A 57,671-nucleotide genomic window follows, 5' to 3' on the forward strand; every position below is an offset into this window, starting at 1 on the left:
GCATTGACAGGCAAGATTACTGTGCCTGCCGGTGTGAGCAGCTTTGCTGTGACTGTCCCGACCGTGGACGACACGATCGTTGAGCCAAACGAAACACTGACATTGACTGTGAGTGACAAGAGCGGTGTGGGTACGATTATCGACAACGATCGTGGCTTGACGCTGGTTACTGGTAGCAAAACGGCTGTGTCTGAAGAAGGTCTTGCTGGTGGTCTGAAAGACACTGGCGGTAACACTGATACAACAAACGCAGTGGAAGCGACAGGCACATTCAGCTTGAATACCTCTAATGGTGGCAGTGCTACTAATAGCGGTGCAGTATGGTCTTTAGAAGCCCCAACAGGCCCTGCAATCACCTCTGGTGGTGTAGCTGTGACTTGGGCCTTGTCTGCTGATGGCAAGACATTGACTGGTTCGGCAGGAAACACAAAAGTGCTGACTGTGACTATTGATAACAATGGTAGTTACAAAATCGCACTGAGTGCTCCAGTAGATCATCCGGATAAAACGACTGAAGATACTGTGATTACCAATGTCGGTGTAAAAGCTGTGGTGAATGGTGTGACACAAACCACCACCTTGCCAGTGACGGTTGAAGATGACTCACCAATTGCCACCAACCAGACTGTCTATGCAACAAACTCGGCCAATACCAATGTAATGATCACATTGGACGTTTCTGGCAGTATGCGTGGCACTGATGGTGTAGATGGCAGCACTCGCCTGGCAAGCGCTATCCAGTCAATTAAAACCTTGCTGGCCAGCTATGATAATTTGGGTGATGTGAAAGTTGCGCTGGTTGTGTTTGCCGGTCTTGATCAGACCAAACAATTGGGCACTACATGGTTGACTGTTAAGCAAGCCAATGATTATTTGGATACTTTGTCTCCTGATGGCAACACAAACTATGACTCAGCGCTGAATACTGCGATGAAGGCTTATGAGTCAGGTGGTAAATTGGATAATGCACAGACTGTGTCTTACTTCTTTACCGATGGTGAACCAAACCGCGGTCTGGGTGGTGATTCTGACTTATCTGGCCGTGAAAATGGAAATGGTACGGACGCTGGTATTCAGCCTAATGAAGAGAAAATATGGACTGACTTCCTGAATAAATACGATATCAAGTCCTATGCGCTTGGATTAGGTAAGAATACAACAGTTACCCAATTGGATCCTATTGCTTATGATGGTCACACTGGTACTAATACAGGCGGCATCAAAGTCACAGACTTCAACCAGCTGAATGATGTATTGAGCGAGACAGTCTCAGCTTCAATCACTGGTAGCCTGGTGACAAATGGTGGTTTTGGTGCAGATGGTGGTTACGTGAAATCGGTGTCAATTGATGGCACGACTTACACCTTCAATGCAAAAACTTTTGCCATCTCTGTGAGTGGTACTGACAGAAGTAGTTATGACTCAGCAAACCACAAGTTGACAATCACTACTGCAAAAGGCACCCTGGTTTTAGATATGGATGACGGTGTTTTCGTCTTCACGCCTAAAAACACCTCTGTTTCTGGTGTGGCCGATTTCCAATACACCTTGAGTGACAGAGATGGCGATACAAGTTCTGCAACATTGAGCGTGAATGTCACTAAGATCAATGCGATCCCACAAGTGGCGCCTGATGTAAGCGCTGGTGTCAATGCAGCAGGGTTGTTGACCATTCCTGGCCTGTTGAATGTTGATTTGCTGAACTTCTCCAGCCGTCAGGCATTCACTGCGAGAGATGTGAACAACAACATCACTAATGTGACGGTGACTGCCGGAGCATTGCTGAGTGTGGCGCTGGGTGGTAATTTGCTGACTTACTCTCAAGAAGTGGCTGCTGAATTGGGCCTGAAAGTGTCCTACAACGAAAGTGGTTTGCTGGGCGTGATCGGTGTCAAAGGTGAGTTGTCTATCAGCGCGCTGGATAATGGTACGATCGATAACCTCAAGTTAAACGAGTTCTTGTCTACCATCAGAACAGACAACGCTGTGAGTGTGAATGCACTGGAGCGTTTCACTATCACTGCGACAGATAGTACTAATCTGAGTGACACTGCGGCCACGGCTAATCTGGTCAGCCTTGATCTGTTGAGCAACAGCAACAATGCACATATCATTACTGGTACTAGTGGAAATGATAACTCAGCTAATGGCACTGCGCTGAACGGTACTTCTGGTAACGATATCATCTACGGTTTAGCTGGTAACGATACCTTGAACGGTGGTGCCGGTAATGACATTCTGCGCGGCGGTGCCGGTAACGATACCTTGAACGGTGGTGAAGGCAATGACATCCTCATCGGCGGTAAAGGTAACGATACTTTAACCGGTGGTGCAGGTGTGGATGTGTTCAAATGGGATAGAGGTGATGATGGCGTGGCTGGTAACCCTGCGCGCGACACTATCACTGATTTCAACAAGGCATCAGTGTCTCAAGGTGGCGATATCCTGGATGTGCGTGATTTGCTGCAAGGTGAAAATAGCACTAACCTGGTGAACTACCTGCACTTCGAAAAATCAGGTAGCGACACTGTTATCCACATCAGCTCTAATGGTGGGTTTGCAGGCAGCTTTAGCAGTGGCCAGACAACGCAGCAAATTGTCTTGACAGGTGTAGACCTGGTAAGTGGTCAATCTAACGATGCAGCTATCATTACTAACTTGCTGTCACAGCAAAAACTCATCACAGATTAATCCCTGTTGATGTTAAAAAAGCGACCTCCGGGTCGCTTTTTTTTGCTCTCTATTTGCTACAGCTAAAATTTGGGCACCCGCAGGTGCCCAGAACATTCTGCTTTAAAAGTTGATGGATTAAAGCGCCAGCATATCCACAAACTGGTGCACAGGTGTATTCTCCAGCTGCTGTTGGTCCTGGCACAAATTGAGGATCTCGGCCTGCTTTTCGGCGTTAAAACGGCGTGCCAGGTTCACTTTGAATTTCTTCACCAGTTCCGGGATCCCTTGTTCACGGCGGCGTCTGTGGCCGATAGGATATTCCACCGCGATATTGCTCGATTGGCTGCCATCTTTAAAGAAGATCTGGATCGCATTGGCGATTGAGCGTTTTTCCGGATCCAGGTAATCGCGCGTATATTCCGCTTTCTCTACACAATGCATTTTGTCGCGCAGGGCGTCGATACGCGGGTCAGCCGCGGCGGCATCTTCATAATCCAGTGCGGTCAGGCTGCCTTTCAGCAAACCTACTGCCGCCATGTATTGCAAGCAATGGTCGCGGTCAGCCGGGTTGTTCATGGGGCCGCTTTTATCAATGATGCGTATCGCCGATTCATGAGTGGTGATGACGATCTTGTCTATATTGGCGATGTCATTCAGCGATTGCAGTCTGTGCCCGACTTCGTGGTTGAGCTGGAAAGCACTTTCCACGGCTGTTTGCGCATGAAACTCTGCCGGGAAAGAGATCTTGAACAATACCTGTTCCATGACATAGCTACCGTAAGGACGCTGAAATTTGAACGCATTGCCTTTGAACAACACATCATAAAAACCCCAGGTCTTGGCGGTGAGTGCACTCGGGTAGCCCATCTCGCCTTGCAGCGTCATCCACGCCAGGCGCACCGCGCGTGAAGTGGCATCGCCAGCCGCCCACGACTTGCGCGAGCCTGTATTCGGGCTGTGGCGGTATGTGCGCAGGCTCTGGCCATCGACAAAAGCATTGGAAACCGCGTTGATGATGTCCTGTTTGTTACCGCCCAGCAGCCTGGTGACCACAGCAGTCGAGGCGATCTTCACCAGGATCACATGGTCCAGGCCGACGCGGTTGAAACTGTTTTCCAGCGCCAGCACGCCCTGGATCTCGTGTGCCTTGATCATCGCGGTCAACACATCTTTCATGGTCAGCGCTGCTTTGCCTTCGGCGACGTTTTTACGTGAAATATAATCGGCGCTGGCCAGGATCCCGCCCAGGTTGTCTGAAGGGTGGCCCCATTCGGCGGCCAGCCAGGTGTCGTTGAAATCCAGCCAGCGTATCATGGCGCCGATATTGAATGCCGCAAGGATAGGGTCCAGCTGATAAGCGGTGCCTGGTACCTTGGCGCCATTCGGCACCACGGTACCTGCGATCACTGGCCCCAGTAATTTGGTACAGGCCGGATAATCCAGCGCTTCAAAACCGCAGCCCAGGGTATCCATCAGGCAGTTGCGGGCAGTGTCATAGGCCTCGGCCGAGTCGATCTCAAAATCTGCCACGTAGTTGGCGATATCGACGATGACCTGGTCGGGGTCCGGCCGGACGTTAGAAATATGTGCTGACATGTAAGTTTTCTTTCAAATAAAAGTTAAGCCACAGAGGACACAGAGTTCACAGAGAAAGGCAAAAGAATCAGTTTTTTCTCTGAGTCCTCTGTGCTCTCTGTGGCTAAAATTAACGTTGGTTTAATGGCACAAACGGTCTGTTATCCGGGCCGTTATATTCAGCGTTCGGACGTATGATCTTGTTATCTATACGCTGCTCAATGGCATGTGCGACCCAGCCGGTAGTGCGTGAGATGACAAAGATAGGTGTGAACATGCCGGTGGGGATACCCATCAGGTGGTAGCTCGAGGCGCTGTACCAATCCAGGTTGGGGAACATCTTTTTCTCGCGCCACATGGTGGCTTCAATGCGGGCCGAAATATCAAACAGTTGCATGTTGCCGGCGTCTTGCCCCAGTGAGCGGCTGACTTCCTTAATCGCTTCGTTCCGCGGGTCGGCAATGGTGTACACCGGGTGGCCAAAGCCTATGATGATCTCCTTGCGTGCCATGCGCGCCATGATGTCAGCTTCGGCTTCATCCGCATTGCGGTAGCGCTCTATGATCTCCATGGCGGCTTCATTGGCGCCGCCGTGTTTGGGGCCGCGCAAGGCACCGATCGCGCCTGTGATACACGAATACAGGTCAGACAAGGTTCCGGCGATCACGCGGGCGGTAAAGGTAGAGGCGTTGAACTCATGTTCCGCATACAGCACCAGTGAGGTGTTCATGGCTTTGATATGCAGCTCCGTAGGTTTTTTGCCATGCAGTATATGCAGAAAGTGCGCAGCGATTGAGTCATCGTCAGTTTCTACCTCTATGCGTACGCCGCGCTGGCTATAGTGATACCAGTAGACCAGCATGGAACCGAAGCAGGCGATCAGGCGGTCGCCCAGGGCCTGGGCACCGGCAGTGTCTCTGTCGCTGGCTTCCGGTTCCAGCGTGCCCAGCATGGAGCAGCCGGTGCGCATCACATCCATAGGGTGTGCACCGGCAGGAATCTGTTCCAGTACGGCTTTGAGTGCACTGGGCAGGCCGCGCAGCTTTTTGAGCTTTTGATGATATTGCGTGAGTTGTGCCTGGTTGGGCAGCTCGCCGTAGATCAGCAAATAGGCGACTTCTTCAAAGCTGGCGTGTTTAGCCAGCTCGATAATATCGTAACCGCGGTAATGCAAGTCATTGCCGCTGTGGCCCACGGTGCAAATGGCCGTGGTGCCAGCCGCCACGCCGGCCAGGGCGACGCCTTTCTTGCGTTTGGGCGCTTCAGTGGCGGTAGTTGTATCAGTAGGGGTATTCATCATGATCTCCTGCAGGCCCTTATTGCTTGAACAGGGCGTCGAGTTTTTCTTCAAAGGCGTGATAGCCGAGATGGGTATACAGGTCGGCCCGTGTCTGCATCAGGTCCAGTACGTTTTTCTGCGTGCCATCCTGGCGCACGCCCTGATAGACTTTGAGCGCAGCCTGGTTCATGGCACGGAAAGCGGAGAGGGGATACAACACCATGCCCACCCCAGCCGTGGCCAGTTCATCTACAGTAAAGAGTGGGGTAGAGCCGAATTCTGTGATATTTGCCAGTACCGGCACTTTTACGGCTGCAACAAATTGCTGGTACATGTCCAGGTCTGTCATCGCTTCCGGGAATATCATGTCGGCACCGGCTTCTACACAAGCGCAGGCGCGGTCTATGGCAGATTGCAGGCCTTCCACGGCCAGGGCGTCAGTGCGTGCCATCACCACAAAATTGTCATAAGGCTTGGCATCCACCGCTGCTTTCACGCGGTCTACCATTTCATCCAGGCTGACGATGGCTTTGTTCGGCCGGTGGCCGCAGCGTTTGGCGCTGACCTGGTCTTCAATGTGTACCGCGGCAGCGCCGGCTTTAGCCACGCTTTTAATGGTGCGTGCGATATTGAAAGCACCGCCAAAGCCGGTATCTACATCCACCAATAAAGGTGTGTCTACGGCGTCAGTGATACGGCGCACATCGATCAGCACATCTTCCAGGGTAGAGATCCCCAGGTCAGGCAAACCCAGTGAGCCCGCCGCCACACCGCCACCTGAGAGGTAAATAGCCTTAAAGCCGCTTTGGGTCGCCAGCATGGCATGATAGGCATTGATGGCACCTATGATTTGTAATGGTTGTTCTGCCGCCAGCGCAGCACGAAAGCGTGCGCCTGCTGAAGTTGTTTGTTGCATACTAAATCCTTTTTTTTGCCACAGAGAACACAGAGGACACAGAGAAAAAAGCGAACACTGATTAAAATTGCCTGCACTTTCACTTGGAGCTCACTAGGATTGAATTGCTTGCTGATCAAGCAGAACAGGAATCTTTCATCTTTTCTGTGAGCACTCTGTTTTCTCTGTGTTCTCTGTGTCCTCTGTGGCTAAAATATTAAAAAAATGCTTTTTCGGCTTCTGCCGGCATCGCAACACCGGTTTGCTTGGCTTTTTGCAGCACTTCCCAGAAATAGCGATAGGTCGCGCGGTCATGTAACTCGCCGGCATACTGGATAGGCCCCCAGTCAGCCGCTTGTGCGGTGAGCAGGATATTGGCGGCATCACTGACTTCGTCAAAATTAGGTTTCATGGCATCGACGATCGCCTGTATCTGCGTCGGGTAAATACTCCACATGCGCATAAAGCCGAACTCATTGCGGGCGCGGTAGGCATCGCTGTAAGTCACCTCGGCATTTTTCAGGTCCAGGGTGACGTTATGTGCAGGCACTACGCCATTCGCCAGCGCGGCAGACACCACTTCGCTTTTGGCGCGCGCTAGCAAATGGTGGTCGAACTGGCCGGGGCTGCGCATGGCGCTGGCTGGGATAGCGCCGTGATGCGCACTGACAAAGTCCATCAGGCCGAAATCCAGCACCTGCAACCAGGGCAGCTGCGCGATCTCGTGCACCTGGCGCAGCGCGCCGTGTGTCTCTATCAGCAGGTGCACCGGAATCTCGCGCTGTATACCATGCTGGCTGGCTACCTGCTGGATATAGGCGATCATTTCACGTGCCTGCTCTATATCCGTGCATTTGGGGATAGTCAGGTAGCTCAATACCTGGCCGGCACCGCCGACCAGGATATCAATGTCTTTTTTCCAGTGCGGGTGGGTGTAATCATGAATGCGCGCACCGGCCATCCTGTGCTGGTTGGCTGCAGAATTCAGCACGCGTACTATCATTTCGGCATGTGCCTGCTCCTGCCCGCTGGCAGCGCCATCTTCGCAATCGCAGGTGATATCGAATACCGGGCCTGCACCATTCGGGTGAGCCGGGTCTTGCAGCGACAATGCCTTTAAAATCAGTTTTTCACTGCCAGCAAAATGTTCACAGGCCGGGATCACTGGAAACGGTTTCTCACCGCCAAACAATGCCTGATTCGGATGTACAGCCATAATCAATTTCCTTTTCGTGGAATAAGTACTGTGTAATCTAGGTCCAGCACCACATGCGGGTGGTAGCCATGCGTGGTTTTGATGTTCTCCAGCGTGGTGGGTGGCATGTTTTTCACGCCCACCATGCGCAGGCGCAATGCGCCCAGTTCAGGGTGTGGCAGCGACCATTTGTCCAGCACCTTGGTCAGGCAGTAAATGGTGTCACCGGCATAACTCGGGTTGGCATGGGTGCCGCCATTGATCGCTACTATAGAAATAGCGTTTTCCAGGCCTTCATAACTCAATGCCCGGCAAGCCGAGATCACCACGCCACCATAGACCAGGCGCTTGCCTTGTGGCGTGCTTTTCATCAGGTGCGCGTCAAAGTGCAGGCGTGCATTGTTCTGGTACAGATGGGTGGCCAGCGTATGGTCACTTTCGTTGATGGTAAGGCCAGCCGGATGGCGCATGCATTCGCCCACCTCATAGTCATCCCACCAGTATTTGCCAGCGGTGGCGGTGGCCAGGTCAGGGTGTAATTTGAAGTTGGCCGGCACTGCCAGTGATTCGGGCGCGACAAACTCCGGCAGCTCCGGGATCACAGTTTCCGGTGCCGGCGCTGCGTGGTTCCTTTTTTGTACCATCACCCAGCGCACCCAGCTGAGTACCGGTTGCTGCTGCTGGTTGAGGGTGGTAGAGCGCACCCACACCACACCGTTTTTGCCGCTGGAATTCTGTTTCAGGCCTATCACCTCACTCGAGGTGGTGAGTGTGTCGCCCACATAAACCGGCTGCAGAAAACGCACATCGGCATAGCCCAGGTTGGCCACGGCATTGACAGACACATCCGGCACGGTTTTGCCAAACGCGATATGAAATGCCAGCAGGTCGTCTACCGGTGTTGCCGGGTAGCCCAGCGCTTGGGCCAGCGGCGCGCTGCAGTGCAGTGGGTTACGTGCGCCGGTTAAAGCGATGTAAAGCGCGCTATCGCCGGCAGTGATGGTGCGTGGCGTTGCATGCTGGATGACTTCGTGCAGCTTGAAGTCTTCGAAGAAACGGCCTGCATGGATTTTACTTTGCATGGTGTCCTCCTTTAATAGCGATCAATAGGGGCGGGGTCATTAGATAAACTCCTCTTCCAGCTCGCTGATGGCTTCTGCCAGCTGGATCAGGCGTTGGGCGGCTTTGATATGGTGGTGCTCCACCAGTTTGTCGTTGACCACCACCGTGCCGCGGCCTGCTTCATTGGCTTCTTTCAAAGCCTTGATGATCAGGCGTGCATGTTCAACTTCGCTGCGCTGCGGCGTATAGGCGTCATTGCAGTAAGCGATCTGTGCCGGATGCACCAGTGACTTGCCATCCATGCCGATATCGCGGCCTATGCGGCAGGCATATTCAAACGAATGCATGTTCTTGAAATCGCTGGTGATGCCATCGATCACGCCTTTACCATAGGCACGCGCTGCCAGTATCACCAGCGATAATGAAGTCAGGATAGCCGAGCGCTCATGCGTAACACGCGCATGCAGCTGCGAGATCAGGTCAGAAGTCGCCATCACCATACAGATCACGCGCTCGGAAGCGGCCGCGATCTCCTTGGCGTTCAGTACCGCCAGTGGGCTTTCTATCATCACCATCATGGGCACGTGGCTGCCACCTGCGTCATCGAGCAACTGTTGTGCGCGCAACACATCTTCACGCGACTCTATATTGGGAAACAGGATGGCGTCAGCGCCCACATTGGCGACTGCCTGTATATCGTCATGGCCCCAGAGTGAATCAAGGTCGTTGACGCGTATCACCACCTCGCGTTTGCCATAGCCGCCTTGCCTGGCCGCCTGCACGACATTGTCGCGCGACTGCAATTTGGCATCTATCAAGATAGGGTCACCCAGATCCAGAATGACTGAATCTGCTGCCAGCGTGCGTGCACGTTCCAGATAATGTGTATTACACCCTGGCACATACAGCATGGAGCGTCTGGGTCTGAGTGGGTAGGACATTGTTTATTCCCTTGCTTAAGGAGCTTTCACTGAATTATTGATGATAAAATTTTGTCTGTCAACGAATATCTTATGTCTTATATAAGATATAAAACAGTGGACATCTGAGTTTTGTCTGTGGTATAAATTAATTAAGCATGGCGGAGGCGTTTTTTCCGCCTATTGAAATAAATAAAGCGTTTATCTGGAGCGTTCATCTCATGGACAAGCAGTTTGCATCGGCGAGTTACAGACCTTTATATGACCAGATCAAGGTGTTGATCACGCAAAGCCTGATAGGTGGCGAATGGCGGCCTGGCGACATGATCCCCAGCGAGATAGACTTGGCGCAGCGTTATAAAGTGAGCCAGGGCACCGTGCGCAAAGCCATAGATAGCCTGGCCACTGAAAACATCCTGATCCGCCGCCAGGGCAAGGGCACCTTTGTCGCCACCCATAACCAGGATGATGTGAAATTACGTTTTTTGCGGCTGACCGCAGAAAACGGCCAGAAAGAATTACTGCAGAACGAATTTCTATCCTGTATCAAAAGCAAGGCTAACGCGCACATAGGCAAAGTACTGGAAATCAAAGCCGGCGCGACCACCATAGAGGTAAAACGCCTGCTGACCTTTTCCGGTCGCCCGCTGATCTACGACCATATAGTAGTGCCCGCCGCGCCATTCAAAGGCCTGAACCGCGCCAAGGTCGAAGAGAGCAATGGTTCCATGTACAGCATGTACGAGTCACAGTTTGGCATACGCATGATACGCGCCGAAGAACGCATCAAGGCAGTGGCTGCCGATGCCGAAGTGGCCAAGGCGCTGGGCTTGAAAGAAGGGTATCCGCTGCTGAGTATAGAGCGCGTGTCATTCACCTATGGTGACAAGCCTATGGAGTGGCGGTTCGGGTTGTGTCTGACAGACGACCATCACTACATGAGCGAACTTGAATGATTAAAAAATCTTCATCAGCGGCGTTGAATTTCGCTTGCCGTGCTACTCGCACTGTCTGCGCTCGTTCGCCTTGCTGCTGAAGTTTTTAAATCATTCGGTATGAATGGAATTGTAATGGTTAAAAAAATCTTCATCAGCGGCGTTGAATCTCGCTTGGCGTGCTATTCGCACTGTCTGCGCTCATTCGCCTTGCTGCTGAAGTTTTTAAATCATTCGATATGAATGGAATTGTAATGGTTAAAAAATCTTCATCAGCGGCGTTGAGTCTCGCTTGCCGAGCTATTCGCACTGTGTGCGCTCATTCGCCTTGCTGCTGAAGTTTTTTAAATGATTCTATACAGATAGCCAAGGCAATATTAAGGAAAAACAATGGACGATTTAAAGAAACGCGCACTGGATTACCACCAGTTTCCCAAACCGGGAAAGCTGAGCGTTGAGTCGTCCAAACCCTGTACGACACAACTGGATCTCTCACTGGCTTATACCCCGGGTGTGGCTGAGCCGGTACGTGAGATAGAAGCAGATTCGGCCAATGCTTATAAATATACCAATAAGGGTAACCTGATCGCAGTGATCACCGATGGTACTGCGGTGCTGGGTCTGGGCAATGTCGGGGCGCTGGCAGGCAAGCCGGTGATGGAAGGCAAAGCGGTATTGTTCAAGCGCTTTGCCGGCATTGATGTGTTTGATATCGAGGTGAATGCCGCAACGCCGGATGAGTTTATCCAGACGGTGGTGAATATTTCGCCTACCTTCGGGGGTATCAATCTTGAGGATATCGCAGCGCCGCACTGTTTTTATATAGAGAATGAGTTGAAAAAACGTCTGGATATCCCGGTTTTTCACGATGACCAGCACGGCACGGCGGTGATCGTCGCCGCTGCATTGCTGAATGCGCTCGAGCTGCAGGGCAAAACCTTGCCGGCTGCCAAAATAGTGTTTCTGGGCGCGGGTGCAGCAGGCTGCTCGTGTGCAAAGTTGCTCAAACTGATGGGGGCGACCAATATCACCATGGTAGACCGCAAAGGCGTGCTGGATACGGCGCGTGACGATCTGCATGATAACAACCGCGCATTGGCCATCACCTCAGGCCAGGTAAAAACCCTGGCTGACGCGATGTCGGGTGCCGATGTGTTTATAGGGGTGTCTGCCAAGAATGGCCTGCCACCTGAGTTGGTGGCGGATATGGCGGCCAGGCCTGTCATTTTTGCACTGGCAAACCCTGACCCTGAGATCCTGCCTGACCAGGTCTATGCCATACGCGATGACGCGATCATGGCGACCGGGCGCAGTGATTTCCCCAACCAGGTGAATAATGCTTTGTGTTTCCCCTATCTGTTCCGTGGCGCACTCGATGCACAGGCGACCCAGATCAGCGAAGAAATGAAGGTGGCTGCCGCGCGTGCTTTGAGTGCCCTGGCGCGTGAGCCGGTGCCGCAACAGGTGTTAGACGCCTATCAGCTGCAGTCACTGAGTTTTGGCAAGGATTACATCATCCCCAAACCGTTCGATCCGCGCCTGATGGCTTATGTGTCCGGCGCGGTCGCGCGTGCGGCAAAACAGGTTTAAAGGCAGCTTGGTAGCGATACATGATAGTTAAGAAGCAAAAAAAACAGCGGCCGAAAAACCTGAATCTGTTCACCATCCGCCTGCCGGTCAATGCCGTGGTGTCTATCATGCACCGCGCCAGTGGTGTGGTGTTATTCCTGGTGCAGCCCTTATTGCTATGGGCGCTGTACCTGTCGCTGCGTAATGAGCAGGGTTACCTGGCAGTGGCAACCCAGTTGCAGCAATGGCCGGTAAAACTGCTGTTGACCGGGCTGGCCTGGGCTTTTTTTCATCACTTTTATGCCGGGATCCGGCACCTGGCCATGGATGTGCACTGGATGACCAGCCTGCAAAAGGCGCGTTTCTCCAGCCGGGTGGTGCTGGGCATGGTGGCTTTTACCATGCTGTTTGTGATTTATGCCATTTGGTAGATGCGCCCAAAATGAATACGCCAGCAAAATGAGTTGCAGCCATGCTTTTTGAATTACTGACCGCAAAGTACCCGGGCATGCGCTTATGGCTGACACAGCGGCTGTGCGCGCTGTCTATGGCCCTGGGTCTGCTGCTGTTCTGGCTGCGGGTGTGTTGGCTGGCGCCGGCAGACTATGCCGGTTGGGTCGCGGTATTTTCACCCTGGTGGTGGCGTCTGCTCAGTCTGTGGTTTTTTATCTGCATGCTGATGCATGCCTGGCTGGGCGTACGCGATGTGTTGCGTGATTACGTGCCCAACTTGCGTTGCCGCTATGTGCTGCAATGGCTGGTGAATCTCGCCGTGCTCGGTAATGCGCTGGCGATTTTGTGGATCCTGTTTGGAATGAAGTGAAGGTGAGCGGCATGGCCGGTTTAAACATATGACAGTAGCAAGCGAATTACAGTATCACCAGGTAGATGCCGTCATCATCGGTGGTGGCGGTGCCGGCTTGCGCGCTGCCTTGCAGCTGGCCGAGTCAGGGGCGGATGTGGCCGTGCTGTCCAAAGTGTTTCCTACCCGCTCACACACGGTGGCGGCACAAGGCGGCATTGCCGCGGCACTGGGCAATGTCTCTGACGACAACTGGCTGTGGCATATGTATGACACCATCAAAGGCTCGGATTACCTGGGCGACCAGGATGCCATTGAGTTTATGTGCCGTAATGCTGCCAAAGCCATTATCGAGCTGGAACATTTTGGCATGCCGTTCGACCGGCTGGAAAACGGCCGTATCTTCCAGCGCCCGTTTGGCGGCATGACACGCAACTTTGGCGAGCAGCCGATCTCGCGCACCTGTGCCGTGGCTGACCGTACCGGACATGCCATGCTGCATACCTTGTACCAGCGCAATGTCAAAGCCAATACCCAGTTTTTCATCGAATGGTTCGCGCTGGACCTGATCCGCGACAGCGACGGCGATGTGCTGGGCGTGATCGCGCTGGAAATCGAAACCGGTGATATCCACGTCATCCATGCCAAGGCAACCATGCTTGCCACCGGCGGCGGTGGCCGAATCTTCCAGGCCAGCACCAATGCCTTTATCAATACCGGCGATGGTCTGGGCATGGCGGCGCGTGCCGGTTTACCGTTGCAGGATATGGAGTTCTGGCAGTTTCACCCGACCGGGGTGCTCAATGCCGGCGTGCTGATCACTGAAGGCGTGCGTGGCGAAGGTGGCTACCTGGTCAACAGCGAAGGCGAGCGCTTTATGGAGCGTTATGCACCCACAGCCAAAGACCTGGCCAGCCGTGACGTGGTGTCGCGCGCGATGGCGACCGAAATCAAGCAGGGCCGCGGCATAGGCAAACATAAGGATGCGGTTTACCTCAAGCTCGATCATCTGGGTGAAGACATCATCAGTAAACGCCTGCCGGGTATACGCGAAATAGCCAAAACCTTTGCCGGGGTTGACCCTATCAGCCATCCTATCCCGGTGGTACCGACTGCGCATTACATGATGGGCGGTATCCCCACCAATCTGGATGGCCAGGTGGTGGTGCATGACGGGCAGTCTGAACGTGTGGTGCAGGGCCTGTATGCGGTAGGTGAATGTGCCTGTGTCTCGGTACACGGTGCCAATCGCTTAGGCTCCAACTCTTTGCTGGACCTGGTGGTGTTTGGCAAAGCCGCCGGTGACAAAATGGCGGCCGATATAGGCAGTGCCAAAGCGCACAAGCCCTTGCCGGCTGATGCGGCAGAAGCGACCCTGGCGCGCGTCAACCGCCTGGAAAGCGCCAGCGCCGGTGAGAATGTGGCGCTGACCGGCGATGCCATGCGCCAGGCCATGCAAAAACACAGTGGCGTGTTCCGCTTTCCTGACCTGCTGCAAGCTGGTGTCAACGCCATCGCCGAGGTGGCCGGGCGGGCGCAACACCTGCGTATCAACGATAAAAGCAAGGTTTTCAACACCGCACGCGTAGAAGCGCTGGAGCTGGATAACCTGATGCAGGTGGCAGTGGCGACCATGCATGCCGCGCATGCGCGCCAGGAAAGCCGCGGCGCACATGCACGTGAAGATCATCCCGAGCGTGATGATGCCAAATGGCTGAGTCACTCACTGTATTTTGCCGGTGAACAAAAGCTGGTTTACAAGCCGGTCCGTTTAAAACCACTCAGCGTTGAGTCCTTTGAGTTGAAGAAAAGGGTGTATTGATATGCGTTTTTCCATCTACCGCTTTAATCCGGACGTAGACAAAAAGCCCTATATGCAGGATTACGACATCGCACTTGAAGACAGTGACCAGATGCTGCTAGACGCGCTGATGCGCCTGAAGCAGGTCGACGACACCCTAAGCATGCGTAAATCCTGCCGCGAGGGTGTGTGTGGCTCTGACGCCATGAACATCAATGGCAAGAATGGCCTGGCCTGTATCACCAAGCTGGAAACGCTGCAAGAACCGGTGGTGTTGCGCCCAATGCCTGGCCTGCCGGTGATACGCGACCTGGTGGTCGATATGACGCAGTTTTTTGACCACTATCATTCGGTGATGCCCTATCTGCAGAACCATGACACGCCGCCAGAGACCGAGCGCCTGCAAAGCCCGCAGGACCGCGCCAAACTGGATGGCCTGTATGAATGTATCTTGTGCGGCGCCTGTACCACCTCTTGCCCCAGCTTCTGGTGGAACCCGGACAAATTCGTCGGCCCGGCCGGCCTGATGCAAGCCTACCGCTTTATTGCCGATAGCCGCGACCAGGAGCAACAGGCACGCCTGGAAAACCTGGAAGACCCTTACCGTTTATACCGTTGCCACAACATCATGAACTGTACCGATGTCTGCCCGAAAAAACTCAACCCGAATGCGGCCATCGCGGCGATCAAAGACCTGAAGATAGAAAGCGTCAAAGCGCAAAAACCGCCTGCAGCGGGTAAAAAGATCTTTGGCATTAAAGTGCTATAGGGGGCAGACCATGTTAAATGCAGAAATCTTACGTGAAGCAGAACAACGGCGACTGGCCTGGCGCTGCCGGCGTGGCATGCTGGAGCTGGATATCGTCTTGCAGCGCTTTGTCAGCGAGCATTTCAACGGCCTGACCCTGGCAGAAATGGCGCAGCTGGATCTGTTGCTGGAGTTGCCGGATAACGTGTTTTGGGACTTGATACAAGAAACAGGCACGCAGGCCGCAATGATCACAGCACTGGCGGCAGAGCACGCCGCCGTGTTGCAAAAACTAAGACTAAGCCGACCATCGGCAGAACAGGAGGCGGCATGAGTCAGCATATGGGCGAAGAGCCGATCACGCTGGACGCCAGTGCCCTCGGCGATTACTGGCCGGGCATACAGCTCTATTACCCACCGGTGAAATACGCACCCAGCCTGGGCATTTATGAGGATATGGAGCAGGCGGCCAACCGCATGGTCAAGCACGCGCATTTCACCAATGCGCATACCCTGATCTTTGACCTTGAAGATGGCTGCCGGCAAAAGGAGATGAGCCGCACCCTGTTGCGCCAGGAGCTGCCCAAACTGCGCAAGGTCAACGAGCGCGTGACTATCGCCATCCGTGCCAACTCTTTCCGTACTGATGAGTACGAAGAGGACATGAAGCTGGTACGCGACATGAGCGAATATATCGATGTGGTGATGCTGGCTAAAGCCGGTGAATCGTATGGCGCGGCAGAAGTGCGCGATCTATCCAGTTTTCTGATCAGCGTGAATCCGCACATCACCATACAGCCCATCATAGAGCACCCTAAGTCACTCAAGATCGCGCCTGACCTGATGCAGTACGACACCGTCAGGCATGTGGTTTTCGGTATCCATGACTTCTCCAAGGCGCTGGGCATACACATCACGCCCGAACACTGGATAGAAGAACTGTTTTACTTTATCAACCAGCTGATCTTTGAAGCCAGGATAGCCGGTAAAGGCGTAATAGGCGGCGTAGAAACGTTGATAGGCAGCAATATCATGCCGGACAAGTTTGTAGAGCCACATGATGTGCGCCGCTGGCTGGATCTGCATGGCGATAACGAGTCACGCGTGGTGTACAAGCATGCCTGCCAGGAAGCCGCCATGGGCCTGACCGGCAAGCAGGTGATACATCCCGGCCATATCCACTTGTGTAAAACCGCCTATACCCCGTCACCGACCGAGATCAACCAGAAAGTGGCGATCTTGCAGGCGGCGATAGAAGCGGATGCCTTGCTTGGTGGTGCGATCAAGTTTGATGGTGAGATGCTGGACCCGCCCATGTTTGGCAAAGCTTTGCAGACTTTGTTGCGCGCGCATGCCTTAAGGGCATTGAAGACCAGTGACATGGAATTTGCGCTGCATGTGCTGCAGTTGATGCCGGCGCAAGTAGTACGCCAAAACTGGCCCTACGGCATCCTGTTATAAAAATTCATTTTTAGCGCGAATTGCGTTGTTGCGCAGTGCTCGAAATGCTCATGTACTTATGTACATTCCGCTTTCTGCGCGCTGTGCGCCTAGCACTTCATCGCTAAATTCTGAATTTTGAAGTCAGTTGCTAGTAGTGCGATATATAGACAGATTTTAAGAGTATTTTCAAAAGAAATGCTTGCGACGCGTGACAGCAACCCTGCATGCTTAAAGATCGAGGAAAGGTTTTGAGATGACACAGTTAGCGCCTTACCCCAGGTGGCAGTGGGATATCCCCGAGCGATTCAATATCGGTGTCGCTTGCAGCGACCGCCATCTGGGCACTGCTACGGCAGGCGAGATCGCCATGATAGTGGAGGATGACACTTTCGGAACTAGCAGCATCAGTTTTGCGCAACTGGCCACGCAAACAGATCGCTTTGCACAGGTGTTACGTGATTTGGGCGTGCAACCTGGCGACCGTGTACTGATACGCTTACCTAACAGCCTGGATTATCCGATTGCCTTCTTAGGCACCATGAAAACAGGAGCTATTTCTGTTCCTACTTCTACTTTGCTGACTGCTGAAGAAGTGGCTTATCTGGCCAAAGATTCCGGTGCAGTGGTGTTGGTGACTGATGCTGCGGCATGGACTGGCATGTCTGCCAGGATGCAAAGCAATATTGCGCAGACGCCTAACTTGAAACATATTCTTTTGACCCAGCTGACTGGTGAAATCACACCCGTTGAAGGTTTCAATGTGTTGTCACTGGATGCCGCACTCACAGCGGTGAAAAATATAGAGCCTGCGTATGAAACACATGCTGAAGACGCTGCTTATTTAGTTTATACCTCAGGTACGACTGGCTATCCAAAAGGCGTATTGCACACGCATCGGGCTTTGTTAGGCCGCCAGCCGGCAGCGGAGTACTGGTTTAACTACAGCGACCAGTTGCAAGACCGCATCATGCATTCAGGCAAGTTTAACTGGACCTATGTATTAGGTACCGGGCTGATGGATCCGCTTTATCTGGGTAAAACCGTGATCGTGCATGAGGGGAAAAATGATGCACAAAAATGGCTGGACTTGATAGCTAAGCATAAAGCCACCATTTTTATTGGTGTACCGACCATTTATCGCCAGTTGCTGCAAAAAACCAGTTCAACACAGGCTGATGTGCCTAGTGTGCGCCACTTTATGAGTGCTGGCGAACACTTGTCTGATGAAGTCCTGACGCAATGGCGTGATCGTTTCGGCCTGGATATTTATGAAGCGGTAGGCATGAGTGAATTTTCTTACTACTTGTCACAAAGCATTTACCGGCCGATCCGGGCTGGCTCGGCAGGTTTTCCGCAGCCTGGCCACGAGATCGCGCTACTGAATCCGGAAACGCTTGAGCCGGTGGCTGAAGGCGAGGAGGGCATGATTTGCGTGCCGGATCATGATCCTGGTTTATTCCTGAGCTACTGGAATTTACCGGAAGAGACCGCCAAATATAAGCATAATGGTTATTTCTTTACCGGGGATTATGCCAAGTACGATGCTGATGGCTATATCTGGTTTCTGGGTCGCAAGGATGACATTATCAAGAGCTTCGGCTATCGCGTGTCACCTTATGAAATCGAGCGCGTGTATAAAGGCCATCCGGCTGTGGCAGATTGCGCTGCAGTAGGTGAAGAATTGGAGAAGGATAAATTACTGGTTGTGATTTATGTGATCCCTAAACCAGAGAGCGAAGTGCAGGCGGATGAGCTGATCGCTTTTGGTAAAAAACATCTGGCTGCCTATAAGGCACCAAAAACAGTTTACCTGGCAAAGGAATTTCCACGCACCAAAAATGGTAAAATCCTACGAAAAGATGTTGGCCCGGCGATTGCCTATACCAAAAGCAGCGCCCGCTAACGATAAAAATATTTTCAAGAGCACCTATAGACCATGGCCCTGATCAAGACCCAGGATTTTATAGAGAGTGTTGCAGATGCCCTGCAATATATCTCTTACTACCACCCGGAAGACTATATCCGGGCGCTGGCTGCGGCTTATGAAAAAGAGGCGTCAGCACCTGCCAGGGATGCGATCGCGCAGATACTGACCAACTCGCGCATGTGTGCCGAAGGCAAGCGCCCCTTGTGCCAGGACACCGGCATCGTGGTGGCGTTTGTCAAAGTCGGCATGCAGGCGCGTTTTGAAGGCGATATGACGCTGGAAGAAATGGTGAACGAAGGCGTGCGCCGTGCTTACCTGCACCCTGAGAATACCTTGCGTGCTTCTATCGTCAATGACCCGGCAGGCAGCCGCAAGAACACCAAAGACAATACGCCTGCCATCACCCATGTAGAAATGGTCGCCGGTGATAGTGTGGATATCCAGATCGCGGCTAAAGGCGGCGGTTCTGAGAATAAATCCAAACTGGCCATGCTCAACCCTAATGACAGCATAGTCGACTGGGTGCTGAAAGTGGTGCCGGAAATGGGCGCCGGCTGGTGCCCGCCCGGCATGCTGGGCATAGGCATAGGCGGCAGCGCAGAAAAAGCCGTGTTGCTGGCCAAAGAGTCATTGATGCAGCCTATCGATATCCAGGAGTTACAGGCCAGGGGCGCGCAGACCCGCATTGAAGAGTTACGGCTGGAACTCTATGAAAAGGTCAATCAACTGGGCATAGGTGCGCAAGGCCTGGGTGGCCTGACCACGGTGCTGGATGTGAAGATACTCGATTATCCTACCCATGCCGCCAGTCTGCCGGTCGCCATCATCCCTAACTGCGCAGCCACGCGGCATGTGCATTTTACGCTCGATGGTTCTGGTGTGGCCGAATTGACGCCGCCTGCGGCCGATGCCTACCCCGATGTGCACTGGGCACCCAGCCCGCAGGCCAAACGCGTAAACCTGGAAACGGTGACCCGTTCAGACACACAAAGCTGGAAAAACGGCGATACCCTGCTGTTGACCGGCAAGATATTGACCGGCAGGGATGCGGCACACAAACGCATCAAAACCATGCTGGATAAGGGCGAGCCCTTGCCGGTAGATTTCAATAACCGCTTTATCTACTACGTAGGCCCGGTCGACGCCGTGCGTGATGAAGCGGTCGGCCCGGCCGGCCCGACCACGGCGACGCGTATGGATAGCTATACCGACATAATGCTGAATACTGGCTTGCTAGGCTCTATCGGTAAAGCTGAACGTGGTGAACAGGCGTTAGCAGAAATTGCCAGGCACAAGTCTGTGTATTTAATGGCTGTCGGTGGCGCTGCTTACCTGGTCAGCAAAGCGATTAAAAAATCCCGCGTGCTGGCGTTTGCAGACCTGGGCATGGAAGCCATCTATGAATTTGACGTGGTCGATATGCCGGTAACGGTGGCGGTCAGTGCCGATGGTACATCGGTGCATAACACCGGCCCGGCAGAGTGGAAGAAGAAAATTGCCTTGGTGGCGGTATGAATCTTGCTGCAGACATCTAAAACGAATGTGAGATAAATCACAGAGTCTGTGCACGAATTCATGAATTATTCGTCATACTACTAAGCGGATAGGTGGAGTGAGTATGATAAAAATGAAACATGGGGTGGTCTGGCTGGCACTGCTATATGGCAGCTTTTTATGCGTTGTCGGTGTAGCCGCACATGCCGAGTCAGCCCTGGAGTATTTTACCGACAGTAATGGCCAATATATCGGGCCAACGCTGGAGGATCAGGTGGCCTTGATGGACACCGATCACAATGGCTTTGCTGATGTGTTTGAGGTACGTGTCTATCTGGAAAAACAGCACGGTAAAGGCTACCAGAAAGAATTACTGGATAAGTGGGAATCGGCTGCTTACGGCAAAAGCTGTAGCACCCCATTTGCCAAACAGTTATATAGCGACAGTGCACGCTGATGGTGCATCATGGTGTTATTTTGATGCGGTCGGCGGCTGTCATTTTGACCAATTAATGGAATGTTACAAGCAATTAACATTCTGACGGATGGACTGGATTATAATCAAACGAGAAGAAATCTCTCGGTTAGACGATAGCACTCTTGCTGCAAGAGATCGCCAGCCCATCCCCTCCGACTTTGTTTTATTGATAGAGCCTAGATCACATGTTACAAGCATACGATACCCACGTTAAAGAACGCGCCGCGCAAAACCTGCCTCCCTTACCACTCAATGCCGAGCAAGTCGCTGCATTGGTCGAGCTATTGAAAAGCCCGCCCGCAGGCCAGGAGGCTTTGCTGGTTGATCTGCTTGAAAACCGTATTCCTGCCGGCGTGGATCAGGCGGCTTATGTGAAAGCAGCTTTTCTGGCTGATGTGGCGAATGGCACTGCCAGTTCGCCTCTGGTCAGCGCTGAAAAGGCCGTGGAATTGCTGGGCACCATGCTGGGTGGTTATAACGTGCAGGCTTTGGTCGCATTGCTGGACACAGCGTTGGCGCCACATGCTGTGAAAGCACTTTCTACCACCATCCTGATGTTTGATGCGTTTCACGACGTTGACGAAAAAATGAAGGCAGGTAACCCGCATGCCAAGGCCCTGATCACCTCCTGGGCCAATGCGGAGTGGTTCACCAGCAAGCCGGCACTGGCAGAAGAGATCAAGCTGGTGGTGTTCAAGCTCGAAGGTGAAACCAATACCGATGACTTAAGCCCGGCACAAGACGCCTGGAGCCGCCCGGATATCCCCCTGCATGCCAAAGCCATGCTGGTGAATCGCATGAGCGATGGCCTGGCCACTATTGCCAGCCTCAAGCAAAAAGGCTTGCCACTGGCTTATGTGGGTGATGTGGTCGGCACCGGTTCTTCGCGTAAATCGGCGATCAACTCGGTACAGTGGTGGATGGGTGACGATATCCCGTTCATCCCCAACAAGCGTACCGGTGGCGTAGTCATAGGCAGCAAGATCGCGCCTATCTTCTTTAACACCGCTGAAGACTCCGGTGCATTGCCTATCCAGTGTGATGTCTCCGGCCTGAATACCGGTGATGTGATCGTCATCCAGCCATATGCAGGCAAAGTATTGTCCGAATCCGGGGCGCTGCTGGCCACATTTGAAATGAACCCTATCACCTTGCCCGACGAAGTGCGTGCCGGTGGCCGTATCCCGCTGATCATAGGCCGCGGCCTGACTGCGAATGCGCGCAAAGCTCTCAACCTGCCGGAAACAGAAGTGTTCATCAAAGCTATCCCGGCCAAGGATACCGGCAAAGGCTATACGCTGGCGCAAAAAATGGTGGGCCGTGCCTGTGGTTTGCCTGAAGGCTTAGGCGTGCGCCCTGGCACCTATTGCGAGCCTAAAGCGACCACGGTGGGTTCACAGGACACCACTGGCGGTATGACGCGTGACGAACTGAAAGAACTGGCTTGCCTGGGCTTTAGTGCCGACCTGGTCATGCAGAGTTTCTGCCACACTGCGGCTTACCCCAAACCGGTGGATATCAAGCTGCAGCACGAATTGCCTGAATTCATGTCCAGCCGTGGTGGCGTCAGCCTGCGCGCCGGCGATGGCGTGATCCACTCCTGGCTCAACCGTTTGATTTTGCCGGATACTGTGGGTACTGGCGGTGACTCGCATACGCGTTTCCCTATAGGCATCAGCTTTCCGGCCGGTTCTGGCCTGGTTGCGTTTGCCGCTGCCACTGGTGCCATGCCACTGGATATGCCGGAATCGGTACTGGTGCGTTTCAAAGGCGAGATGCAGCCTGGTATCACCTTGCGTGACCTGGTCAATGCCATCCCTTACGCGGCGATCAAGGAAGGTACTTTGACCGTAGGCAAGCAAGGCAAGAAAAATGTATTCAATGGCCGCGTGCTGGAGATAGAAGGCTTGCCGGACCTGAAAGTGGAACAGGCGTTTGAACTGGCTGATGCGTCGGCTGAGCGTTCGGCCAACGGTTGTACCGTATTGCTGAACAAAGAGCCGGTGATCGAATTCCTGAACTCCAATATCGTGTTGATGCAGAACATGATAGAAAACGGTTATGCCGATGCGCGCACGCTGGAGCGTCGCATCGCCAGCATGAAAGCCTGGCTGGCGAAACCGGAGTTATTACAGCCGGATAGCGATGCCGAATATGCGCATATCATAGAGATAGACCTCAAGGATATCACCGAGCCACTGGTGGCTTGCCCGAATGACCCGGACGATATCAAACCTTTATCTGCCGTGGTGGGTGACAAGATCGATGAAGTGTTTATCGGCAGCTGCATGACCAATATCGGCCATTACCGTGCCGCAGGCAAGGTGCTGGAAGGGGCGGGCGGTATTCCTACCCGCTTGTGGATCGCACCGCCTACGCGTATGGATGAAGCGCAATTACGCGCCGAGGGCGTGTATTCCACCTTTGGCGTTGCCGGTGCGCGTACCGAGATCCCTGGTTGTTCCTTGTGTATGGGTAATCAGGCGCGTGTCGCCGACAAGGCCACGGTGTTCTCTACCTCTACCCGTAACTTTGATAACCGTATGGGTAAGGACGCCCGCGTCTACCTGGGCTCGGCTGAGCTGGCGGCAGTGTGCGCCAAGCTGGGCAGGATGCCATCGGTGCAGGAGTATCTGGACACCCTGGGCACCCGGCTGACCAATACGGCAGAGATCTATAAATACCTCAATTTTGACCAAATGACACAGTATGCGGATTCGCTACAGAATGTGAAAAAAATCATTCCTATCCAAGAGACTGCATAAGCGGTTTTAGGTGGCAGATAAAAGGGAGCTCAGGCTCCCTTTTTTGTTTGCAATCAGAACGTATCCTTGCAACTGTAAAACTCGTAGTACTGTTCCTAGTTTTGATTATGATGTGTTCATTGGCGTAAATATTTTGCTGGATATGCAGCACATTATGCTGATTTCATTGACTATTTTTTTCACTGCTAAGGAGAAACACATGACACCGTTTGACCAAGGATTAGTTAATTATCAACATCGTTTACTGGCACATGATTATGGTCAGGTATTCTGCCGTTTTGATGCCAAGCAACAGGCTTTATGGAGCTATCTGCATCAACCGCAGCGCATTCCTTGCATCAACCACGAGTTGTTGCTCAACCTGCATAGCCATCACGAAGACATACAGCGTAGCGGCGGCTATGTACAAACAGCCGACCAGGAAGTGCTGCCTATCAAGTATTCCATTTTTGCATCGGCTACCGCAGGCTATTTCAATATGGGTGGCGATCTGCAAAAGATGGCGCTGGCGATACGCAACCAGGACAGGGCGCAGTTACAGGCTTATGCCAAGCTGAGCATAGATGTGGTGGCGCAGCGCGCATTCCGTTTCAATCTTGAGCATGTCACCAAAATATCCTTATTGCAGGGCGAAGTGCTGGGCGCGGGTATAGAAGCGGCATTGACCAGTGATGTGCTGATCGCAGAGCGGCAGGCTGTATTTTGCTTCCCGGAATTATTTTTTAACATGATCCCCGGCATGGGCGCTTATAGCTTTATCGCGCGCAAAGCCGGCATGGCCGTGGCCGATAAAATGATACTGGGTTGCGAGCGCTTTACTGCCGAGCAGTGCCTGGAAATGGGCCTGATAGATGTGGTGGTCGATGAAGGAGAGGGCGAACAGGCAGTGCAGGCCTTTATCCAGAAAAACAGCCGCCAGTCAGAAGGCTTTTTATCCGCGCAGAAAGCCAAGGCCAGGATCAACCCGCTCACCTATAGTGAGCTGGAAGATATCGTCAATGTATGGGTGGAAAATGCTTTGCGCCTGACTGAGCGCGATCTGAAAGTGATGGACCGTTTTTATCGTGCCCAGTCGCGTTTGTTCCCTGAACAGGAAGTGGCAGGCCAGGATGCACAAGCCAGGCACGACATCACACCGGCGAACGCACAAGTGAGCGACATGCAAATGGTGCAGCACCATGCAGTGAATCAATAGTGCCAGCGTACGCTATTGATGCTTAAGACCGCAGATGCCCTGTCATTTGTTTGAACGTTTGGAAGAAAGCTTGCTGCGATAATGCTGCAGTTGCGTACGCGTTTCTTCATAGACATCAACAACGGCTTGATAAAGGCCGGAAATGGTTTGGGCATCTTCCATACTTAAGCCTAGCAGGCGACGGCTGTGCTTGCTGAGCGGGATCAGCCCCATATTGGCAGACTCCCCGGCCAGGGTGTGCGCCAGTTTATGCACGTGCTCGAATTTAAGGTCCAGGCATTCGGTGCCCAGGGCGCGTATCATGTCATCGGTCGTTTCAATAAACTCGGTGATCAGTCGGTACAAGAAGGCTTCACTGCCACCCAGTTTCAATAAATGCTCCATACGGTCATTGTCCAGCAGCGGTTCGCTGTGCGGGGTCATGCTGGCTATTTTTTCAGTGGTAAGCTCAGTGCGCGGGCTGCTGGTGTTGAGCAGGCTTTGCGCTGCGGCTGCGCGCGCGACACGCGTCGCCGGTTTGCTGGCCGGTTTGTCGCCGGTGCCCGTTTCTATGGTCTGCGCAATGGCTTCTATCAGGCTTTGGATCTGCCGCGAGATCACCGGCTTGGTCAGCACTTGGTAAACACCGGCGCTCAGGCAGCGGTCCTGGGTGGTCTTGGTGGCATCCGCGGTGAGTATCACTGTGCGTAGCGGTTTGCTACCTGGCAGGGCGTGATAGATATTGAACACTTCCAGGCCATTCATTTCCGGCATGTTGTAATCGAGTATCATCAGGTCAAACTGGTTGTGTTCCAGTGCATCCAGCGCCTCGTCGCCATTGTCAGCGGCCTTCACCACGCAATGCATGCGCTGCAATGTTTCATTGAGTATCATGCGGTTGACCACATTGTCGTCGGCGATCAGCACGCGTATCTTTTTGCGGAAACGAGTATGGCTGCTCAGCGGCACAACATTAGAAGTCATTTCAAGATTGACCTCATTTGAAACATGTTGTGCAGAAGGTTCGCCGTGCGCCAGCGGCAACAGCACTTCAAATGTGGTGCCATTGCTCTCATCGCTGGTGACCTGGATCTTGCCGGCCATTAATTCGACCAGTTGCTTGGCGATAGAAGTGCCCAGGCCAGTGCCGCCATAACGCCTGGTGATGCTGCTGTCTGCCTGGGTGAAGCTGTCAAAAATATGTGGCAGTGCTTCTGGCTTGATGCCTATGCCGGTGTCGCGGATATGGAATTTGAGCACACTCATATTGGCATAGTGCTGTGACACACTGACCACGACATCGACGCCGCCGTGCTGGGTGAATTTGATGGCATTGGCCACCAGGTTCATCAGTACCTGCTCGATATGGTGCATGCTGCCTACATAATGGCGTTCAACCGTAGGGTCCAGATTAAAGCGTAACCATAGTTGTTTGCGCTCGACCTCGATCTGGAACATCAGTTGCAAACGCTGGATCAGGTCGGGCAGATAGAATGGAATATCTTCCAGGTCTATCTTGCCCTTCTCGATCTTGCTGATATCCAGCACATCATTGATCAGTTTTTTCAGGCTGCTGGCAGAGGCACCAACCATTTTCAACAGTTCGGACTGTTTTTTATCCAGCTTGGATTGCGCCAGTAACTCACTGGCACCAATAATGCCGTTGAGCGGGGTACGCATTTCATGGCTTATATTGGACAGGAAGTTGGTTTTGGCCTCATTGGCCTCGCCGGCTTGTTTGGTGGCTTTTTCCAGGCTGATCTGCAAGCGCAGGGTATGCGGTGGGATCAGCAGCAAAGTCAGCAGAAAACCATAAGCCAGGTGCTGATGCTGGTTCCAGTAGGGGTTAAGGTATAAGGTGATGCTGAAACCGATCAGGCTGAGTACATAACAGCCTTTGAAGAACTTGGTGCCATAACGCAGGCCGTAGCCTATGATCAGCCATAAATAGATGCCTATGAATACGCCGGCCATGGCACCGGAGATCATTTGTTCCACCGAGGTGGCGGTGATATCCATCACCATGGCTATCCATTGCCGTCTTTCATTTTTCTGCGGATTGCGCAGAATATTAAACAGCATGAGAAAGCCGCAACACAGATAGATCAGACAGACGCCTACCGGCTGAAAACTGCTGCCATTGAATAGCAGATATAGCGTGATAAAACTGACAAAGGTAACGCGTATCAATGCCTGTTCAGTTTCATTGCTGACAGATTTGATTTCGTTTAACTTATAAATTATTTGTCTGAGTAGATCACGCATGCTTCATGGCGGCCGCAGTTATGTCATATCGGGTTAGATGCCTGTCATTAGGCATCTTTCTATAGATATATAACGGACGCATCTTAAGATAACTTAAAGTTTAACAGGCTGGATTTGATAATCAAAGAAAGTTTACCTTTTAAACGCTATGCAGTGACAGTAACTGCAGGATATGGTAAAAAAGCCTATGCTTTGCTGATTTTTAGCCCTCAAAATGACTGATCCCACACTCCCCACACCTGATCCTGTCCCTGCCTCTTTTCTCTCCCGTTGCCTGAACCGCACCCGGGCGGTGCTGCCAATTTCGTTTTTCATAGGCGGGTTTGTCTGGGATGCCATCACCATAGGCAAAAAAGTCGCCATGCTGGATATGGTGATCTTTGCTTTATATCTGCTGATGGCGGCGATACTGATGTATCAGCTGGCTGAACCTTCTACTGGTGCACGGCGCGTGGGTGAGCGGTTGTTGGGCTGGCAGTGGGTGCAGAACAATGTGTCGCGCTGGGCAGTGCATGACTGGCCTTACTGGATACTGCAGTTTCTGTTTGGCAGCGTGTTGAGTGCGCTGTTCATCCTCTATTTTAAAAGCTCCAGTTACGGCCTGGCCTGGGTGCTGACATTGCTGTTAGGCGCCTTGCTGGTGGCAAACGAATTTATGGAAAGTGAATACCGGCGCCTGAGTTTATGCTGGAGCATGTTCGGCTTGTGTTCCATCCTGTGGTGCAACTTTGCTTTCCCTTTTCTGTTTGGCAGTGTGCATGCGGCCTGGTTTTATCTGAGCACGGTGCTGGGTGCCACCATCACCTATGTGCTGTACCAGCGCGCACCGCGCCATGCCGGGCGTATCTGGCCGGTGTGGGCGATTGCAGGCCTGCTGATGCTGGCCTACCGCGCCGATATGATCCCGCCGGTGCCGTTGGTAAAACAGGCGGTGGTGGTCGCTTATGATCTGGAAAAGTCAGAGCAGGGCTACTGGATGACGGTAGAAAAATCGCCGTGGTGGAATTTCTGGCGCGTGGATAATGATCATTTTTACCTGGCACCGGGGCAAAAACTGGTCTGTTTTTCGTCGGTGTTCGCGCCGCAAGGCTTGCGTACCAAGCTGGTGCATGACTGGCAGAGAAAAGTGGGCGGGCAATGGGTCAGCGTGTCTACACCGGGGTTCTCACTGGCGGGCGGCAGGGATAATGGCTACCGTGGCTATACCTATAAAAGCAATGTCACTGCCGGCGAGTGGCGGGTCAGGATACAGACCGCCACCCGGCAGACCATCGCGGTCAGCGGTTTCAGCGTCAGTATAGGGGAGCCGTCAGCGCTTAATCATCGCGTACGCATACGCTATTAAGGCTTAGCGTTGCTGGCCTTCACACCAGGCGCGCGCATGCGCGTCCTGTGCCAGGGTCTGCGCCAGCCAGTCCAGCTGCGGTTCAACTGATTGCCGCAGGGTCCAGGGCGGGTTGATCACCCACATGCCGCTGCCATGCATGCCAAAACCGTCGCTGCTGGCTTGTTGTACATCGAGGCAGATATGCAGATAATCGGTATTCAGGCTGCGCAGTTTATCCAGCATCAGTTGCGGTTCTGGCCGCTGTAAACGCGGGTACCAGATTAGGTAAGTGCCAGTAGCAAAGCGCTTCAGGCTGTCTTTGATGCAATCCACCACCCGCATATAATCGTCCTTGACCTCATAAGGTGGGTCTATCAGTACCATTGCGCGTTTGCTGGGTGGCGGCAAACAGGCTTTAATGCCCTCGAATCCGTCTTTGGCCTGTATCACCACCTGCCGTTTTCTCGCGCTGAATTGCTGTTCCAGCAACGCTGCATCGGCAGGGTGCAGTTCAAACAGACGCAGTTTATCGTCAGCCCTTAAAAAATGGTCGGCAATACAGGGCGAGCCGGGGTAGGTATCTTGGCCGCTGCTGGCATGCGTAGCTGCAATGGCTTGCAGGTAGCTGGCAAAAGCCTCAGGCGCAGCGGCCTGCTGCAGTTTGGCGATGCCGGCCAGATACTCGGCCGTTTTATTGGCCACAGCGCTATCCAGGCGGTAAATGCCGGCGCCGGCATGAGTATCTATCACCCAGTAAGGTTTATCTTTCTGGTTAAAGTAATCCAGCACCAGGCTATAAACCCAATGCTTGAGGACATCGGCATGATTGCCGGCGTGAAAGGCGTGGCGGTAACTTAACATGGCAGGGCTCTTGAACAGCCGCTATTATAAGCCACAATACGGTGCTGGCCGCGGGCATTTTTCTGCCGGCCTATTGTAGTCGCCACCCAAATTGCATTAGCATGCAGGCATGGATAAAGCACACACCGAACACTCTGAACACCATGATTGCGGTTGTTCAGAACATCATGGACACAGTGAAAAACATGGCCATTCGCATGATGAGCATGGCGAGCATGCACATGACAACCCTTTCCTGATCCCATTTCTGGCCATCACCGCGTTTGCAGTGGTTGAATTTGCCGGCGGCATCTGGACCCAGTCGCTGGCGCTGTTAAGCGATGCCTGGCACATGCTGTTTGATGTGCTGGCACTGGGCCTGGCCATGTGGGCGGCGCAGCACGCGCGTAACAGCCAGTCAGCCAGCCGGCTGGAACTGCGGGTTTCCATGGTCAATGCCGTGTCCATGCTGGTGGTGGCGGTGTGGATCATCATAGAAGCCATAGAGCGGTTCAGAAATCCGCTACCGGTGGCGGGTGGCTACGTCAGTATCATTGCCGTTCTGGGCCTGCTGGTGAATATCTATGTGGCCAGACATATGCATCATCAGCACCAGCACCATGGTGGTGACGCCAGTCTGAATCACCGGGCGGCTTTTTTGCATGTGCTGGGTGATTTGCTGGGCTCAGTCACTGCCATAGTGGCAGGCGTGGTGATTTATTTCACCGGCTGGGTGACTATAGACCCACTATTGTCTATCGTGATCTCGCTATTGCTGCTGGCCGTCACCCTTAATCTGATCCGGGACATACGCCGCGGCAGCATAAGTCACACGCACTAGACATCCCCCACATTAATCAGCAACCACATTAACCTGAAGGAGAATCAGCATGCCTTATGTGAATATCAAACTGGCAGGTTCCGTGACTAAAGAGCAGAAGAAGCAGATCGCCAAGGAAATCACCGAAACCCTGACCAGACATGCGCAAAAACCTGCCAACTACACCTACATTGTATTTGAAGAGGTGGCTTATGAAGATTGGGCGATAGGCGGCGAGTTGCTGGGCTGACGCCGTTCACAGCTACACCTTCAAACCCGGGCACATGCGTGTAAAATACGCGCATGTTTGATAGCAAACCCATACTGAAGAACCTGCCCAATCTGCCCGGTGTTTACCGCATGCTCAATGCGGAAAGCACGGTGATTTATGTTGGCAAAGCCAAAGACCTGAAAAAACGGGTTTCCAGTTACTTTAATAAAAACCTCAACAGCCCGCGAACCAGAATGATGGTGTCGCAGATCGCGGGCATAGAAACCACAGTGACGCGCTCAGAGGCGGAAGCTTTGCTGCTGGAAAACAATATGATCAAAGGCTTGATGCCGCGTTACAACGTGGTGTTCCGCGATGACAAGTCTTACCCGTATATCAGCCTCACCGGCGACGCTTTTCCCCGGCTGGCATTTCATAGAGGCACGCAGCGTAAAGGCCATCAGTATTTTGGGCCTTTCCCTAATACGCTGGCGGTGCGCGAAAGCATACAGTTATTGCAAAAGGTGTTTAAACTGCGCACCTGTGAGAATACGGTTTTTGCCAATCGCTCCCGCCCCTGCCTGCAATACCAAATCGCACGTTGTACCGCGCCTTGTGTAGACCTGATCTCGCAGGAGAATTACGCGCATGACGTGCGGCATGCCGCCATGTTCCTGCTCGGCAAAACCAATGAAGTGATCGATGCCATAGGCGATGAAATGAACCAGGCCGCCGCCGAGATGGAGTATGAACATGCCGCCATCCTGCGCGACCGCATGCAGGCCTTGCGCCAGGTACAGGCCAAGCAGTTTGTCAGTGATTTCAGTGTCAGCGACGCTGATGTGATCGCCTGTGTCGAAGCCCAGGGCCAGCACTGCATCAACCTGGTCATGATACGTGGCGGACGCCATCTGGGCGATAAGAGCTTTTTCCCCAAGAACAGCCAGGACGCCGAGCTGACGGAAACCGTAGAAGCCTTTCTCACGCAATATTACATCTCGCAGAACACGCCACCATTGCTGGTATGCGGGGCCGAAGTCGATAAAGACGAATTCGAGGAAGTGCTCAGCGAGCAGGCCGGGCGCAAGATCCGCGTGCTGACCAATGCCATAGGCGACAAAAAAGTCTGGCTGAAAATGGCGCAGACCAATGCCGAACTGGCCTTGCAGCAACGTATGGCCACCTCTGCCAACCAGCACGCACGCCTGCTGGCATTGCGCGAAGCGCTGCACCTGACCGAAGCCACAGAGCGTATCGAATGCTTTGATATCAGCCACACCATGGGCGAGGCCACCGTAGGCAGCTGCGTGGTGTTTGACCGCGGCGATATGCAAAACAGCGAATACCGGCGCTATAACATCACTGGCATCACGCCAGGCGATGATTATGCCGCCATGCGCGATGTCTTGACCAGGCGCTACCGCAAAGTGGCGGCAGGCGAGGGCAAACGCCCCGACCTGATATTTATCGATGGCGGTAAAGGCCAGTTAGGTGTGGCGATAGAAGTCATGCAGGAAGTCGGCCTGGACGATATCCTGCTGGTAGGCATCGCCAAAGGCGAAGAACGCCGGCCGGGGCTGGAAACCATGATCTTTTCCGATACCGGCGAAATGCTCAATCTGCCCACCGATAACATAGGCCTGCACCTGTTGCAGCAGATCCGTGACGAAGCACACCGGTTTGCCATCACCGGCCATAGAGCCAAACGTGCCAAGGCGCGTATCACCTCCAGTCTGGAGGAGATAGAAGGTGTAGGCGCCAAGCGGCGCAAGGCACTGCTCATGCGTTTTGGTGGCCTGGATGGGATAAAAAGTGCTAGCATAGATGAAATTGCCCAGGTGGAAGGCATTAGCCAGGCGCTGGCGCAAAGCATATACGAGCGCCTGCATTAAACCTTCTCCAGCGACGTACTTACCAGCGACCTCAATCAGAAACAGAACTCTATGTGGACTATCCCCAACCTGCTCACCTTACTGCGTATCGCCATGATCCCGGTGTTTGTCGGCGTATTCTACCTGCCTGCCAACGCCGTTTCAGCCCAGGGCCTGCCTGCGCACTGGGTGAACCTGGCCGCTGCCTCCGTCTTTATCCTGGCCGCCTTTACTGACTGGCTGGATGGTTACTGGGCGCGTAAATACCAGCAAATGTCCAAATTCGGCGCCTTTCTTGACCCGGTGGCCGATAAATTAATGGTGGCTGCAGCGCTGATCGTACTGGTGGAACTCAACCGGGTAGGGGCAGTGGTCGCCCTGATCATCATAGGCCGCGAGATCGCCATCAGCGCTTTGCGTGAATGGATGGCCAGCATAGGTAAAAGTGCCAATGTCGCCGTTGCCGTGGTGGGTAAAGTAAAAACTGCCGCACAAATGCTGGCCATTACTTTATTACTCTGGTACGACCCGCTGTTCGGATTAAACATCCAATGGTTAGGAGAATGGCTGATCGTCATCGCTGCATTATTGACCCTGATTTCCATGGGGTATTACCTGCGCGCAGCCTGGCCTGCCATCCGCGAAACCATCTAAAAAAGCAATCCTGCTAAAAGTCAGGTTTTTTCATAAATCTTCCTTGACACAGGGTCAAAAATCATTAAAATGCCAGCTTCCTTACGACGCATGGCGCAAGGAAATACGCGGGAATAGCTCAGTTGGTAGAGCGCAACCTTGCCAAGGTTGAGGTCGCGAGTTCGAGACTCGTTTCCCGCTCCAAATTCAGGGGAAAGCACAGCTTTCCCTTTTTAACATAAGATGTTTTTATGTTGTTGGTTCTGGCGCGATAGCAAAGCGGTTATGCCGCGGCCTGCAAAGCCGTTTAGGCCGGTTCGACTCCGGCTCGCGCCTCCAGATATGCGGGAATAGCTCAGTTGGTAGAGCGCAACCTTGCCAAGGTTGAGGTCGCGAGTTCGAGACTCGTTTCCCGCTCCAAATTTCTCACAAGCACGACGCCTGTCAGGCTATGCAAAGCTTTTCAAGGTGGTAAAATATCCAGCTTGTCAGACCTACCGCCCGGATGGTGAAACTGGTAGACACAAGGGACTTAAAATCCCTCGCCGCAAGGTGTGCCGGTTCGATTCCGGCTCCGGGCACCAGTACAATTACTTGAAAACCAGCTCATGAGCTGGTTTTTTTGTTTTTAACGTTCAGAAGCCCTCAGCTTTTCCCTCCCCCTGTTTTCGTGCATTCTTGCAGTAAACACTGTGCATGTTCAATCTTATATCCGTGCTGAGGGTGCGCTTTTAGCGCGTGGTCTGAAAATCATAGGCTGAAGAAAGAGTGAAGATATGCTATTTGTTGCATTCAAACGCGCAGGGAACTGCAGCTGCATCAAAATGTCTGTCTGGCTGCGGGCACACAGCCTGCTATACAAGCAGGCGCTGGCGTTTTAGTATGCTGATTATCTATGCATGCAAGTCTGGATATAAAAACCATGAAGTCTCTGATTCTGGCACTCACCTTACTCACCTACGCCTGCAGTGCGGGCGCAGAAAAAAGCACGTGGTTCGCTAAGTCATCCAGACTGCTGTTATCCAAGGAGATGAATACCTGCCATGATTACCGCAATGCTGGCAATATCCCTGCTTTTAAAGACTGTGTCACCTCTAAACTGAATGCCTATGACCTGATCAAACAAAAGATGGATGACCCGGCAACCAGCCCGCTGATAGGTGAGTCGGTATGTGTGGACAAGATCAGGTCCAGTTTTGAATATGGTGCGCGCTGCATGACTGCCGCAGTGGATATCTGCAAGCAGGATAGCGCCGGCAATATTGCCAACCCACTGGCTTGTTTACGCACTTTCTCCAGCCCCGCCTGGCAGAGCAACCCGTCAGCCATGAAACTGGATTTCACCGCGCCTGTCAGGAAAGAAGACGAAATAGGCAAATATATACAGTAGCGCTCACATGGCTGCGCTTGCAATCTGGCCTGATATTTAAAAAATCTCTATTCAAGGGATATATATCTCCGGATAAAACTCAGAAGCTATGTCCTGTTCTACATTGTTTGCCGCGGGAAATATGATGTCCGGATTGTAAGCATCCTGATTGCCGGTGTCGGCATCTTGCCCGGCTTTGTCAGTATGCCTGCGATTGAAGCACGTCGTTTCAGGGTCGCTGGCTTCTACATCGTGATGCTTAGAATGCGCAGTGCAATTGTGTGCATCATGATTCAAAGTCATGCAGAGCCCCTTTCACATTGAATGGCAGTCCGTGCTTCCTTAAACCCTTAAAATAGAGTGCTATGCATGCAATTTCTAGACAGAAATATCTGATAAACATGTAGGAGTCTGCCTAAATTTTGAAGTTTTTTTTCAGCAAGATAGTGCAAGCTTGCGCCTGCGGTTTTTTTTGCTATGATGGGGTCATAAACAGGAGTCTTTATGAAAACCCTTTTACTTCTGCTGCTAACGATTTCAGTGTCTGCCTGTATCAGTACGCCTGAGGTCAAGAACCGCGAAGTCGCGCCCACCCAGAGTTATCAATTTGAGGGCGACGATGCGCCGACCAAGATTACCGGCCTGCTGGAAAAATATGGCAATGACTGGGCATATCACGGCGCTTTTCTAACAGTGCAGATAGGCAACGAGAAGGTGATCGTCAGAAGGCCAGTAGATAGCTACAATTTTTCCGGTGTGATAGGCGGCGGTACTTACAAGGATAAAAAGGTCAATGCATCGTGCATAGGCTACCCGGTGACAGATCGCTGGACCGATGTGCGTTGTACCGTGTTCGTTGATAATCAGCAGACAGTGACACTGAGTTTTTAAGGGGATGGGGCTGTTTAGCGCATTGCCACTTCGCATCTGCGTAATAAATAAGCAGTTTTTCTCTGTTTAATCAACGCTTTAATCGCTGCAAAAATAGTTACCCTGTAAAAAAATATAACGGGGGTGACCATGAACTTCAATAATATCAATGCGGCCGGTATGGCCGGGCCTGGCAATATCGAACTCAGGTTCGCTAAAAAAGATACAGACGGTTCAGACCTGGCAGCCACAGAGCCAGGCACGCCGGCCAGTAAGACTTTCCTGACAGAATCCGCTTCCAAAAAAGTGAGTATCAAGGACCCGTACCAGGAACTCAGTGATTTTATGAAAATGACAGATGCACAGAAGATGCAATATCTGTGGCTGAAAAAGCATGGAATCTCGCCCGAAGAGTTCGAGTCCATGAGCGGTGAAGATAAGCAGAAGCTGGTTGAAAAAATGCAGCAAGAGCTGGAAGCGCAAATGAAAAAGGCTATCGAGTCGCCTGATCAGTCATCCGCAACTTTGGTCTAGTTTCACCATGCCTGATATTTGCTGCGTCAGTCATTTCTGACAGCAGAATACGTCTGTGACTTATGCCTTAGCGCTAGCGTAAACGCTATCCTGAAACCGTTGCTTGTGATGGGCCACACTCATCACCGCATAAAACGGTGCCTTTTATGGCCCCGTTTACGTTTCAAGCATAGGAGTAGCATATGGCAGACTCAGCCACCCCCTTATTTGAGAGCCAGGGCTATGCCCTCAGTGAGTTGTTCATCAAAACCTCAGCGCAAGCCTATACGCAGTGGGGCTACCTGCTGACCCACCCGGATCGCTCATTTTCCGTATTCAACGATAAAGTCACTGCCCTGCAGCATTTAGAACATTGTCTGCATGGCGAACCGCCAGACAAGCTGCAAACCTCGCCGGATGAATTGATCTTGTAGGAAGACATGACGTCATCCCCCAGCACCTCGTCGTTGATCACCACAGATTAGTGCTCACCCCTCACTCACAAAATCAAAGCGAACACGATGACCATGAAAGAAGTTTGGGTACTCATTAAAAGTGCATTCACCGCCTGGAGTGATGATTACGCGCAAAGCATGGGCGCGGCGCTGGCTTATTACACCATGTTTTCCATCGCGCCCTTATTGCTCATAGTCATTTCCATCACCGGCATTATTTTTGGCCAGGAGGCCGCCCGTGGCGAAATCTTCGGCCAGTTGAATAACCTGATGGGCGAGCAGGGTGCCATGGCAGTGCAGACCCTGCTGGAAAGCACCAGCCAGCCAGCAGAGGGTGTGACGGCGACCGTGATCGGCATCGTCTTGTTACTGGTTGGGGCGACTAGCGTATTCGGTGAGTTACAGAACTCATTGGACCGCATCTGGAAAGCGCCGGTGGTGACGACTAGCGGGATCTGGAACCTAGTGCGGGCGCGGCTGCTCTCGTTTGGCATGATCCTGGGCATAGGCTTTCTGCTCATGGTGTCGCTGGTGTTCAGCGCCGGTTTATCCGCCATGAGTAAATGGTGGTCGCCGGTACTGGGTGGCTGGATAGTGGTGGCAGGTATTTTTAACTTTATCTTCAGCTTTTTATTGACCACCGGCATGTTCGCCATGATTTACAAGATCATGCCGCGCGTGAATATACGCTGGAGCGAAGTGTGGATAGGCGCTACGCTGACCGCCGCCTTATTCACGGTCGGCAAATGGCTGATCGGTATCTATATCGGTAAAAGCGCGATCTCCAGTGGCTATGGCGCTGCCGGTTCATTGCTGGCATTGTTGATCTGGATCTATTACTCGGCGCAGATCTTCCTGGTGGGTGCTGAGTTCACATGGGCCTATTCACATATATTCGGCTCACGCAAAAATAAGGAGATGCCGCCAGAACTGAGCGATGCCCTGGCTGAAAACGGCGCGAAGGAGCTGGACGCTGACAGTGAAGTGGCTAAGACTGCACGCGCCAAAAGCACTAAACCCGCACGTAAACCACCCGCCAAAAGGAAATAATGCCAGTAAAGCTTATTTTGTCATTTTAATATTATATAAACTTGTATAATGTAGGAGTGTTATCCCGCCTGAGTGTATTTCTGCAGTGCTTGACCTGTATCAATCTGATCAGGCTGCAACAGATCTATGCTGAGACTATTCTATGTTAAGACTATCGGGAACGTTCCAGGTATTAAAGTGAGTGGAAAGTAGTTGTGATTTACGTTGAATTAAAATCAGTCATCCTTAAAAAACAATTGGCGTGGGGTAGAACCATCACCATCACCGAAATCGCCGATGCCAGCGGTATCAGCCGCATGACCTTGCACCGTATGCTCAAAGATCAGACCTATAACGCGAGCACGGATCACCTGAATAAATTATGCGCTTACCTGCAATGCGCCTTATATGACCTGGTGCGCTGGGAGCCTGATAGTCCTGCGCTACAGGAGTATGTGGCTTAAGCAGCCTTAGTCTCACTCTCTCCGCAACAGTCGGTCAGGTTTTTGCAAACGCTTGTTTACGGCGGATCGCAGGCAAACTTTAATCACTTCGTAGTGACAGCAAAAATCCCGCAAACCCGCAGTTTTGCCTGGTTTTAAGGCCAGGCAAGGGCTGGCAGGGCATATCGGCCATTAACGCCAGTTTGAAACAGCTAAGTTGACTGGTTTTTCCCGCTTTTTTTCTGCAATCCATCACGCCACAAATTCACAATAATAAGAGAAATTTTTTGGAATTTCTTTTATGCGTCAGTCGTCCGATGTCTTGCCGTCCGCTCCTTTCCCGCAAAGGGATTGTAGCTATTGGATGCAACAGCTGGTTGAAGCCTGGAAACAGGCTGACTGGACCAAGTGCCTGACACTGGCGCAGAAGATCACCACCGACTTTCCCGATGAAGGCCTGGCCTGGAAATTATTAGGCAGCCTTTACCAGCAACAGGATCAGCTCACAGCAGCGGTAGACGCTTTTAGCCAGGCGGCCAGGCTGCTGAAAAAAGACGCCGAGGTGTTTTATAACCTGGCCAATGTGCATGCGCAATTGCAGCAGCATGCCCCAGCGATCAGGCATTACCGCCACACCCTCAAACTCAGCCCGGCGTTCAGCCGTGCCTATGCCAACTGGGCCAGTGTGTTGAAAAAAACCGGCCAGCTCAAAGAGGCGGAAAAATTATTGCGTCGTGGCCTTAATCTCCACCAGCAAGATGGCCGCGTCAATTTTGAACTGGCGACCTTGCTGCATGAAGCAGACAAGCCGCTGGAAGCGATACAGTATTATCGCGAAGCAGCGGCTATAGAGCCTGGTAATGCCATCATCTTTTTTAATATGGCAGTCGCGCTCGAGCTGTTGGGTAATGAAAGTGAGGCGATACAGGCCTATGAAACGGCGATCGCCCACCAGCCCGACTACGTAGAAGCCTATAGCCACCTGGGCGCGCTGTACCTGAAAAAAGCCAATTTTGAAGAAGCCGAACAATGGTTACTGGCCGGCTACGCCGTTAAGCCGCAAGAGCTCTCCATACTCAAGCACCTGGCCAAGTTGTACCGGGTGACGCAACGCACACGCGAGTATCAGCACTACGTGGACCAGGTCATGCAGTTGCAGGACTTTAACGCCGAGCAGCTGAATAATGTGGCCGCCGAGTTGCTGGACCAGAACCTGTATGCCGAGGCCGAGCGCTATTGCAAGAAAGCCCTCGAGCAGGACCCCGGCAACCCCTATATCTATGGCAATCTCGGACTGATTGATAATGCGCGCTCTGCGTTTGACAAAGCCTGCCTCAACTTTGAAAAAGCCCTGGAGTTACTGCCTGACTCAGAAGTGATCCTCAGCAATTACAGCATCAGTCTACGTCTGCTGGGCCGCTATCCTGAAGCGATCGCCAGCCTGGAAAAAGCCATCTCGCTCAAGCCTGACCACCTGTCAGCCTATATCAACCTGAGCAGTATCTACCTCGATCTGGGGCAGGCTGAACTGGCGATAGAATTGCTGGAAAAAGTGCTGGCACAAGACCCCGGCCATGTGATGGCCTTGCGTAACCTGTTGTTTTCGGACAGCTATGTCAATCATCTGACAGAAGCACAACATAGCAGCTATGTGGCCAGACTGGGCCAGTTGATGATGCAAGATGTGACACCGTTTCAGTCATGGAACCTGCATCAGGACGACCAGCGTCTGCGCGTAGGCATAGTCTCGGCAGACCTGAGACGCCACCCGGTGGGATATTTTATTGAAAACTGGGTAAAGCATTTCAACCCCGGCCAACTGGAGGTGTATGGCTATTCCACCGATGGCCGCGAAGATGTACTCACACACGAATTAAAAGGCCACTGCAACGAATGGCGCTCGCTGGCCGGCCTGACCGATGAGCAGGCTGCGCGCCTGATACACAACGACGGCATTCATGTGCTGCTGGATCTGTCTGGCCTGACCGGTGGCACACGCCTGCCGGTGTTCGCCTGGAAACCGGCACCTGTGCAGGCAGCCTGGCTAGGCTACTGGAGCACCACTGGCCTGCCGGTCATGGATCATGTGATCGCTGACCCGGTCAGCGTCAATGCGCAGGTGGCACAACGCTTTACCGAGCAGATCGCCTATCTGCCGCACACCAGGTTATGTTTCACACCACCGCCATTCGAGATCGCCGTCAATGCCTTGCCGGCTGCAGAATCCGGACTGGTCACTTTTGGCTGCTACCAGAATTACACCAAGGTGACCGACCAGGTGTTAACGCTGTGGGGACGTATTTTTGCCGCGCAGCCGGCAGCCAGGTTACGCTGGCAGTGCAAGGCATTCAACGACGAAGCCGCCAGGGCAGAAACCGTGGCCAGACTGGCCAGGGTAGGTATCAGCGCCGAGCGTTGTGACTTGCTCGGCATGGTGACACGTGAGGCTTACCTGAACAGCCATCATCAGGTGGATATGATACTGGATAGCTTTCCTTTCAGTGGCGGCACCACCACCTGCGAAGCATTATGGATGGGCGTGCCTACGCTGACATTGCTGGGCGATACCCTGATAGGCCGCCAGGGCGCGAGCATGATGACTTGCGCCGGCCTGGCTGATTGGGTGGCAGACAGTGCTGACCAGTATGTGGAAAAAGCCATAGACTTCGCCAGTGACTTGCCAGCTTTGGCTGCCACACGCGCAGGCTTGCGCGCGCAAGTCTTGCAGTCACCGTTGATGGATGCTGCACGCTTCGCCCAGGATTTTGAGGCCCTGTTATTCAGCCTGTGGCAACAGGCCAGCTCCAGCCTGGCTCAGCATCAGCTGCTGGCGCAAGCACCGGTGCAGGCGCAATTCAGCGGTGAGCAACCGGTCTGGATAGTCAGCGCCACCCGCATGACAGAATCAGCCTTCTGGCGCGATGCCGCCCTGGGCAGATCCTTAAAACGCCATATGCGTCAGGACGCACGTCTGGTAGCACGCATCGCTTATGAAAACACGCGTGGCCTGTCCGAGATCTTTAATGACGCCATCGCTGCTGCCCCCGATGATGCCTTGCTGGTATTTATCCATGATGATGTGTGGATAGACGAAAACGCCTTTGTGCAAACCATGGCTGACGGCTTGCAGCAGTATGACGTGATCGGTGTCGCCGGTAACGCGCGTATCCAGCCCGGCCAGACCGGCTGGTGCTTTGTCGATACGCAATTCACCTGGGATGACACTGCTTACCTGCGTGGCGCAGTCAGCCACGGGCAGCATGCCTTCGGCCCGGCCTCAGCCTATGGCGCAGCGTCAGGCGCTACGCAATTGATGGACGGCGTGTTTCTGGCGGCTTACAAAAAACGCCTGCTGCAAACACAGGTGCGTTTCGACCCCCAGTTTGACTTCCATTTTTATGACCTGGATTTTTGCCGTACTGCCACGGCTGCCGGATTGCAACTCGGCGTGTGGCCGCTGCGTATGACACACCAGAGCGGCGGGGCGTTTGGCACCCAGCGCTGGCGTGATAAATACCTGCAATACGCGCAAAAGTGGGAAACCGCACCAGCTGTCCCTTCTGCAGCGCTGCAAGACTCTATCGCAGAGGTATTTGACCTGGCGGCAGAGCAGCAACAGCAAGGGCAGTATCAGTCAGCCCGCGAGTTGTACCAGGAGATCCTGCGCATACACCCGCAGCATGCCTTGTCACTACATAACCTGGGCCTGATCGCCTGGGAAGAACAACAATACGCGCCAGCGATCGCATTATTTGAGCAGGCTTATGCGCTGGCACCTGAGCAATGGCAATTGCTGCGCAATTACCTGCACGCCTTGCACACCAGCGCTGACCCTGCTTTCGAGCGCGTGTTGGCGCAGGCATTGCAAACTGGCCTGCACACCGCAGCCGTGAACACTTTGCTGGCGTCATGGGGTGTGGCCGAACAAACCAGCGCCGTATCACCGCTGCAAGCAGAAGAGACCGCCTTGCTGGCGCTGTTCGAGCAGGCACAATACGCCGAAATGCAGCAACGCCTGGATGCGTTGTTGCAACAGCACCCGGACTGGTTGACTGGTTGGAAGATGCTGAGTGACGTGCGCATGCTGCTGAAACAGGACGCCCGCGAGCCGGCCAGCCGTGCGCTGGCACTCAATGCGCAAGACCCGGTCGAGCATTGCTATTACGGCCTGGTGCTGAAAGCCCAGGGTGAGTTGAGTGCTGCCGCGCTGGCTTTTGAGCAGGCGATTGCACTGAAACCGGATTATGCCGCCGCCTACAACAACCTGGGCATAGTGCTCAAGGACCTGGGCGCAGTGGATAAAGCCATCAGCCACTTTAAGCAGGCACTGGCATTGCAACCTGGCGATGCCGGTTGTTTCAGCAACCTGCTGTTTTGCATGAGCCACGCGCAAAACATTGCAGCAGCGGACTTGTTGCAAGCGCACCAGGCCTATGCCGCATTATATGAGGCACCGTTAACCGCGCACTGGCAGCCACATGGCAATGACCGTGACCTGGAGCGGCCGCTCAAGATAGGCTTTGTGTCTGCGGATCTGCGCGCGCACTCTGTCCCGCACTTTCTCAAGCCATTGCTGCTGGGCCTGGCGAGCGATCAGCAACTTGAATTGCATGCCTATTACAACCATGCGCTCAGCGACGAAGTCAGCACCCAACTGCGCCAGTACTTTGCCAGCTGGAAAGACGTGGCGGCACTGACAGATGAGGCGCTGGCTGAAAGCATACGCCACGATGCGATCGATATCCTGATCGATCTCTCCGGCCATACCGCAGGTAACCGCCTGCTGACATTCGCCAGAAAACCTGCGCCAGTACAGATCAGCTGGCTGGGCTATATGAACACTACCGGCCTCAGCGCCATGGATTATTACCTGAGCGATGACGCTTTGACGCCAGCCGGTGAGTTTGATGCCCAGTTCACCGAAAAACTGGTGCAACTGCCGCTGAATGCGCCATTTATGCCAGACGCCAGCATGCCTGATGTGGCAGAACTGCCCGCATTGCGCAATGGATATATCACTTTTGGCTGCTTTAACCGGCCGAACAAGATCACGCAGCAGACAGTGGCATTATGGGCGCAACTCATGCAGGCAGTACCCGATAGCCGCATGCTACTGGGTGGCATGGCCGCCGCGGATGATCACAGCCATCTGTACAGCTGGTTCGCGCAGGCAGGCATTACTGCTGAAAGGCTGACATTTGTTGCGCGTAGCAGCCTGCCTGACTATTTGCAGCAATACCAGCAGGTGGATATCTGCCTGGATACTTTTCCTTCCAGCGGCGTGACGACTACCGCGCATGCCTTGTGGATGGGGGTACCTACACTTTGCCTGAGCGGTGACCGTCTGAGCAGCCGGGGTGCCATGGCCCTGATGCAACATGCAGGCCTCCATGACTGGGTCGCTGGTGATGCGCAAGCCTGGGTAGAGCAGGGGGCGGCCTTGTGTGCTGACCTTGCCACACTGGCACAAGTTCGTACCGGCATGCGTGACCGCTTGCAACAGTCATTATTGTCACAGCCTGCCAAATTGTCAGCCACGCTGGCTGATGCATTACGTGTGATGTGGCGACGCTGGTGCCAGAACCAGCCGGCACACTCTTTTAACATGCAATTGCTGGCAGAAGACAGCGACGCACTGGCGTCACCTGCCGCGCAACTCACCGGAAACAAACCTATGACCGGCAGCAAAAAAATCACCTCAAAAGGACCCACCATGGAAACTTTAGCGACAAAACCCGCACCTGCAGAAACAGCTAGCGCCGCACAAGCTGTAAGCCAGCAGACACTGGAGCAATCAGTTGAAGAAGTGTTGCAACTGGCGATACAACACCAGGAAAAAGGCGAGTTGAACGCAGCTGCTGCCTTATACCAGGAGATACTCGCTATAGAGCCCAAACATGATGTGGCTTATTACGGCCTGGGGCTGATCGCCTTGCAGGAATCGGCAAAGACCGCGCTGCCATTGCTGGAGCAGGCTGTGATCCTGGCCCCGCAGACGCAGGATTACTGGACCGCTTATGTGCATGCCCTGATGCAGACCACAGACCAGAAAGAAGTGACTGAAGTCATCGCTTTCGCCAGACAGCATGGCTTGTCCGAAACGGCGATAGAGCAATTGAGCCAGGCCTGCCAGGAATTTTATGCCCAGGCGGCCCCAGTGGTCGCCGCCCCGGCCGTCGCTGCCAGCCAGAAACCAGCCAGGGTAGGTGGTTATATCTACCGCGCGCAGGATAATTTCTACCAGCGCGCGCAGGTAGAAGCGTTCGGCTACCAGGATGCCGGCAATGCCGAGCAGCGCCTGTATGACATCATCCGCCAGGCACGCGACAAAAGCGTGTTTTCCGATGAGCTGGCTGCCAAAGCCACAGACTGGCCCAGCTACTACCACCTGACTTCGCAACGTGCCAACCTGTTGCGTCCTTTCGCCGACAAGATCGCCGGCGGCAAGGTACTCGAACTGGGCGCCGGTTGCGGTGCCATCACGCGTTTTCTCGGTGAGCTGGGCGGCGAGGTGGTTGTCGTTGAAGGCAGCCCTAACCGTGCCCGCATCATAGGCCAGCGCTGCGCCGAATTACCGAATGTCAACGTCTTCTGCGACCTGATCCAGTCGTATGAGACAGATGAGAAATTCGATGTCGTCACTTTGATAGGCGTGCTCGAATACGCGCAAGTGTATGTCAAGGAAGCCGATCCATTGCGCACCCTGCTGCAAAAAGCCAAGGCTTTCCTGAAAGAGGACGGCATGCTGATCGTGGCGATAGAGAACCAGCTGGGCCTGAAATATTTCAACGGCGCACCTGAAGACCATATGGGCCAGGCCATGTATGGCATCAACGATTCCTACAGCACTACCAGCCCTATCACTTTCGGCCGCGTAGAGCTGGATGCGCTGATCCGCAGCGTCGGTTTTGAAACCACCGAGCTATATGTGCCATTACCGGATTACAAAACACCGGTCACCGTCATCTACCCGGAAGGCTTTAACACCGCGCACAAGGCCGCCGGCTGGGATATCGGTGCCCTGGCCGCGGGTTCAGTCGTGCATGACAGACAATCACCCAGACATCCTACCTTCTCGCTGGAAAATGCCTGGAAAGTGCTGGCGCGTAACAACCTGGTAGAAGATATGGCCAACTCCTTCATGTTTGTGGCTTATCCAGAAAAACAGGCTGCGAAACAGCACCCCGACGTACTGGCCGCGCATTATGGCTGCCAGCGCCAGGCAGTGTTCAGCAAAGAAACCCAATTCGTGCACGCTGACCAGGCGGTGACTACACGCACCCGCAGCACCGCAGAGACCGCAAAATTGTTGCAGGCAGATTGGGAGCTAGCGCCTTATCACGACGGCACGTTGTGGATGGACAAGCTGACCCAGCTGGTCAACCGTCCTAACTGGCGTGTGGAAGACCTTTCGGCATGGGCAAAAGTCTGGGTCAGCGCGCTGGCAGCCAACACCACTCAGGGTGTGCATACCCTACCAGAGTTTGCCGGCAAGACAGATCTGCTGCCTTCACAATACTTTGACGCCACACCGACCAACTTCGTCGTTGATGCGCAAGGGCAGGGTCATTTCTTTGACCTGGAGTGGGATTTCGCCATCCCATTGCCGGTGTCTTTCGTCGCCCTACGTGGCCTGTTCCTGACCCTGCACCGTATCCGGGGGTGCGCCAAACCGCATGCAAGTACGCCTTCCAATATCGGTGGCTTGTCACTGGCAGTGCTGGAAACCCTGGGTTATACCTACCAGGATCATGAGTTGCAGGCGTTTATCAGCGTCTTCAACCGCTTGCAGAACCTGATCCAGGGCCTGCCGGAACAGCATGTGAATGGCTTGACAGCGGAGTTTTCGCGCGCGGCATTGCCGGTGAGGCAGTTGTTTACTTAATGGATTAAGAGTGTGTGTGAGCTGGGCCTGCTGTTGAAAATGGCAGGCCATTTTTTTATGGGTGCTGGATATGAAGATCAGCAGGTTAAAGAGTGCGCGCTTAGTTTGGCTGAAATAACGAACAGGTATCGTACTAGTAGGTATTTCTGTGGATGATTGGGAGGTTGTTTTTCGTCACTTGGCGAGTTACTTTCCGTTACTTGCCCAAACTGGCGGACTCGCGCAGAACGAGTTATGCATTATCTTTGATAGTGCTAGTTGATATTTCTTTGTATAGCTCTGCGCTCTATTTCACCATTTTATTTCGCCCCTCGGCGAGTGTCTTTTCTTTGCGTGCCCAAAGAAAAGGCACCAAAAGAAAGGGCACCAAAAGAAAGGGCACCCTAGCATCCGCTTGTTTCCTGCGTTGCTCGTCAAAATAAGCGGTCGCGAAACTCGCCCTGACAAGCCACACAATACGTGGCTTGTTGCGGAGCTCAGACAGTCGCTCCCTTTTTCTTATTTTGCCTGCGCTACTCGGCGCGTCAGATAGGGGACCCGGAAAGACACTACGCGGTTAGTGAGGTGAGGCTCTTCATATGGCATCCCGCTCGACTAGCGCAATTAAGACAAATACTTAGTTGCTAAGCGCCCATTGCACATGGCGTTTCACAAATAGCCCATCGTGGTGGTGTTGACCTTGGGCCCCTATCTGACGCGCCGAGTAGCGCAGTCAGCGTGGGAGGGGTCGGCCAGCGTCTGTTCGAGTTCCGCGGTGGCTTGCGCAGTGTGCAAGCCGCTAGGGCGAGTTTCGTTGGACGCCCACGTTGACGAGCAACGCAGGGAAAAAGCGGAAGCTAGGGTGCATTTCTTTTGGTTACGTTTTCTTTGGGCAAGCAAAGAAAAGTAACTCGCCTAGAGGCGAAATAAAATGCTGAAATGAAGTGCAGAACTATCCAAAGAAATACCGATTAGAACTTCACAGATAGTGCGTCACTGACTCTGCGAAGACCGCACAGTTTGTGTAGACAAAGAAAAGTAACTCGCCCGAGGAGTAGCGAGGGACTATTTATCCTTACCAAGCTAAGCATTAGCGTTGCCTGGATTCTCCCTTGCAGGGCGCGTTGGGGCATCTGCATAAGCCAACCGTTTCGCAGGCTCAGAGCACCCTTGCCACCCAAAACACTAAAACATCGTTTCCATACACTTGCGTATATGCGGAATAGAAGCCGCCGAATTAGGCACATGCTGGCTCAGCTTCACCAGCGTCTGCAACGCTTTATCCGCCTTCTCCTGCAAGCAATACACCTCAGTCAGGTTACTCAGCGGGATGGCCGGGTTTTCCTGCGCGAAATGCACTGCTTTTTCCAGCAGCATTTCAGCATCTTCCAATTGCCCCTGGCCTACCAGCAAAGTGCCCAGGTCGTTGTACGGCTCCCAGCAGGTGCTGCCTTTTTTGATCAGGTCCAGCATGATCTGGGTGGATAATTTCATATCACCTTGCGCGGCCAGTTGTTCTGCCTGTTGATAGGTGTTGCGGTCTATCTCGACCTGAGGTTTCAGGGCAGGGGTAGGCAAAGGCTGGCCTTGCAAAGCGGCCAGCAGGTTGTCGACTATCAGTCTGGCACTTTCACCCAGGTGGGCGAACTGCTGCTGTTTGTTGATGCTGATCTCTGCCTGGTAGTGCTGCGGGCGCTCAAGTACATCGAGCACGGTGTCGCGCAGGCCGGCGCGGGTGGTTTTAGTGACGTAATCATAAGGCACGCAAGCGGGTCTGGGCGGGTTGGTGTCGGGGATGACCCAGTCTATGACTGCCACGCCGGGCACATCCAGCAGCAGGGCTTCTGTCAGCACGCTGGATTCGTCAGACACCATGACATCGGCCAGGCCCAGGCAATACATGATGCTGATTTCTCTATCTATCACGTAGACATTGTCGGCGCAGCCGCGGTGCAGGGCGTCCATCTCGTCTATATTATTCAGCACCCAGCGGTATTTTTCAGACCATGGCGCTTGTTTCAGCAGCAGGTTGACTGGCAGGTCTTTGAGCGCCTGTACAAAGTCATCCTGCTTGCCATGGTTTTCCCAGGAGGGTGCGTAGAGGATAGAGCGGTCGTATTTGAGGCCCAGCTGTTCGCGCAAGCTCTGGGCTTGCTGCTTGAATTCATCCTGGTTGCGGTAGACCAGGTCGGCCTTGGGCCAGCCCAGGTCGAATACACCTAGTTTGGGGCGCGCCTTGGCGAACACAGCCTGGGTCTGCCAGCGGTCTACCCAATCGGCACCTGGCACTATGCCCATATCAAACGCGCTCCATGGCTCGTGGTGCCAGAAGTGCGGCCAGATGTCGTGGCGCTGCGCCAGGTCGTGCAGCAATATGATGGAAAAGCCGGCATTCGGCTTGCACGCGTGCTCGCAATAAACGCCTATCTCGGCATATTGCCTGGAATCGGTGCTCCATTGTATGGGGAAGCCTCTGCTGGCCGCTTCATCGGCAACCGGCGCCAGCGCCTGGCGTTCGCAGTTATCGGTATAAAAGAAGGTGATGGCGGGCAGGTGATTGAGTGCAGGTGTCGTCATGATCTGTCGTTATCCATGCAAATGTTTGGAAAAAATCACACTGAAACGGAATTGACTTTGTGCATAGTTGGGCACGCAGCTCTCGAACGCCTGCTGTGGCCACTGCGGCAACTGCTGGGCAAACCATTCAGGGGTGAAATAAGTGTGGTGCAGGCCTTTGTACTTTTCTTCATACTCGGCCTGGCTCAGGGCATCGCGGCGCGCGCGTTCGCAGGCGTCGCGCGTAGCGGCATGCGGGATATCCAGGATGGCGATGCCATGCCTGGCTTTTTTCCACATGGCTTGCAATACTTGTGCAGCCGTCGCTTCATCAAAATAATGGAATACGCTGTTGGCGATGACAAAGTCATAAGCGGGTTCTGTCGCCAGGCTTTGCGCGCCTTGCACCAGGAACTCGCCATCCGGCATGGCCTGCTGTGCAGCGTCTATCAGGCCGGCCGCATAGTCCAGGCCGCCCACTTGCAGCGCCATTTGCTCGCGCAGCGCAAACAGGAAAGCGCCAGCGCCGCAACCGACTTCAAACACCGAGTCTCCGGCTTTCAGCCCCAGTTTTTCACTGATACGGCGCGTGTATTCCTGCCAGTCAGCCAGGTTGATCTTGCCGGCGCCGCTATCAAAGCCATCCAGCGAGATCAGGGTCTCCAGCGTGATTGCGTGTTGCGGTTGCAGGCTACGTTTTTCCCAGATTTGTTGCCATAAATTGCTCATGAGTTCGCTTCCATTTTTTGACTGACGGCCTGCAGCACGCGCGCACGTAGCTGGGTGCTGCTGATGCCTTCGGTGCGTGGCAGTATATGTAATTTTTCGGCTGGTATCGGGTTGCTGTTGTCGTGGCCGTGGACCAGCAGGTCTATATTGTGTTGCTGCAAAAAAGCTTCATCCAGCAACCAGGGGCTGGGTACCACTTCATCGACGTCGCGCATGGCCAGTAACACTTCGGCACGCGCGGCATAATCGAGCTCGGGCTGGTAGCCTTTCTTGCTGCGTATCTCTTCATCGGTGGTCAGGGCGACCACTACGTGCCCCAGCTGTTTCGCCTGTTTTAACAGGCGCACATGGCCATGGTGGATCAGGGTGGCAGACATATCGACCATGATGCGTTTTTGTGTACTCATGCCAGCACCTCCAGCATGTTCAAAATCTCGCCACGCGCGGCTGAGCCGAGGTGGGCTTCGCCCAGGTGGCAGACCACGCTGCCACGGCTGATGCCGCGTGGTGCATAGAGCACGGCACGCGGGTCTGGTGAACTTATGCGGGCATCTACCCAGGTACAAAGCGCAGGCTGGTGGCTATCGGGGTGGGTGGCGTAGCTAGAAAATCTTTGCAGCATGGCGGCTTTGTTGATAAACACCGCCTGGCGTAAGTCCTGATGTTTGGGCAACACTTCGTATAACGACGCGATCGCGTGGTAGGGGCCAGTCATGCGCCGCTCCAGATGTGTATGCAGGTTGAGGTAAAAGCCATCCACGCTATTGGCCGGTAGCTGGTTGAATGCGATAAATGCCGCACCAGTGAGTCCGAACAGGCCTTTGCACGAGCTATAGGCGATGACATCGGCCTGGTCGTGGTCAGCTTCCAGACCTATAGAAGCGGTGGCATCGAGTAACAGCTGCGCGTCGGCACGGTTGGCCAGCGCGCGTAATTCATTCATGGGTAGTTTCAGGCCTATGCTGGTCTCGGTATAGCAGGCCACGACCCAGTCATACTGGTCGGCGATATCGGCCAGTTCCAGCCAGTTGACCACAGTCACTGACCTGACATGGCCCAGGCGTTGTGCCGCTTCGGCAAAACTCACCAGCCGTTGGGCGTAATAACCGCTATCTATAACCAGTACTTTGCCAAACAGAAAATTCAGGCTGGCGATTTCCAGCGCCAGGCTGGCAGAACCTTGCAGGCGTGCGATCTGGGCATGGCCGCTCATGCTTTTTAAGGCATCCAGCACTGTCAGTTCCACTTGCTGATAGTCGTTGTCACCACGGCCAAAACACGGACGCAGGCCGAGCAGGTTTTCTTGCAGCAAGCTGGCCGGGCCAGCAGTGAATAAGGCTTTGGCGCTATTCTGCTGCGTGATATGCGCCAGTATGGTCGGCGACTGCTCAGGCATAGGCGACCTCTTCGAGAAACTGCATAAAGTCCTGTTTGTTTTGTGCCGGTGTGCGGGTAGGGCGGCCGAGGTCGGCACGCGCGCCACGGCGGCACAGCACTTCAATAAAGCAGCTCTGGCCCAGGCTGAGGGCGTATTGCAGGGATTCATTGAGCTGGCTGCCCGAGCTCACGCGTATCACCCACTGATAACCGGCCGCCTTGGCAATGCCGGATAGATTGAGTTGTGCGGCAACCGTAGGTTGGCCACCCACGGAGTCATGCGCGCCGTTGTTAAACACGATATGCACCAGGTTGCGTTGTTGTGCGCTAAGGGTGAGGCTGCCCATATGCATGAGCATGGCGCCGTCACCATCCAGGCAGACCACTTGCCGGTCAGGTTGTGCCAGTGCGATACCACACGCGATCTGTGAGGCATGGCCCATGCCACCCACGGTTAAAAAGTCGCGGGCGTGACCGCTGTTCTGCGCATGGCGGAACTCAAACAGTTCCCGCGAAGCCATGCCGGTGGTGGCGACTACCGCCACATCATCGGCCAGCAGGCGCACGATATTGCTCAGCATGTCTTCACGGCCAGGCAGGCTGGCTTCATTGTCATGGCCAGATTTGATCACTGATTTTGCTTTATACGGCGCAAAGCTTTGTTTGCGCACCACCAGCGCCACCGGGCCGGAACGGCGTTTTGCCAGTGCCAGCAGTCTGCGGGTCTGGGTCAGCGCGCAGCTGATGTCAGTCTGGAAGATCTCGAACGGGATGCCCATCATTTCAAGTTGCTGCAGTGTGATCTGGCCTTGCTTGACGTGCTGCGGCTCATCATGGATCTGCGTGCCATCCGGCTGCATCTCACCGCGCCAGCCTATGACCAGCAACATGGGGATACCATAGATCTGCGGGTCAGCCAGCGAAGCGATAGGGTTGACCACGTTGCCGAGGCCGGAATTCTGCATATACACCAGCGCCGGGCTGCCGGTCGCCAGGTAATGGCCCATGGCCAGGCCGGTGGCGCCACCCTCATTGGCAGCGATCACATGTTTGTGCGCGGGCAAGCGGTCAGAAAGGCAGGCACACAATTCCTTTAGTAAGGAATCGGGCACGCCGGTAAAAAACTGCACACCTGCGTGTTGCAGCGCTTCCAGAAATGCACCAGCTTCTATCATCAGGCTTGCTCCTTGTTATTTAGTGCCGGGAATCAGCGACAGTACATCGTTGATGGACATCAGTTCAGATTCGACTTCTGCGGTCCTGCCATTCTTGAGGATCTCGATGGCAGTACGCTGCATGGCCGGGTAAGCCGCACGCATCATATGGTTGGCGTAGATCACCAGGTTAAAGCCACGCGCGGCCAGTTCTTCTTCGGTCACCGTGCAATAGCTGGTAGGTACGCATACCAATGGCGTGGTCGGGAACTCGGATTTGAATATCTTGGCAAACTCGAACACTTCATCCGGCGATTTCTGGCGGCTGTGTATCATGATGCCGTCCACGCCGGCCCCTACATAAGCCTGGGCACGGGTGACGGCATCTTCCATGCCTTTGTCGAGGATCAGGCTTTCTATCCTGGCGATCACCATAAAGTCATCGCTGACACGGGCGGCACGGCCGGCGGCGATCTTGTCGCAGAACGGTTGTATGTCATCCTGCAACTGCGCTACTTCATTACCAAACAGCGAGTTCTTTTTTAACCCTATCTTGTCTTCAATAATGGTGGCGGAGATACCCAGGCGCTCCATGCTGCGCACATTCAGTTCAAAGTGCTCCAGTTTGCCGCCGGTATCTGCGTCCATCACCAGTGGCTTGGTGGTCACATCAAAAATATCGTTGATATTGGAAAGGCGGCTGTTGATCTCTACCGCTTCAATATCCGGCTTGCCGCGCGCGGTGGAATCGGTCAGCGAGCTGGACCAGAAACCATCGAACTGGCAGTTCTTGCCATTGCGCTGGGCGATCGCATGTTCGGCGATCAGGGCAGAGATAGGGTTGTGCGCTTCAATAAATCTGGAGATAGGTTTGGCGGCCAGCAATCTTTTCAGGGTGCGGCGGCGTATATCCGGGGTGGTGCCCAGGGTCTGTATCTGGCCCAGCATCTCATTGGAAGAAATGCCGCGCGTGTAAGGGATCTCTATCAGGTGGCCGCCGTATTCAGCCAGGGCGGCACGCGCGCGTTCGCGGTAAGGCAACAGCGGGCCATCCAGCCAGTCATCGCCATGCACCATGATGTCAGGTTTGTATTTGAGCAGGTTGGGCGCGTAATCCCATTCTTCCTGCGGCACCACATTGACCACGCCGCGGATGTTCTCAACAATGGATCTACGCTGGTCGTATGTCAGGTAGGGCAGACGTTTGTGATCTGCCACTGCCGCATCGGACAATAAACCTATGGTCACATCGCCATACTTTCTCGCCTGCTCGATGATATTGATATGCCCGTGGTGCAGAATATCTACCGTCATACCTACATAAACTGATGCCATGCAACACTCCTATATATATGCCTTGTTCACCTCAGCCGGAAAGGCCGGTTGAACATCTATAGGAATTATGAAATGCAGGGCAGCAAATCGATTGTGTGAAAAACGCCTTAAAGTACCTTTAAATCCTTATCTATATATAAGGTTGTTTTTACCGGTAGATATTGAAGCCGCTAGTTAAATAAATTAAGAGGTGATTCACGGCTAACTCCGCAAATGGATTTGCGCGGGCTGTATTTAGAATAGGGCAGGTTGGATTCATAAGTGGTGGATTCTAAAACTGCAGAAATTTTTAAAAGGGCTAAAGAACTCCTGAGAGCCGTCGTTAACAGAAACAAGTGCTCGACCGATGTAAAGATGTAAAAAAGAAATTTTAAATGCAACATTAAAGAAATTTCCGAAGCGGTCGATAACATATTCAACAACGATGAATTAGCAAGATTTAGTAAGTAGTAAGCGAATCAGCGTTGAAGTAATAGTAATACGACGATTTGACACTTAACTGGATATACGACTCTCAAGGAGAAATAACATGGCTGCTGTAATTAACACAAACATTGCATCTTTAAACGCTCAACGTAACCTGAGCACTTCACAATCAAGCATGAATCAATCGATTCAACGTTTGTCTTCAGGTCTGCGTATCAACAGCTCTAAAGATGACGCCGCTGGCTTGGCAATTGCAACACGTATGGACGCACAAGTGCGCGGTATGGATGTTGCGATCCGTAACTCTAACGACGCGATCTCTTTCCTGCAAACTGCTGAAGGTGGTTTGGCTAAAGGTACAGATGCTCTGCAACGTATGCGTGAATTGGCTGTACAGGCAGCTAACGGTTCATACAGCTCTGGTGACCGTGCAAACCTGAACGCTGAATATTCACAACTGAAAGAAGAATTGACACGTTTGAGCACCGCCACCAAGTTTAACGGCGAAGCTGCATTAGGTAAGGGTTATCAGTTCCAGGTTGGTGCTGACGCTTCTGACACTATCAGCGTAAGCTCAGTAGCTGCTGTAAGTATGGCTGGTTCACTGTCTACAGCTTCTGCGGCTTCTGCAGCACTGACAGCGATCGACGCGGCACTGGATACAGTAAACACCAACCGTGCGACATTGGGTGCTTACCAGAACCGTTTTGAATCTGTGATCAGCAACCTGCAAATCTCTTCTGAGAACATGTCTGCTGCCAAGTCTCGTATCATGGATGCTGACTTTGCTTCAGAAACAGCGAAGATGACACGTGCACAGATTCTGCAACAAGCAGGTACAGCGATGTTGGCTCAAGCTAACCAGCTGCCTAACCAAGTGATGACACTGTTAAGAGGTTAATTCCCTAAACCAGTCGAATCCTGATCCACAGAGAGCACTCTCTGTGGATTTAGGTTAAGCAGAAGGAGCACAATCATGAGTCAATCTATAGATGGAATAGGCGGGCGTCCGGTAAGCGGACTGGCTGCTGTAAACAGTCTTAAGTTGGTGAAGTATGCTGGAAGTGGTGAGCAAAAAGCTGCTGATGTGTTGGATAAGGCAACTTTGACAGGCGCGGTGAACAAGTTGAACGAGTATGTTGCGCCCGCATTGCAAACCATAGAGTTTTCGATTGATGATGAGTCTGATCGCATCGTGGTAAAGGTAGTGGATACTGAAACACAAAAAGTATTGCGCCAGATCCCGAATGAAGAAGTACTAGCGATCAGTAAAACCCTGGATAAGTTGCGTGGTCTGGTGATCAGGCAGGCAGTCTAGGGCAACTGTTTAAACGTGTCTGGAGATTAAAAGATGGCTTCAATTACATCAACAACCGGTGCATCCGGTCTGGCAATTGACTCGATAGTCACCGGGTTGATGACGCTTGAGCAACAGCCCATCACACAGATCAAGACACAAGTCAGCTCATACAATACCAAACTCACCGCTTATGGCACTTTGAAAAGCGGTTTAAGTACTTTTCAGGCCGCGGTTGATAAACTGGCAACAGCTGCCAAATTCACCGCACAATCTGCCAAGTTGACTGACAGTAGCAGCCTTGCGGCCACTGCTGACGGCACCGCGGCAAACGGCAGCTACAGCATCGCTGTCACCCAGCTGGCCACCTCACAAAAACTTGCGACTTCAGCTTATGCCAGTGCGACCGATATCATAGGCACCGGCACGCTGAATATTTCTTTTGGTACCTATACTGCCAGCCCTGCCAGCTTTACTGCCAACGCAGACAAGCAGGCGCTGAGTATCACCATAGACAGCACCAACAATACCTTGTCCGGCATACGCGATGCCATCAATGCCAAGAATGCTTCAGTCTCGGCTTCTATCGTCAATGATGGCAGCGGTAACCGCCTGGTGATCACTTCAAAAGACACCGGCGCCGTCAACAGCCTGAAAATCGATGTCACTGACACCGATGGCAATAGCACTGATGGCACTGGTTTATCCGCACTGGCGTATGACCCTTTGAGTACAGTAGGTGCAGGCAAGAACATGACCCAGCTGGTGGGTGCACAGAATGCACTGCTGACGGTGGATGGCCTGAGTATCAGCAAGCCTAGCAATACCTTGAATGATGTGATCCAGGGCGTGACTTTAAACCTGAAATCCATCACCAGTGTCAATGCCACCCTCGAGATCTCTACCGATACTGACACCATACAGGCGTCGGTGCAGAATTTTGTCGATGCCTATAACAAGCTGAATTCCAGCTTGCGTGACCTGACCAAGTTCGTAGAAGGTGGTTCTACCTCCAACGGCCCATTGCTGGGGGATTCTGCGACACGCGACATCATGGTCAAGCTGAAATCCATGCTGGCACGCCCTTCAACCACGGCTACCACCTTCCGCACTTTGAGTGATATCGGTGTCAAGTCGGGCGAGAATGGCGTACTGACGCTGGATACGGCCAAATTAACCACCGCGTTGAACACCAATCTGAGCGATGTGGCCAAGTTGTTCGCGCCATCTGCGACCACTTCCGACCCGCAAGTCACTTATGTGGCGAGCTCGAGCAAGACCCAGACCGGTACTTACGCCATTAACGTCAGCCAGCTGGGCAGCAGTTCGCAGGATGCGGCCGGCAGTATCAACGGCGTAACCGCTTATGGTAGTGGCGCCAGCCTGATAGGCGCGGCTGATAATGCGGCCCAGGGCCTCAAGGTGTCTATCAATGGCTCTGCCACCGGCAGCCGCGGCACCGTGACTTTTAACAAAGGTCTGGCCGGCGAACTCAGCAGCATGATAGGCGGCTGGCTGGATACCACCGGGTCTCTGACCGTTAAAACTGAAGGTATACAGACTTCGATCAAGGCATTGAACAAGAAATCATCTGACCTGAGCGCCAAACTGCCGGCCATAGAAGCACGCTACAGGGCGCAATACGCAAGGCTGGATGCTCTGCTGACCGGCATGCAAAGTACCAGCTCTTACCTCAGTCAACAAATTGCTGCATTGAATAAAGGCTAACAGCATCAAGAATTAGGAATCAGGAGAATTTTATGTTTGGAATGAAACAATCAGGCATTAATGCTTATGCAAATGTTGGCTTGGAAACCGGTGTGGTAGATGCCAGCCCGCTGAAGTTGACCGTGATGTTGTATGAGGGTGCGATCACCGCTTGTATCCATGCGCAGCAGGCGATAGGCCAGGGCGATATCATCAAAAAAGGTGAGTGCCTGACCAAGGCCGTTTCTATCATAGATAATGGCTTGCGCTCCAGCCTGGACAAACGTGCCGGTGGCCAGATCGCCAGCAACCTGGATGAGCTGTACCAATATATGACACGCACCCTGATGCAGGCCAGCTTGCGTCTGGATGTGAAAAAAGTGAATGAGATCCAGCAGTTATTGATGGAACTGAAAAGTGCCTGGGAAGCCCTGGAAAAAGCTGGTGCCAGCAAAGCCGCCCCGGCCAGTGCCCCGTTTAATACACTGGTGGCGCAAAAGGCGCAGTCCATTCCTGCAGTAAATACTAATCGCTTGGCTGTTGCCGGAGTTTAATATCATGTCAAAAGCACTTATTGATACCTATGAATCTTCTGCCAAAATCATGGAGCAGATGCTGATCGCTGCCCGCCAAAGTGCCTGGGAAAAAGTCACCGAACTCGAGCAGTCTTATATGCTCAAGATAGAGGTGATCAAGACCCTGGAACAAAACCTGCGCCTGCAATCGCAAACCTTGAATGCAGAAGACCACACGCGCAAGCAAAAGCTGGTGCAGAAGATACTGGCCGATGACGGCGAGATCCGTAATCTGCTGTACCCGGTCATGCACCGCATCACCGATATGATTTTTGACGCCCAGTTACATGCGCGCATACCGCCGGATGCCATATAGATGATCCCTATCCCGCAAGTTCTCGCTAATCGTTTCGTGGCAAACGAAACAGAGAGCTTGCGTGCTGTCTCTTCCATCATGCCGGTCGAAGGCGCACAGTCAGAAGCGCCGTTATGGAGCCGATTGCGCCCGGGGATACAATTCACCGGCATGATATTGCAAAAAGAATCCAATGTCAGCGGCTCAGAGCTGGCCAACTTCAAAGTCCAGGTCCAGTTACCCAACCAGCAAGCCGCCGTGGTGCAGATGCAGCTACCGGCTCACCTGGCCCAGCAACAAGCCTTGCAGATGCAATACCTGGGCCAGTCCGCCACTGGTAAAGACGCCCTAAGCGTACTCCCGCAGGTACGCTGGGGCATACAGGCCCAGGCTAAAGGCGCCGAGCAGCCAGCCACCAGCCTGGTGACTGCCGGATCGCTGACCACCTCAGAATCAGACCTGGCGGATAATCTGCCGCAGTTATTGGGTGCCATGGCAGGCCAGACCGCCAGCCAGGTAGACCTGAGCAACCCGGCGCAGCAATTGCAGCGCTGGCTGAATTCACCCATGTTTCAGCAGCAAGCCAACGCCCTGCAGGCGCAAAGCGTGGTCAGCCACAGCCCGCAAAAGCCACAGGTGCTGGCGCAGGACCTGAAACATGCGCTGGACAGTTCCGGCCTGTTTTATGAATCGCACCTCAAGGATGCAGCGCTGGGCAGCCGGCCCTGGCACCAGCTGTTGCAGGAACCGCAGAACAAACCCAATTTTATGCCACCAGAAATGGTGGCGCAGCAGTTACAGGTACTGGAACAGCAGCGGCTGGCCTGGCATGGTGAAGTGTGGCCCGGGCAATCCATGCAGTGGGAGATCAATGAACGTGAGTCATCCGCCAAGTCAGCAGACGACCCTGCATTGAATGCAATACAAAGTAATTTGAAACTGCAACTCCCGCAGCTGGGCGAAGTCTCAGTTCGT

The 57,671-nt window shown here is 53.4% G+C and carries 47 protein-coding genes and 4 tRNA genes (1 of these 51 cut by a window edge); 36 read left to right on the forward strand and 15 right to left on the reverse strand.

The features are described from left to right. On the forward strand, positions 1 to 2,691 hold a 2,691-nt coding region (locus tag ACFQ1Z_RS01885), incomplete at its 5' end, for a type I secretion C-terminal target domain-containing protein (RefSeq protein ID WP_379055078.1). Positions 2,692 to 2,808: 117 nt separating this feature from the next. On the opposite strand, the gene ACFQ1Z_RS01890 is transcribed toward ACFQ1Z_RS01885, so the two are convergent. From ACFQ1Z_RS01890 to ACFQ1Z_RS01915, 6 genes are all read right to left on the reverse strand, one after another. Continuing rightward, a complete protein-coding gene (locus ACFQ1Z_RS01890; protein WP_379055080.1) occupies positions 2,809 to 4,269 on the reverse strand; it encodes a bifunctional 2-methylcitrate dehydratase/aconitate hydratase in 1,461 nt (486 codons plus the stop codon). A 109-nt stretch (positions 4,270 to 4,378) separates the two neighbouring features. Beyond that, positions 4,379 to 5,545, reverse strand: coding sequence for a bifunctional 2-methylcitrate synthase/citrate synthase (gene prpC / locus ACFQ1Z_RS01895; protein ID WP_379055082.1), 1,167 nt, complete (start codon positions 5,543 to 5,545; stop codon positions 4,379 to 4,381). A 19-nt stretch (positions 5,546 to 5,564) separates the two neighbouring features. Continuing rightward, complete coding sequence (gene prpB / locus ACFQ1Z_RS01900) at positions 5,565 to 6,443, reverse strand: methylisocitrate lyase (protein ID WP_379055084.1); 879 nt, start codon at positions 6,441 to 6,443, stop codon at positions 5,565 to 5,567. Between the two features lie 196 nt (positions 6,444 to 6,639). Then, positions 6,640 to 7,638, reverse strand: a complete 999-nt coding sequence (locus tag ACFQ1Z_RS01905; protein WP_379055086.1) for an HpcH/HpaI aldolase/citrate lyase family protein — start codon at positions 7,636 to 7,638, stop codon at positions 6,640 to 6,642. A 2-nt stretch (positions 7,639 to 7,640) separates the two neighbouring features. Next, positions 7,641 to 8,699 carry a MaoC family dehydratase gene (locus tag ACFQ1Z_RS01910; protein WP_379055088.1) on the reverse strand — a complete coding sequence of 353 codons (1,059 nt, stop codon included), beginning with the start codon at positions 8,697 to 8,699 and terminating at the stop codon, positions 7,641 to 7,643. A 39-nt stretch (positions 8,700 to 8,738) separates the two neighbouring features. Next, positions 8,739 to 9,620, reverse strand: coding sequence for an HpcH/HpaI aldolase/citrate lyase family protein (locus ACFQ1Z_RS01915; RefSeq protein WP_379055090.1), 882 nt, complete (start codon positions 9,618 to 9,620; stop codon positions 8,739 to 8,741). Positions 9,621 to 9,820: 200 nt separating this feature from the next. Here ACFQ1Z_RS01915 and ACFQ1Z_RS01920 point away from each other — a divergent pair, with 200 nt between their 5' ends. From ACFQ1Z_RS01920 to ACFQ1Z_RS01980, 13 genes are all read left to right on the forward strand, one after another. Further along, positions 9,821 to 10,555, forward strand: coding sequence for a GntR family transcriptional regulator (locus tag ACFQ1Z_RS01920; RefSeq protein ID WP_055831433.1), 735 nt, complete (start codon positions 9,821 to 9,823; stop codon positions 10,553 to 10,555). A gap of 369 nt (positions 10,556 to 10,924) precedes the next feature. After that, positions 10,925 to 12,124 (forward strand): malic enzyme-like NAD(P)-binding protein, encoded by a 1,200-nt coding sequence (locus tag ACFQ1Z_RS01925; RefSeq protein WP_379055092.1) that lies wholly within the window; start codon positions 10,925 to 10,927, stop codon positions 12,122 to 12,124. A gap of 20 nt (positions 12,125 to 12,144) precedes the next feature. Continuing rightward, positions 12,145 to 12,534 carry a succinate dehydrogenase, cytochrome b556 subunit gene (sdhC, locus tag ACFQ1Z_RS01930; protein WP_379055094.1) on the forward strand — a complete coding sequence of 130 codons (390 nt, stop codon included), beginning with the start codon at positions 12,145 to 12,147 and terminating at the stop codon, positions 12,532 to 12,534. A 41-nt stretch (positions 12,535 to 12,575) separates the two neighbouring features. Continuing rightward, complete coding sequence (gene sdhD, locus ACFQ1Z_RS01935; protein ID WP_379055096.1) at positions 12,576 to 12,926, forward strand: succinate dehydrogenase, hydrophobic membrane anchor protein; 351 nt, start codon at positions 12,576 to 12,578, stop codon at positions 12,924 to 12,926. A gap of 28 nt (positions 12,927 to 12,954) precedes the next feature. Next, the gene (gene sdhA, locus ACFQ1Z_RS01940) at positions 12,955 to 14,727 is read left to right on the forward strand and encodes a succinate dehydrogenase flavoprotein subunit (protein ID WP_379055098.1); all 1,773 of its coding nucleotides are present in this window, start codon (positions 12,955 to 12,957) and stop codon (positions 14,725 to 14,727) included. A gap of 1 nt (position 14,728) precedes the next feature. Then, positions 14,729 to 15,475: a succinate dehydrogenase iron-sulfur subunit gene (locus ACFQ1Z_RS01945; protein ID WP_379055100.1), complete on the forward strand. Its 747-nt coding sequence runs from the start codon at positions 14,729 to 14,731 to the stop codon at positions 15,473 to 15,475. Positions 15,476 to 15,485: 10 nt separating this feature from the next. Next, positions 15,486 to 15,788 (forward strand): FAD assembly factor SdhE, encoded by a 303-nt coding sequence (locus ACFQ1Z_RS01950; RefSeq protein WP_379055102.1) that lies wholly within the window; start codon positions 15,486 to 15,488, stop codon positions 15,786 to 15,788. Further along, a complete protein-coding gene (locus ACFQ1Z_RS01955; protein WP_379055104.1) occupies positions 15,785 to 16,915 on the forward strand; it encodes an HpcH/HpaI aldolase/citrate lyase family protein in 1,131 nt (376 codons plus the stop codon). Before ACFQ1Z_RS01950 ends, ACFQ1Z_RS01955 begins: the two co-directional genes overlap by 4 nt. Before the next feature lie 235 nt (positions 16,916 to 17,150). Beyond that, positions 17,151 to 18,800 (forward strand): acyl-CoA synthetase, encoded by a 1,650-nt coding sequence (locus tag ACFQ1Z_RS01960; RefSeq protein WP_379055106.1) that lies wholly within the window; start codon positions 17,151 to 17,153, stop codon positions 18,798 to 18,800. Positions 18,801 to 18,833: 33 nt separating this feature from the next. Continuing rightward, positions 18,834 to 20,339, forward strand: coding sequence for a fumarate hydratase (locus tag ACFQ1Z_RS01965; protein WP_379055108.1), 1,506 nt, complete (start codon positions 18,834 to 18,836; stop codon positions 20,337 to 20,339). 103 nt (positions 20,340 to 20,442) lie between these two features. After that, positions 20,443 to 20,775, forward strand: coding sequence for a hypothetical protein (locus tag ACFQ1Z_RS01970; protein ID WP_379055110.1), 333 nt, complete (start codon positions 20,443 to 20,445; stop codon positions 20,773 to 20,775). Positions 20,776 to 20,981: 206 nt separating this feature from the next. Further along, positions 20,982 to 23,561: a bifunctional aconitate hydratase 2/2-methylisocitrate dehydratase gene (gene acnB / locus ACFQ1Z_RS01975; RefSeq protein ID WP_379055112.1), complete on the forward strand. Its 2,580-nt coding sequence runs from the start codon at positions 20,982 to 20,984 to the stop codon at positions 23,559 to 23,561. A gap of 199 nt (positions 23,562 to 23,760) precedes the next feature. Next, complete coding sequence (locus tag ACFQ1Z_RS01980; RefSeq protein WP_379055114.1) at positions 23,761 to 24,756, forward strand: crotonase/enoyl-CoA hydratase family protein; 996 nt, start codon at positions 23,761 to 23,763, stop codon at positions 24,754 to 24,756. A gap of 42 nt (positions 24,757 to 24,798) precedes the next feature. Here the strand turns inward: ACFQ1Z_RS01980 and ACFQ1Z_RS01985 are convergent, their stop codons facing one another. Next, the gene (locus tag ACFQ1Z_RS01985) at positions 24,799 to 26,925 is read right to left on the reverse strand and encodes an ATP-binding protein (protein ID WP_379055116.1); all 2,127 of its coding nucleotides are present in this window, start codon (positions 26,923 to 26,925) and stop codon (positions 24,799 to 24,801) included. Between the two features lie 289 nt (positions 26,926 to 27,214). Here ACFQ1Z_RS01985 and ACFQ1Z_RS01990 point away from each other — a divergent pair, with 289 nt between their 5' ends. Beyond that, positions 27,215 to 28,345 (forward strand): DUF2914 domain-containing protein, encoded by a 1,131-nt coding sequence (locus ACFQ1Z_RS01990; protein WP_379055118.1) that lies wholly within the window; start codon positions 27,215 to 27,217, stop codon positions 28,343 to 28,345. Positions 28,346 to 28,348: 3 nt separating this feature from the next. Here the strand turns inward: ACFQ1Z_RS01990 and ACFQ1Z_RS01995 are convergent, their stop codons facing one another. Continuing rightward, positions 28,349 to 29,188: a 23S rRNA (adenine(2030)-N(6))-methyltransferase RlmJ gene (locus ACFQ1Z_RS01995; protein WP_379055120.1), complete on the reverse strand. Its 840-nt coding sequence runs from the start codon at positions 29,186 to 29,188 to the stop codon at positions 28,349 to 28,351. Positions 29,189 to 29,297: 109 nt separating this feature from the next. Here ACFQ1Z_RS01995 and ACFQ1Z_RS02000 point away from each other — a divergent pair, with 109 nt between their 5' ends. The 9 genes from ACFQ1Z_RS02000 to ACFQ1Z_RS02040 all read left to right on the forward strand — a co-directional run bounded on the left by ACFQ1Z_RS02000 (position 29,298) and on the right by ACFQ1Z_RS02040 (position 34,092). Beyond that, on the forward strand, positions 29,298 to 30,008 hold the full coding sequence (locus ACFQ1Z_RS02000) for a cation diffusion facilitator family transporter (protein ID WP_379055122.1): 711 nt from the start codon (positions 29,298 to 29,300) through the stop codon (positions 30,006 to 30,008). Between the two features lie 49 nt (positions 30,009 to 30,057). Then, positions 30,058 to 30,237, forward strand: a complete 180-nt coding sequence (locus ACFQ1Z_RS02005; protein WP_379055124.1) for a tautomerase family protein — start codon at positions 30,058 to 30,060, stop codon at positions 30,235 to 30,237. 53 nt (positions 30,238 to 30,290) lie between these two features. Next, positions 30,291 to 32,090, forward strand: a complete 1,800-nt coding sequence (gene uvrC / locus ACFQ1Z_RS02010; RefSeq protein ID WP_379055126.1) for an excinuclease ABC subunit UvrC — start codon at positions 30,291 to 30,293, stop codon at positions 32,088 to 32,090. A gap of 51 nt (positions 32,091 to 32,141) precedes the next feature. Continuing rightward, on the forward strand, positions 32,142 to 32,723 hold the full coding sequence (pgsA, locus tag ACFQ1Z_RS02015) for a CDP-diacylglycerol--glycerol-3-phosphate 3-phosphatidyltransferase (RefSeq protein WP_379055128.1): 582 nt from the start codon (positions 32,142 to 32,144) through the stop codon (positions 32,721 to 32,723). A gap of 107 nt (positions 32,724 to 32,830) precedes the next feature. Further along, positions 32,831 to 32,906: transfer RNA gene (locus tag ACFQ1Z_RS02020), tRNA-Gly, on the forward strand. A gap of 61 nt (positions 32,907 to 32,967) precedes the next feature. After that, positions 32,968 to 33,041 (forward strand) — tRNA-Cys (locus ACFQ1Z_RS02025). Between the two features lie 5 nt (positions 33,042 to 33,046). Continuing rightward, a tRNA-Gly gene (locus ACFQ1Z_RS02030) sits at positions 33,047 to 33,122 on the forward strand. A gap of 79 nt (positions 33,123 to 33,201) precedes the next feature. Next, a tRNA-Leu gene (locus tag ACFQ1Z_RS02035) sits at positions 33,202 to 33,286 on the forward strand. Positions 33,287 to 33,624: 338 nt separating this feature from the next. After that, positions 33,625 to 34,092, forward strand: a complete 468-nt coding sequence (locus ACFQ1Z_RS02040; protein ID WP_379055130.1) for a hypothetical protein — start codon at positions 33,625 to 33,627, stop codon at positions 34,090 to 34,092. Between the two features lie 51 nt (positions 34,093 to 34,143). Here ACFQ1Z_RS02040 and ACFQ1Z_RS02045 read toward each other — a convergent pair whose 3' ends face one another. Continuing rightward, the gene (locus ACFQ1Z_RS02045; RefSeq protein WP_379055132.1) at positions 34,144 to 34,374 is read right to left on the reverse strand and encodes a hypothetical protein; all 231 of its coding nucleotides are present in this window, start codon (positions 34,372 to 34,374) and stop codon (positions 34,144 to 34,146) included. A gap of 201 nt (positions 34,375 to 34,575) precedes the next feature. On the opposite strand from ACFQ1Z_RS02045, the gene ACFQ1Z_RS02050 reads away from it, so the two are divergent. The 6 genes from ACFQ1Z_RS02050 to ACFQ1Z_RS02075 all read left to right on the forward strand — a co-directional run bounded on the left by ACFQ1Z_RS02050 (position 34,576) and on the right by ACFQ1Z_RS02075 (position 45,266). Further along, entirely contained in the window at positions 34,576 to 34,962 is a 387-nt protein-coding gene (locus ACFQ1Z_RS02050; RefSeq protein WP_379055134.1) for a hypothetical protein, read from the forward strand. 129 nt (positions 34,963 to 35,091) lie between these two features. After that, a complete protein-coding gene (locus tag ACFQ1Z_RS02055) occupies positions 35,092 to 35,475 on the forward strand; it encodes a hypothetical protein (RefSeq protein ID WP_379055136.1) in 384 nt (127 codons plus the stop codon). A gap of 182 nt (positions 35,476 to 35,657) precedes the next feature. Then, complete coding sequence (locus ACFQ1Z_RS02060) at positions 35,658 to 35,888, forward strand: hypothetical protein (RefSeq protein WP_379055138.1); 231 nt, start codon at positions 35,658 to 35,660, stop codon at positions 35,886 to 35,888. Positions 35,889 to 35,975: 87 nt separating this feature from the next. Beyond that, on the forward strand, positions 35,976 to 36,959 hold the full coding sequence (locus tag ACFQ1Z_RS02065; RefSeq protein ID WP_379055140.1) for a YihY/virulence factor BrkB family protein: 984 nt from the start codon (positions 35,976 to 35,978) through the stop codon (positions 36,957 to 36,959). A 194-nt stretch (positions 36,960 to 37,153) separates the two neighbouring features. After that, a complete protein-coding gene (locus ACFQ1Z_RS02070) occupies positions 37,154 to 37,402 on the forward strand; it encodes a helix-turn-helix domain-containing protein (RefSeq protein ID WP_379055142.1) in 249 nt (82 codons plus the stop codon). 343 nt (positions 37,403 to 37,745) lie between these two features. Further along, positions 37,746 to 45,266, forward strand: a complete 7,521-nt coding sequence (locus tag ACFQ1Z_RS02075) for an O-linked N-acetylglucosamine transferase family protein (protein WP_379055144.1) — start codon at positions 37,746 to 37,748, stop codon at positions 45,264 to 45,266. 1,164 nt (positions 45,267 to 46,430) lie between these two features. On the opposite strand, the gene ACFQ1Z_RS02080 is transcribed toward ACFQ1Z_RS02075, so the two are convergent. The 6 genes from ACFQ1Z_RS02080 to aepX are packed head-to-tail and all read right to left on the reverse strand — an operon-like array spanning position 46,431 to position 52,396. Then, positions 46,431 to 47,822 (reverse strand): CDP-glycerol glycerophosphotransferase family protein, encoded by a 1,392-nt coding sequence (locus ACFQ1Z_RS02080; protein WP_379055146.1) that lies wholly within the window; start codon positions 47,820 to 47,822, stop codon positions 46,431 to 46,433. A 9-nt stretch (positions 47,823 to 47,831) separates the two neighbouring features. Continuing rightward, entirely contained in the window at positions 47,832 to 48,530 is a 699-nt protein-coding gene (locus tag ACFQ1Z_RS02085) for a class I SAM-dependent methyltransferase (protein ID WP_379055148.1), read from the reverse strand. Next, positions 48,527 to 48,937 carry an adenylyltransferase/cytidyltransferase family protein gene (locus ACFQ1Z_RS02090; protein WP_379055150.1) on the reverse strand — a complete coding sequence of 137 codons (411 nt, stop codon included), beginning with the start codon at positions 48,935 to 48,937 and terminating at the stop codon, positions 48,527 to 48,529. Before ACFQ1Z_RS02090 ends, ACFQ1Z_RS02085 begins: the two co-directional genes overlap by 4 nt. Further along, entirely contained in the window at positions 48,934 to 49,926 is a 993-nt protein-coding gene (locus ACFQ1Z_RS02095; protein ID WP_379055152.1) for a hypothetical protein, read from the reverse strand. Before ACFQ1Z_RS02095 ends, ACFQ1Z_RS02090 begins: the two co-directional genes overlap by 4 nt. Further along, positions 49,919 to 51,082, reverse strand: coding sequence for a phosphonopyruvate decarboxylase (aepY, locus tag ACFQ1Z_RS02100; RefSeq protein ID WP_379055154.1), 1,164 nt, complete (start codon positions 51,080 to 51,082; stop codon positions 49,919 to 49,921). The genes ACFQ1Z_RS02095 and aepY overlap by 8 nt, the downstream gene beginning before the upstream one ends. Positions 51,083 to 51,097: 15 nt before the next feature. Next, positions 51,098 to 52,396, reverse strand: coding sequence for a phosphoenolpyruvate mutase (gene aepX / locus ACFQ1Z_RS02105; protein ID WP_379055156.1), 1,299 nt, complete (start codon positions 52,394 to 52,396; stop codon positions 51,098 to 51,100). A gap of 529 nt (positions 52,397 to 52,925) precedes the next feature. Here aepX and ACFQ1Z_RS02110 point away from each other — a divergent pair. The 6 genes from ACFQ1Z_RS02110 to fliK all read left to right on the forward strand — a co-directional run. Next, complete coding sequence (locus tag ACFQ1Z_RS02110) at positions 52,926 to 53,723, forward strand: flagellin N-terminal helical domain-containing protein (protein ID WP_379055158.1); 798 nt, start codon at positions 52,926 to 52,928, stop codon at positions 53,721 to 53,723. A gap of 75 nt (positions 53,724 to 53,798) precedes the next feature. Continuing rightward, the gene (locus ACFQ1Z_RS02115) at positions 53,799 to 54,140 is read left to right on the forward strand and encodes a flagellar protein FlaG (RefSeq protein WP_379055160.1); all 342 of its coding nucleotides are present in this window, start codon (positions 53,799 to 53,801) and stop codon (positions 54,138 to 54,140) included. 33 nt (positions 54,141 to 54,173) lie between these two features. Further along, positions 54,174 to 55,847 carry a flagellar filament capping protein FliD gene (fliD, locus tag ACFQ1Z_RS02120; RefSeq protein ID WP_379055162.1) on the forward strand — a complete coding sequence of 558 codons (1,674 nt, stop codon included), beginning with the start codon at positions 54,174 to 54,176 and terminating at the stop codon, positions 55,845 to 55,847. Positions 55,848 to 55,879: 32 nt separating this feature from the next. Next, complete coding sequence (gene fliS / locus ACFQ1Z_RS02125; RefSeq protein ID WP_379055164.1) at positions 55,880 to 56,380, forward strand: flagellar export chaperone FliS; 501 nt, start codon at positions 55,880 to 55,882, stop codon at positions 56,378 to 56,380. A gap of 4 nt (positions 56,381 to 56,384) precedes the next feature. Next, entirely contained in the window at positions 56,385 to 56,717 is a 333-nt protein-coding gene (locus tag ACFQ1Z_RS02130) for a flagellar protein FliT (RefSeq protein WP_379055166.1), read from the forward strand. 36 nt (positions 56,718 to 56,753) lie between these two features. Continuing rightward, positions 56,754 to 57,671 carry the 5' portion of a flagellar hook-length control protein FliK gene (gene fliK, locus ACFQ1Z_RS02135; RefSeq protein WP_379055168.1) on the forward strand. It continues 186 nt past the right edge of the window, so only the first 918 of its 1,104 coding nucleotides appear in the window; its start codon is at positions 56,754 to 56,756; its stop codon lies beyond the right edge, outside the window.

Origin of the sequence: Methylophilus luteus (assembly GCF_042676265.1) — a bacterium.
GTDB classification, from domain to species: domain Bacteria; phylum Pseudomonadota; class Gammaproteobacteria; order Burkholderiales; family Methylophilaceae; genus Methylophilus; species Methylophilus luteus.

What these genes read in the sequence shown, in the direction of transcription:
- ACFQ1Z_RS02090 (WP_379055150.1), bottom strand. Translation starts at nt 48,937, where the DNA reads ATGAGTACACAAAAACGCATCATGGTCGATATGTCTGCCACCCTGATC.
- ACFQ1Z_RS02055 (WP_379055136.1), top strand. Translation starts at nt 35,092, where the DNA reads ATGAACTTCAATAATATCAATGCGGCCGGTATGGCCGGGCCTGGCAAT.
- prpB (WP_379055084.1), bottom strand. Translation starts at nt 6,443, where the DNA reads ATGCAACAAACAACTTCAGCAGGCGCACGCTTTCGTGCTGCGCTGGCG.
- ACFQ1Z_RS01945 (WP_379055100.1), top strand. Translation starts at nt 14,729, where the DNA reads ATGCGTTTTTCCATCTACCGCTTTAATCCGGACGTAGACAAAAAGCCC.
- prpC (WP_379055082.1), bottom strand. Translation starts at nt 5,545, where the DNA reads ATGAATACCCCTACTGATACAACTACCGCCACTGAAGCGCCCAAACGC.
- ACFQ1Z_RS01995 (WP_379055120.1), bottom strand. Translation starts at nt 29,188, where the DNA reads ATGTTAAGTTACCGCCACGCCTTTCACGCCGGCAATCATGCCGATGTC.
- ACFQ1Z_RS01955 (WP_379055104.1), top strand. Translation starts at nt 15,785, where the DNA reads ATGAGTCAGCATATGGGCGAAGAGCCGATCACGCTGGACGCCAGTGCC.
- ACFQ1Z_RS01980 (WP_379055114.1), top strand. Translation starts at nt 23,761, where the DNA reads ATGACACCGTTTGACCAAGGATTAGTTAATTATCAACATCGTTTACTG.
- sdhC (WP_379055094.1), top strand. Translation starts at nt 12,145, where the DNA reads ATGATAGTTAAGAAGCAAAAAAAACAGCGGCCGAAAAACCTGAATCTG.
- ACFQ1Z_RS01960 (WP_379055106.1), top strand. Translation starts at nt 17,151, where the DNA reads ATGACACAGTTAGCGCCTTACCCCAGGTGGCAGTGGGATATCCCCGAG.
- ACFQ1Z_RS02085 (WP_379055148.1), bottom strand. Translation starts at nt 48,530, where the DNA reads ATGAGCAATTTATGGCAACAAATCTGGGAAAAACGTAGCCTGCAACCG.
- fliS (WP_379055164.1), top strand. Translation starts at nt 55,880, where the DNA reads ATGTTTGGAATGAAACAATCAGGCATTAATGCTTATGCAAATGTTGGC.
- ACFQ1Z_RS02095 (WP_379055152.1), bottom strand. Translation starts at nt 49,926, where the DNA reads ATGCCTGAGCAGTCGCCGACCATACTGGCGCATATCACGCAGCAGAAT.
- ACFQ1Z_RS02000 (WP_379055122.1), top strand. Translation starts at nt 29,298, where the DNA reads ATGGATAAAGCACACACCGAACACTCTGAACACCATGATTGCGGTTGT.
- uvrC (WP_379055126.1), top strand. Translation starts at nt 30,291, where the DNA reads ATGTTTGATAGCAAACCCATACTGAAGAACCTGCCCAATCTGCCCGGT.
- ACFQ1Z_RS01915 (WP_379055090.1), bottom strand. Translation starts at nt 9,620, where the DNA reads ATGTCCTACCCACTCAGACCCAGACGCTCCATGCTGTATGTGCCAGGG.
- ACFQ1Z_RS01905 (WP_379055086.1), bottom strand. Translation starts at nt 7,638, where the DNA reads ATGGCTGTACATCCGAATCAGGCATTGTTTGGCGGTGAGAAACCGTTT.
- ACFQ1Z_RS02130 (WP_379055166.1), top strand. Translation starts at nt 56,385, where the DNA reads ATGTCAAAAGCACTTATTGATACCTATGAATCTTCTGCCAAAATCATG.
- ACFQ1Z_RS02075 (WP_379055144.1), top strand. Translation starts at nt 37,746, where the DNA reads ATGCAACAGCTGGTTGAAGCCTGGAAACAGGCTGACTGGACCAAGTGC.
- ACFQ1Z_RS02065 (WP_379055140.1), top strand. Translation starts at nt 35,976, where the DNA reads ATGACCATGAAAGAAGTTTGGGTACTCATTAAAAGTGCATTCACCGCC.
- ACFQ1Z_RS01950 (WP_379055102.1), top strand. Translation starts at nt 15,486, where the DNA reads ATGTTAAATGCAGAAATCTTACGTGAAGCAGAACAACGGCGACTGGCC.
- sdhA (WP_379055098.1), top strand. Translation starts at nt 12,955, where the DNA reads ATGACAGTAGCAAGCGAATTACAGTATCACCAGGTAGATGCCGTCATC.
- ACFQ1Z_RS01965 (WP_379055108.1), top strand. Translation starts at nt 18,834, where the DNA reads ATGGCCCTGATCAAGACCCAGGATTTTATAGAGAGTGTTGCAGATGCC.
- ACFQ1Z_RS02110 (WP_379055158.1), top strand. Translation starts at nt 52,926, where the DNA reads ATGGCTGCTGTAATTAACACAAACATTGCATCTTTAAACGCTCAACGT.
- aepY (WP_379055154.1), bottom strand. Translation starts at nt 51,082, where the DNA reads ATGATAGAAGCTGGTGCATTTCTGGAAGCGCTGCAACACGCAGGTGTG.
- ACFQ1Z_RS02045 (WP_379055132.1), bottom strand. Translation starts at nt 34,374, where the DNA reads ATGACTTTGAATCATGATGCACACAATTGCACTGCGCATTCTAAGCAT.
- sdhD (WP_379055096.1), top strand. Translation starts at nt 12,576, where the DNA reads ATGCTTTTTGAATTACTGACCGCAAAGTACCCGGGCATGCGCTTATGG.
- ACFQ1Z_RS02050 (WP_379055134.1), top strand. Translation starts at nt 34,576, where the DNA reads ATGAAAACCCTTTTACTTCTGCTGCTAACGATTTCAGTGTCTGCCTGT.
- ACFQ1Z_RS01990 (WP_379055118.1), top strand. Translation starts at nt 27,215, where the DNA reads ATGACTGATCCCACACTCCCCACACCTGATCCTGTCCCTGCCTCTTTT.
- ACFQ1Z_RS01890 (WP_379055080.1), bottom strand. Translation starts at nt 4,269, where the DNA reads ATGTCAGCACATATTTCTAACGTCCGGCCGGACCCCGACCAGGTCATC.
- ACFQ1Z_RS02080 (WP_379055146.1), bottom strand. Translation starts at nt 47,822, where the DNA reads ATGACGACACCTGCACTCAATCACCTGCCCGCCATCACCTTCTTTTAT.
- aepX (WP_379055156.1), bottom strand. Translation starts at nt 52,396, where the DNA reads ATGGCATCAGTTTATGTAGGTATGACGGTAGATATTCTGCACCACGGG.
- pgsA (WP_379055128.1), top strand. Translation starts at nt 32,142, where the DNA reads ATGTGGACTATCCCCAACCTGCTCACCTTACTGCGTATCGCCATGATC.
- ACFQ1Z_RS02115 (WP_379055160.1), top strand. Translation starts at nt 53,799, where the DNA reads ATGAGTCAATCTATAGATGGAATAGGCGGGCGTCCGGTAAGCGGACTG.
- ACFQ1Z_RS01925 (WP_379055092.1), top strand. Translation starts at nt 10,925, where the DNA reads ATGGACGATTTAAAGAAACGCGCACTGGATTACCACCAGTTTCCCAAA.
- ACFQ1Z_RS01920 (WP_055831433.1), top strand. Translation starts at nt 9,821, where the DNA reads ATGGACAAGCAGTTTGCATCGGCGAGTTACAGACCTTTATATGACCAG.
- ACFQ1Z_RS01970 (WP_379055110.1), top strand. Translation starts at nt 20,443, where the DNA reads ATGATAAAAATGAAACATGGGGTGGTCTGGCTGGCACTGCTATATGGC.
- ACFQ1Z_RS01910 (WP_379055088.1), bottom strand. Translation starts at nt 8,699, where the DNA reads ATGCAAAGTAAAATCCATGCAGGCCGTTTCTTCGAAGACTTCAAGCTG.
- ACFQ1Z_RS02040 (WP_379055130.1), top strand. Translation starts at nt 33,625, where the DNA reads ATGAAGTCTCTGATTCTGGCACTCACCTTACTCACCTACGCCTGCAGT.
- ACFQ1Z_RS02060 (WP_379055138.1), top strand. Translation starts at nt 35,658, where the DNA reads ATGGCAGACTCAGCCACCCCCTTATTTGAGAGCCAGGGCTATGCCCTC.
- ACFQ1Z_RS02005 (WP_379055124.1), top strand. Translation starts at nt 30,058, where the DNA reads ATGCCTTATGTGAATATCAAACTGGCAGGTTCCGTGACTAAAGAGCAG.
- fliD (WP_379055162.1), top strand. Translation starts at nt 54,174, where the DNA reads ATGGCTTCAATTACATCAACAACCGGTGCATCCGGTCTGGCAATTGAC.
- acnB (WP_379055112.1), top strand. Translation starts at nt 20,982, where the DNA reads ATGTTACAAGCATACGATACCCACGTTAAAGAACGCGCCGCGCAAAAC.